The 47,753-nt window shown below is 59.1% G+C and carries 46 protein-coding genes, 1 tRNA gene and 2 other RNA genes (1 of these 49 only partly in view); 31 read left to right on the forward strand and 18 right to left on the reverse strand.

The features are described 5' to 3' along the window. The 7 genes from ACFWW2_RS05085 to ACFWW2_RS05115 all read left to right on the forward strand — a co-directional run. Positions 1-96: the 3' end of an acetate/propionate family kinase gene (locus ACFWW2_RS05085; RefSeq protein ID WP_393926658.1), read on the forward strand. 969 nt of this gene lie to the left of the window's left edge; 96 of the gene's 1,065 nt are visible here — the last part of the coding sequence; its start codon lies beyond the left edge, outside the window; the stop codon is at positions 94-96. A 3-nt stretch (positions 97-99) separates the two neighbouring features. Continuing rightward, complete coding sequence (locus ACFWW2_RS05090) at positions 100-861, forward strand: TSUP family transporter (RefSeq protein WP_393926659.1); 762 nt, start codon at positions 100-102, stop codon at positions 859-861. A gap of 12 nt (positions 862-873) precedes the next feature. Next, on the forward strand, positions 874-3,699 hold the full coding sequence (locus ACFWW2_RS05095) for a molybdopterin oxidoreductase family protein (RefSeq protein WP_393926660.1): 2,826 nt from the start codon (positions 874-876) through the stop codon (positions 3,697-3,699). Between the two features lie 73 nt (positions 3,700-3,772). Next, positions 3,773-3,922 (forward strand): hypothetical protein, encoded by a 150-nt coding sequence (locus ACFWW2_RS05100; protein WP_393926661.1) that lies wholly within the window; start codon positions 3,773-3,775, stop codon positions 3,920-3,922. Continuing rightward, a complete protein-coding gene (locus ACFWW2_RS05105) occupies positions 3,919-4,680 on the forward strand; it encodes a 4Fe-4S dicluster domain-containing protein (protein ID WP_393926662.1) in 762 nt (253 codons plus the stop codon). Before ACFWW2_RS05100 ends, ACFWW2_RS05105 begins: the two co-directional genes overlap by 4 nt. Continuing rightward, positions 4,680-5,552: a dimethyl sulfoxide reductase anchor subunit family protein gene (locus ACFWW2_RS05110; protein ID WP_393926663.1), complete on the forward strand. Its 873-nt coding sequence runs from the start codon at positions 4,680-4,682 to the stop codon at positions 5,550-5,552. The genes ACFWW2_RS05105 and ACFWW2_RS05110 overlap by 1 nt, the downstream gene beginning before the upstream one ends. Before the next feature lie 201 nt (positions 5,553-5,753). Then, on the forward strand, positions 5,754-5,915 hold the full coding sequence (locus tag ACFWW2_RS05115) for an SEC-C metal-binding domain-containing protein (protein WP_393926664.1): 162 nt from the start codon (positions 5,754-5,756) through the stop codon (positions 5,913-5,915). A 28-nt stretch (positions 5,916-5,943) separates the two neighbouring features. On the opposite strand, the gene ACFWW2_RS05120 is transcribed toward ACFWW2_RS05115, so the two are convergent. The 3 genes from ACFWW2_RS05120 to ACFWW2_RS05130 form a co-directional block, all read right to left on the reverse strand. After that, a complete protein-coding gene (locus ACFWW2_RS05120; RefSeq protein WP_393926666.1) occupies positions 5,944-7,155 on the reverse strand; it encodes a threonine ammonia-lyase in 1,212 nt (403 codons plus the stop codon). Between the two features lie 88 nt (positions 7,156-7,243). Further along, positions 7,244-8,305, reverse strand: coding sequence for an ABC transporter ATP-binding protein (locus ACFWW2_RS05125; RefSeq protein ID WP_393926667.1), 1,062 nt, complete (start codon positions 8,303-8,305; stop codon positions 7,244-7,246). Positions 8,306-8,308: 3 nt separating this feature from the next. Then, positions 8,309-9,103, reverse strand: a complete 795-nt coding sequence (locus tag ACFWW2_RS05130) for an IclR family transcriptional regulator (RefSeq protein ID WP_393926704.1) — start codon at positions 9,101-9,103, stop codon at positions 8,309-8,311. A gap of 171 nt (positions 9,104-9,274) precedes the next feature. Between ACFWW2_RS05130 and ACFWW2_RS05135 the strand changes: the two genes are divergently transcribed. From ACFWW2_RS05135 to ACFWW2_RS05180, 10 genes are all read left to right on the forward strand, one after another. After that, positions 9,275-10,540: an ABC transporter substrate-binding protein gene (locus ACFWW2_RS05135; RefSeq protein WP_393926668.1), complete on the forward strand. Its 1,266-nt coding sequence runs from the start codon at positions 9,275-9,277 to the stop codon at positions 10,538-10,540. Between the two features lie 101 nt (positions 10,541-10,641). After that, positions 10,642-11,598: a carbohydrate ABC transporter permease gene (locus tag ACFWW2_RS05140; RefSeq protein ID WP_393926669.1), complete on the forward strand. Its 957-nt coding sequence runs from the start codon at positions 10,642-10,644 to the stop codon at positions 11,596-11,598. Further along, positions 11,598-12,446 (forward strand): carbohydrate ABC transporter permease, encoded by an 849-nt coding sequence (locus ACFWW2_RS05145; protein WP_393926670.1) that lies wholly within the window; start codon positions 11,598-11,600, stop codon positions 12,444-12,446. The genes ACFWW2_RS05140 and ACFWW2_RS05145 overlap by 1 nt, the downstream gene beginning before the upstream one ends. A 7-nt stretch (positions 12,447-12,453) precedes the next feature. Then, entirely contained in the window at positions 12,454-14,535 is a 2,082-nt protein-coding gene (locus ACFWW2_RS05150; RefSeq protein WP_393926671.1) for an alpha-galactosidase, read from the forward strand. Next, a complete protein-coding gene (locus ACFWW2_RS05155; RefSeq protein WP_393926672.1) occupies positions 14,532-15,290 on the forward strand; it encodes an SDR family NAD(P)-dependent oxidoreductase in 759 nt (252 codons plus the stop codon). Before ACFWW2_RS05150 ends, ACFWW2_RS05155 begins: the two co-directional genes overlap by 4 nt. Next, entirely contained in the window at positions 15,287-16,186 is a 900-nt protein-coding gene (locus tag ACFWW2_RS05160) for a 2-dehydro-3-deoxygalactonokinase (protein WP_393926673.1), read from the forward strand. Before ACFWW2_RS05155 ends, ACFWW2_RS05160 begins: the two co-directional genes overlap by 4 nt. 3 nt (positions 16,187-16,189) lie before the next feature. After that, positions 16,190-16,795 carry a 2-dehydro-3-deoxy-6-phosphogalactonate aldolase gene (locus ACFWW2_RS05165; protein ID WP_393926674.1) on the forward strand — a complete coding sequence of 202 codons (606 nt, stop codon included), beginning with the start codon at positions 16,190-16,192 and terminating at the stop codon, positions 16,793-16,795. After that, positions 16,792-17,613 (forward strand): SMP-30/gluconolactonase/LRE family protein, encoded by an 822-nt coding sequence (locus tag ACFWW2_RS05170; protein WP_393926675.1) that lies wholly within the window; start codon positions 16,792-16,794, stop codon positions 17,611-17,613. The genes ACFWW2_RS05165 and ACFWW2_RS05170 overlap by 4 nt, the downstream gene beginning before the upstream one ends. A 24-nt stretch (positions 17,614-17,637) precedes the next feature. After that, positions 17,638-19,539 (forward strand): beta-galactosidase, encoded by a 1,902-nt coding sequence (locus ACFWW2_RS05175; RefSeq protein ID WP_393926676.1) that lies wholly within the window; start codon positions 17,638-17,640, stop codon positions 19,537-19,539. After that, positions 19,524-20,501, forward strand: a complete 978-nt coding sequence (locus ACFWW2_RS05180) for an aldose epimerase family protein (protein ID WP_393926677.1) — start codon at positions 19,524-19,526, stop codon at positions 20,499-20,501. Before ACFWW2_RS05175 ends, ACFWW2_RS05180 begins: the two co-directional genes overlap by 16 nt. Before the next feature lie 15 nt (positions 20,502-20,516). Here ACFWW2_RS05180 and uraH read toward each other — a convergent pair whose 3' ends face one another. Continuing rightward, positions 20,517-20,861 (reverse strand): hydroxyisourate hydrolase, encoded by a 345-nt coding sequence (gene uraH, locus ACFWW2_RS05185; protein ID WP_393926678.1) that lies wholly within the window; start codon positions 20,859-20,861, stop codon positions 20,517-20,519. Positions 20,862-21,052: 191 nt separating this feature from the next. Here uraH and ACFWW2_RS05190 point away from each other — a divergent pair, with 191 nt between their 5' ends. From ACFWW2_RS05190 to ACFWW2_RS05205, 4 genes are all read left to right on the forward strand, one after another. Next, positions 21,053-22,441 carry a cytochrome ubiquinol oxidase subunit I gene (locus ACFWW2_RS05190; RefSeq protein WP_393926679.1) on the forward strand — a complete coding sequence of 463 codons (1,389 nt, stop codon included), beginning with the start codon at positions 21,053-21,055 and terminating at the stop codon, positions 22,439-22,441. A 5-nt stretch (positions 22,442-22,446) separates the two neighbouring features. Beyond that, positions 22,447-23,457, forward strand: coding sequence for a cytochrome d ubiquinol oxidase subunit II (locus ACFWW2_RS05195; protein WP_393926680.1), 1,011 nt, complete (start codon positions 22,447-22,449; stop codon positions 23,455-23,457). A 115-nt stretch (positions 23,458-23,572) separates the two neighbouring features. After that, positions 23,573-23,649 (forward strand) — tRNA-Met (locus tag ACFWW2_RS05200). A 206-nt stretch (positions 23,650-23,855) separates the two neighbouring features. After that, positions 23,856-25,268: an FAD-binding oxidoreductase gene (locus ACFWW2_RS05205; protein ID WP_393926681.1), complete on the forward strand. Its 1,413-nt coding sequence runs from the start codon at positions 23,856-23,858 to the stop codon at positions 25,266-25,268. A 73-nt stretch (positions 25,269-25,341) separates the two neighbouring features. Here ACFWW2_RS05205 and hemC read toward each other — a convergent pair whose 3' ends face one another. Then, positions 25,342-26,277 (reverse strand): hydroxymethylbilane synthase, encoded by a 936-nt coding sequence (gene hemC, locus ACFWW2_RS05210; protein WP_393926682.1) that lies wholly within the window; start codon positions 26,275-26,277, stop codon positions 25,342-25,344. 81 nt (positions 26,278-26,358) lie between these two features. Between hemC and hemE the strand changes: the two genes are divergently transcribed. Continuing rightward, complete coding sequence (gene hemE / locus ACFWW2_RS05215) at positions 26,359-27,393, forward strand: uroporphyrinogen decarboxylase (RefSeq protein ID WP_393926683.1); 1,035 nt, start codon at positions 26,359-26,361, stop codon at positions 27,391-27,393. A gap of 49 nt (positions 27,394-27,442) precedes the next feature. After that, on the forward strand, positions 27,443-27,832 hold the full coding sequence (locus tag ACFWW2_RS05220) for a hypothetical protein (RefSeq protein WP_393926684.1): 390 nt from the start codon (positions 27,443-27,445) through the stop codon (positions 27,830-27,832). A 12-nt stretch (positions 27,833-27,844) separates the two neighbouring features. Here ACFWW2_RS05220 and hemF read toward each other — a convergent pair whose 3' ends face one another. After that, positions 27,845-28,723 (reverse strand): oxygen-dependent coproporphyrinogen oxidase, encoded by an 879-nt coding sequence (gene hemF, locus ACFWW2_RS05225; protein ID WP_393926705.1) that lies wholly within the window; start codon positions 28,721-28,723, stop codon positions 27,845-27,847. Between the two features lie 116 nt (positions 28,724-28,839). Between hemF and ACFWW2_RS05230 the strand changes: the two genes are divergently transcribed. After that, a complete protein-coding gene (locus tag ACFWW2_RS05230; protein WP_393926685.1) occupies positions 28,840-29,226 on the forward strand; it encodes a hypothetical protein in 387 nt (128 codons plus the stop codon). 223 nt (positions 29,227-29,449) lie between these two features. After that, positions 29,450-29,839, forward strand: coding sequence for a hypothetical protein (locus ACFWW2_RS05235; protein WP_393926686.1), 390 nt, complete (start codon positions 29,450-29,452; stop codon positions 29,837-29,839). Here the strand turns inward: ACFWW2_RS05235 and ACFWW2_RS05240 are convergent, their stop codons facing one another. The 3 genes from ACFWW2_RS05240 to clpS are packed head-to-tail and all read right to left on the reverse strand — an operon-like array spanning position 29,840 to position 32,002. Continuing rightward, positions 29,840-30,643: an SDR family NAD(P)-dependent oxidoreductase gene (locus ACFWW2_RS05240; RefSeq protein WP_393926687.1), complete on the reverse strand. Its 804-nt coding sequence runs from the start codon at positions 30,641-30,643 to the stop codon at positions 29,840-29,842. It abuts the gene before it with no gap. Between the two features lie 21 nt (positions 30,644-30,664). Further along, positions 30,665-31,636 (reverse strand): class I SAM-dependent methyltransferase, encoded by a 972-nt coding sequence (locus ACFWW2_RS05245; RefSeq protein ID WP_393926688.1) that lies wholly within the window; start codon positions 31,634-31,636, stop codon positions 30,665-30,667. Positions 31,637-31,660: 24 nt separating this feature from the next. After that, a complete protein-coding gene (clpS, locus tag ACFWW2_RS05250; RefSeq protein WP_393926689.1) occupies positions 31,661-32,002 on the reverse strand; it encodes an ATP-dependent Clp protease adapter ClpS in 342 nt (113 codons plus the stop codon). 338 nt (positions 32,003-32,340) lie between these two features. Between clpS and ACFWW2_RS05255 the strand changes: the two genes are divergently transcribed. Beyond that, positions 32,341-33,789, forward strand: coding sequence for a D-alanyl-D-alanine carboxypeptidase family protein (locus ACFWW2_RS05255; RefSeq protein ID WP_393926690.1), 1,449 nt, complete (start codon positions 32,341-32,343; stop codon positions 33,787-33,789). Between the two features lie 27 nt (positions 33,790-33,816). Here ACFWW2_RS05255 and ACFWW2_RS05260 read toward each other — a convergent pair whose 3' ends face one another. From ACFWW2_RS05260 to ACFWW2_RS05285, 6 genes are all read right to left on the reverse strand, one after another. Further along, a complete protein-coding gene (locus ACFWW2_RS05260) occupies positions 33,817-34,473 on the reverse strand; it encodes a hypothetical protein (protein WP_393926691.1) in 657 nt (218 codons plus the stop codon). A gap of 120 nt (positions 34,474-34,593) precedes the next feature. Continuing rightward, on the reverse strand, positions 34,594-36,192 hold the full coding sequence (locus ACFWW2_RS05265; protein WP_393926692.1) for an ABC transporter ATP-binding protein: 1,599 nt from the start codon (positions 36,190-36,192) through the stop codon (positions 34,594-34,596). Beyond that, a complete protein-coding gene (locus ACFWW2_RS05270; protein WP_393926693.1) occupies positions 36,189-37,388 on the reverse strand; it encodes an ABC transporter permease in 1,200 nt (399 codons plus the stop codon). The genes ACFWW2_RS05265 and ACFWW2_RS05270 overlap by 4 nt, the downstream gene beginning before the upstream one ends. After that, entirely contained in the window at positions 37,388-38,461 is a 1,074-nt protein-coding gene (locus tag ACFWW2_RS05275; RefSeq protein ID WP_393926694.1) for a microcin C ABC transporter permease YejB, read from the reverse strand. Before ACFWW2_RS05275 ends, ACFWW2_RS05270 begins: the two co-directional genes overlap by 1 nt. 12 nt (positions 38,462-38,473) lie before the next feature. Next, the gene (locus ACFWW2_RS05280; protein WP_393926695.1) at positions 38,474-40,399 is read right to left on the reverse strand and encodes an extracellular solute-binding protein; all 1,926 of its coding nucleotides are present in this window, start codon (positions 40,397-40,399) and stop codon (positions 38,474-38,476) included. A gap of 166 nt (positions 40,400-40,565) precedes the next feature. Then, a complete protein-coding gene (locus ACFWW2_RS05285) occupies positions 40,566-41,081 on the reverse strand; it encodes a c-type cytochrome (protein ID WP_393926696.1) in 516 nt (171 codons plus the stop codon). A 119-nt stretch (positions 41,082-41,200) separates the two neighbouring features. Between ACFWW2_RS05285 and ACFWW2_RS05290 the strand changes: the two genes are divergently transcribed. After that, the gene (locus ACFWW2_RS05290; RefSeq protein WP_393926697.1) at positions 41,201-42,049 is read left to right on the forward strand and encodes a prephenate dehydratase; all 849 of its coding nucleotides are present in this window, start codon (positions 41,201-41,203) and stop codon (positions 42,047-42,049) included. Positions 42,050-42,112: 63 nt separating this feature from the next. Here ACFWW2_RS05290 and ACFWW2_RS05295 read toward each other — a convergent pair whose 3' ends face one another. After that, a complete protein-coding gene (locus ACFWW2_RS05295) occupies positions 42,113-42,577 on the reverse strand; it encodes an SRPBCC family protein (RefSeq protein ID WP_393926698.1) in 465 nt (154 codons plus the stop codon). Between the two features lie 46 nt (positions 42,578-42,623). Then, positions 42,624-43,574 carry an NAD(+) diphosphatase gene (gene nudC / locus ACFWW2_RS05300; RefSeq protein WP_393926699.1) on the reverse strand — a complete coding sequence of 317 codons (951 nt, stop codon included), beginning with the start codon at positions 43,572-43,574 and terminating at the stop codon, positions 42,624-42,626. 95 nt (positions 43,575-43,669) lie between these two features. Between nudC and ACFWW2_RS05305 the strand changes: the two genes are divergently transcribed. Together ACFWW2_RS05305 and ffs (ACFWW2_RS05310) are read left to right on the forward strand one after the other, a co-directional pair. Next, the gene (locus ACFWW2_RS05305; protein ID WP_393926700.1) at positions 43,670-45,538 is read left to right on the forward strand and encodes a bifunctional 2',3'-cyclic-nucleotide 2'-phosphodiesterase/3'-nucleotidase; all 1,869 of its coding nucleotides are present in this window, start codon (positions 43,670-43,672) and stop codon (positions 45,536-45,538) included. 39 nt (positions 45,539-45,577) lie between these two features. Continuing rightward, an RNA gene (ffs, locus tag ACFWW2_RS05310) (signal recognition particle sRNA small type) lies at positions 45,578-45,676 on the forward strand. Between the two features lie 333 nt (positions 45,677-46,009). On the opposite strand, the gene ACFWW2_RS05315 is transcribed toward ffs (ACFWW2_RS05310), so the two are convergent. Further along, positions 46,010-46,780 (reverse strand): glycosyltransferase, encoded by a 771-nt coding sequence (locus tag ACFWW2_RS05315; RefSeq protein ID WP_393926701.1) that lies wholly within the window; start codon positions 46,778-46,780, stop codon positions 46,010-46,012. 397 nt (positions 46,781-47,177) lie between these two features. On the opposite strand from ACFWW2_RS05315, the gene ffs (ACFWW2_RS05320) reads away from it, so the two are divergent. After that, positions 47,178-47,276, forward strand: an RNA gene (gene ffs, locus ACFWW2_RS05320) — signal recognition particle sRNA small type. 204 nt (positions 47,277-47,480) lie between these two features. Next, positions 47,481-47,753 (forward strand): hypothetical protein (locus ACFWW2_RS05325; RefSeq protein WP_393925457.1); only part of this gene is annotated, 273 nt, incomplete at its 3' end.

Raw genomic sequence — 47,753 nt, forward strand, 5'->3', positions numbered from 1 at the left:
TCGCTGTTTGGCGACGTGCCGGTGCATGTCATTGAAGCCGACGAAGAGAAACAGATCGCCCGCGATGCGCTGGCCCTGATGGCCGAGGGGCGCTAACGGATGGATGCCTTGCTGACCCTCACCGATCTGACCGGACAGGAGTTTGTGATCCTGACGGTGATCGTGGTGGTCGCGGGCATCGTGCGCGGGTTTTCGGGCTTTGCCCTGTCGGCGATGGTGATGGCGACAGGTGTTCTGATCCTGCCCCCGATCCAGCTGATCCCGATCTGCTGGTGTCTGGAGATGGTCGCGTCACTGATGATGGCGCGGTCCGGCTGGCGGGAGGCGGACAGGGGCATTGTGATGGGTCTTGTCATCGGCTCCGCGGTCGGTGTGCCGATTGGTCTGGCCTTGCTGACATCGCTGCCAGTGGAGACATCCAAGCTGATCGTGCTGCTGGTCATCATCGTACTGGCCGTGACTCAATTGGCCAAGATCAGGCTGGCATTTCTGGCGACGCGCGCAGGCCTTTACCTGTCGGGCCTTGTGGCCGGGATCGTGACCGGGGTCGCCCATGTCGGTGGCATGGTTGTGGCGCTTTATGTGCTGTCGCAGGATGCTACGGCGGCCAAGATGCGCGCGGCGCTGGTGCTGTTTTTGTTCATCAGCATGTTCACATCACTGATCTATTACGTGCTCGCTGATGTCATGGATATGCAGGCCGTCTGGCGTGGTCTCGCCTTTGCACTACCAACCGCCGCAGGTGTGTTTATCGGTCAATGGCTGTTCACCCCCCGCTTCGCCACCTATTATCGCCCCTTCTGCCTGTCGCTTTTGTGCGCGCTGGCAGGTGCGGCCCTTGTCCGCACACAATTCGCTTGAAAGGTTTGCCCCATGTCCCTTGATCAGCCGCAACTGGATACATCACCCAAGGTCTCGGACGAGGTGCGCAAGACAACCTGCTACATGTGCGCCTGCCGCTGCGGGATCAATGTGCATATGAAGGGTGGCAAGGTCGCCTATATCGAGGGCAACAAGGATCATCCGGTGAACCGGGGTGTGCTGTGTGCCAAAGGCAGCGCGGGGATCATGCAGCACAACGCGCCGTCGCGGCTGCGGGCCCCGTTGAAACGGGTCGGCCCGCGCGGGTCGGGCGAGTTCGAGGAGATTTCCTGGGAAGAGGCGCTGACGATTGCGACGGATTGGCTGGCGCCCATCCGCGCCGAAGCCCCCGAGAAGCTGGCGTTCTTCACGGGTCGCGATCAGTCGCAATCTTTCACATCCTTCTGGGCACAGGGGTTTGGCACCCCGAACTATGCCGCCCATGGGGGGTTCTGTTCGGTGAACATGGCCGCCGCTGGCATCTACACGATGGGCGGTGCGTTCTGGGAATTTGGCCAGCCGGATTGGGACCATACCAAGCTGTTCATGCTGTTCGGCGTGGCCGAGGACCATGACAGCAACCCGATCAAGATGGGCATTGGCAAGATCAAGGCGCGTGGGGCGCGGATGATCGGGGTGAACCCGATCAGGACCGGCTATAATGCTGTGGCCGATGACTGGGTCGGAATCACGCCGGGAACCGATGGTCAGTTCATCCTGGCGCTGATCCATTGCCTGATGAAGGCGGGTAAGGTTGATCTGGATTATCTGGCGCGGTTCACCAACGCGTCGGTACTGGTGAACGAAGACCCCAAATCGGATCAGTTCGGCCTGTTTTTGCGCGATGCCGATGGTCAGCCGCAGGTCATCGACCGGCGTACCGGAGCGCTGGCCCCGTGGAACGGACAAGGGGTGGAGCCTGATCTGGCGGCCACACACCGCGCCAAAGGTGTGACCCACCGCCCGGTGTTTCACCTGATGGCGGATCGGTATTTGTCGGATGAATACGCGCCAGAGGCTGTCGCGGATAGCTGCGGTATTTCGGCGAAACGTATTCGCGCGATTGCGGCTGATCTGGCCCGCGTCGCCTTTGACGAGGCGATTGAGCTGGACCGTGAATGGACGGATTTCCGGGGCAAGAAACACGAAAAGATGGTGGGGCGTCCAGTGTCGTTCCACGCGATGCGCGGGATCTCGGCGCATTCCAACGGGTTTCAGACCTGCCGCGCGCTGCATGTGCTGCAGATCATCCTCGGGTCCGTCGAGGTGCCGGGCGGCATGCGGTTCAAGCCGCCCTACCCCAAGCCTGCGACGGCGCATCCGAAGCCACATGGCAAGGTCACACCGGGTGCGGCGCTGGACGGTCCGCATCTGGGTTATACCCATGGGCCGGAGGATTTGCTGATCGACGCGGATGGCAAGCCGACGCGCATCGACAAGGCGTATAGCTGGGAAAACCCCATGTCTGCCCATGGGCTGATGCATATGGTGATCTCGAACGCCCATGCGGGCGATCCTTACAAGATCGACACGCTGTTCATGTATATGGCGAACATGTCTTGGAATTCGTCGATGAATGTCGGCGGTGTGATGAAGATGCTGACGGATAAGGGCGAGGATGGCGAATATGTCATTCCGCACATCATCTATTCAGACGCCTATTCGTCGGAAATGGTGGCCTATGCCGACCTGATCCTGCCCGACACGACCTATCTGGAGCGGCATGATTGCATTTCGCTGCTGGACCGCCCGATTTGCGAGGCGGATGGCGTGGCCGATGCGATCCGGTGGCCGGTGGTAGAGCCGGACCGCGATGTGCGCGGGTTCCAGTCGGTCCTGTGCGATCTGGGTGGGCGGCTGGGCCTGCCAGGATTTGTCAATGACGATGGCAGCCTGAAATACGCCGATTATGCCGATTACATCACCAATCATATCCGCCGCCCCGGGATCGGGCCGCTGGCGGGTTTCCGTGGTGCTGATGGTGATGGCAAAGGCCGTGGCGATGTGAACCCCGACCAGTTGCAGGCCTATATCGACAATGGCGGGTTCTGGATCGAGCATGTTCCCGAAAACGCCGCCTATTACAAACCGTTCAGCAAGGATTATCAGGACTGGGCGGTGAAGATGGGGTTCTACGATGTAGAACAGCCCTATATCTTTCAGCTTTACGTCGAACCCCTGCGCAAGTTTCAGGCCGCCGCCGAAGGGATCGGCACCCGCCAGCCGCCAGAGCATTTGCGTGGCCGTATCAAGGTCACGATGGACCCGCTGCCGATCTGGTATCCGCCCTTCGAGGATGGCCATGTGGACCCGGTGGAATACCCGATCCACGCCCTGACCCAACGGCCCATGGCGATGTATCATTCCTGGGGCACCCAGAACGCCTGGCTGCGCCAGATCCACGGGCACAACCCGCTTTATGTCCCGACAAAGGTGTGGGAGGCGAACGGGTTTGCTGACGGTGATTGGGCCAAGGTGACATCCGCCCACGGGTCCATCGTGGTGCCGGTGGCGCATCAGGCGTCGCTGAACGAAAACACCGTCTGGACATGGAACGCCATCGGCAAGCGCAAGGGCGCCTGGGCGCTGGGTGAGGACGCGAGCGAGGCGACAAAGGGGTTTCTGCTGAACCACCTGATCCATGAATTGCTGCCACCCAAGGGGGACGGGCTGCGATGGGCCAATTCCGACCCGATCACAGGTCAGGCGGCGTGGTTCGATTTGCGCGTGAAGATCGAGAAATCCGCGGTGCCTAACGAGGCGCAACCGGCGATGCCCGCGATCAGGTCGCCGGTGGGCAAGGGGCCGAGCGAGTTAGAGTGGAAGGTGGGGGAATGAGTGTGCCAATTTTCTTCGAAGAAAATTGTCCAGAATTTTCGAAAATTCTGGTCGCCCGTCTGGAGGGAGTAGCATGAACAACCGTCAGGTTCTCATGATCATTGCCGCGTTCGTCACCCTGACCGTCGGCAGCTTCATCTGGTTCATCGCCACATGGGACGCCGCTGCCGAAGAACCGCTGGGCCAGAATGCCCCCATAACGATTGAAAGGGCCATCGTATGACCCAACTCCCCCCGCCCTCCGCCAAGAAGCTGGGCCTTGTGATTGATCTGGACACCTGCGTGGGCTGCCATGCCTGTGTGGTGTCCTGCAAAGGCTGGAACACCGAGAATTACGGTGCGCCACTGTCCGACCAGAACGCCTATTCCGGGGCCGCGTCGGGTACGTTTCTGAACCGGGTGCATTCCTATGAGGTGCAGCCGGAACAGGGTACCGCACAGCTGATCCATTTCCCCAAATCCTGCCTGCATTGCGAGGATGCCCCTTGCGTCACTGTGTGCCCGACCGGGGCCAGTTACAAGCGGGCCGAGGACGGCATCGTGCTGGTCAATGAAAGTGACTGTATCGGATGTGGTCTGTGCGCCTGGGCCTGCCCTTATGGCGCGCGGGAGCTGGACGCCAAGGAAGGCGTGATGAAGAAATGCACCCTTTGCGTAGACCGGATTTATAACGAAAACCTGCCCGAGGAAGACCGCCAGCCTGCCTGCGTGCGCACCTGCCCTGCCGGGGCCCGGCATTTCGGCGATCTGGGCGACCCAGACAGTGATGTGTCACAGCTTGTCGCGGAACGGGGCGGGTTTGACCTGATGCCAGAACAAGGCACGAAACCCGTCAACAAATACCTGCCGCCACGGCCCAAGGATGTGGAGTCCGAAATCGACATTCTGGCGCCCTATCTGGAGCCAGTGGCACAGGACGGCGCGGGCTTTGCCCATTGGCTGGACAAGGCACTGTCCGCCCTACCCGGAGGCGCGAAGTAATGCATCCTGCAGCATCAGTTATCATTTTCAATACGTTTTCGGGTCTTGGGTTCGGTCTGTTGTTCTGGCTTGGCATGGGTGTGCTGGTCCCGACGGGTTGGGGCGCGTTTATCTGGTTTACCATTGCCTATCTCTTTGCCGTTGGCGGGTTGATCGCATCCACTTTTCACCTGGGCCATCCCGAACGGGCCATCAAGGCGTTCAGCCAGTGGAAAACAAGCTGGCTGAGCCGAGAGGGTGTCTGCGCGGTCTTTGCCCTGATCGTGATGGCGATCTATGGGGCGGGGCTGGTTTTTGCGGGCACCCGGCTCGGGTTAGTCGGTATCATCGGCGGGTTGGCATCGCTGGGCGTCGTGTTCACAACGTCGATGATCTATGCCCAGATGAAAACCGTGCCGCGCTGGCGGCACTGGACCACCCCGGCGATGTATCTGCTGTTGTCGCTTGGTGGTGGTGCCCTGCTGGCAGGGCAGGTCCGCATCGCTGCGGTTCTGCTGATCATCGGGGGCATTTTGCAGTTATTCGCGTGGGGCACGGGCGACCGGCGATTTGCCGAAGCGGGTACGACGATGGCAACCGCGACCGGGTTGGGCCATATCGGCAAGGTCCGCGCGTTTGAACCACCGCATACTGGCACCAATTACCTGATGCGCGAGTTCATTCATGTGGTGGGCCGCAAACATGCCGATCAGTTGCGGATCATCACGATTGGACTGGCCTTCGTGCTGCCGGTGGTTTTGCTGCTGCTGCCGTTTTCGCATGTCTTTGCGGCGCTGGCCGTGCTGGCCCATATCGCGGGGGTTCTGACCTTGCGCTGGCTGTTCTTTGCGCAGGCCGAACATGTGGTGGGGCTGTATTACGGGAAGCGCTAGAATGCCTGCAAAGAAAGATGTCGCATTTGCGATTGCGACGCGCTAGGTCAGCCGTTCCAAACATGTATTGATGGAGGTTATCATGGCAAAACGTATCAAACCCGAAGATCGCCCCTCCTTTCGAGGTCACGTCTAAGCGCCGCAGATCGTTCCCGTCCGAGACACGTGTGAAGACGGGCCAGCGTATGGTGCGAGGGCGACGTGGAACTTCAAGAGAAGCTGGGTCGCAAGGATCCCTGCCCATGTGGGTCAGGCAAGCGGTACAAACGATGCTGCCTGAAATCCGGCCGTTACGATGGCAGTCGACGGGACCACTACTTTCAGAGAGCGCCGGTAAGCCGGCGCTCTTCCATCTTCAGGTGATGACAGAAAGCCCGAAGTGCGTCTTCCTCTACAAATCCTGCGGCACCCGCACCTTCAGCCCAGCGTCGCGCAGAACGGCCAAAATACTGTCCACATGGGTCTGATCGCGGGCTTCGATCACGATTTCCAGTTCGGCCTGTTTCAGCGAAACGCTTTGCATCATCCGCTGGTGGATCACCTCGATGACATTCGCCCCCGCATCCCCGATGATCGTTGATATCTTGGAGAGTTGCCCGGGCGTATCGTCAATCTCGAACACCAGCCGGGTGATCCGCCCGTCGCGCATCAGGCCCCGCACGATCAGGGTCGACAGCAATCGGGAGTCGATATTGCCGCCGCAGACGACCAGCCCCACTTTCTTGCCCGCAAAATGGTCGAGATGTTTCTTGATGACGGCCAGACCGGCCCCTGCGGCCCCTTCGGCGACAAGCTTTTCGTAGGATAACAGATCGAATACCGCCTGTTCGATTTCCGGCTCAGTTGCGCTGTCCACCCGGTCGACCAGCTTGCGGATAACGTCCAGATTGGCAGGGCTGGGCTTGCGTACGGCGATACCCTCGGCCAGCGTGGACCCGGCGAAATTGGGGCTGGTGTCGTCGAAATGGGCCTTGGCCGCGTCAAAGACATGGGCCTGCGCGCCGATGATTTCGATGTCGGGTCTGATGGTCTTGGCGGCCACGGCGATCCCTGCGATCAGCCCGCCACCGCCAATGGGCACGACGATGCAATCCAGATCGGGTTGCTGTTCGAGCATCTCAAGCGCGACGGTGCCCTGCCCGGCGGCCACAACAGGGTCGTCAAAGGGGTGGATAAAGGTCATCCCCCGCTCTGCCGCCAGATCAAGCGTGAACTGCACGCTGTCGTCAAAGCCCGCCCCATAGATAACCACCTCAGCCCCCAGATCGCTGGTACGCTGGATTTTGTTGAAGGGCGTGCCTTCGGGCATCACGATGGTGGACGGAATACCCAGTTGCGTGGCGTGGAAGGCAACGCCTTGGGCGTGGTTGCCCGCGCTGCAGGCGATGACGCCATGTTTGCGCGCGTCTTCGGACAGGGTCAGCAGCTTGGCCAGCGCACCGCGCGCCTTGAACGCGTTGGTGTGCTGCAGGTTTTCCAGCTTGAGATAAAGGTCGATGCCTAGATGGTGCGACAGCCGGGTGGCGGGAACGGTGGGCGTGCGGATGGTGGCGGATTGGATCGCCTCGTAAGCGGCACGAATATCGTCAACGTGCAATGTCACCGGCACCTCCCCCTGGTGCGCGCCGGTGCGGCCTGTGCCAAAATTCTTGGTAAGAATTTTGTCCAGAATTTTCGAAAATTCTGGTGCCCTAGCTGCGAATGCGCGCCTCTGTTTCTGCGTCGAACAGATAGATGCGCTTGGGATCGATGTGAATACCCACTTTCGCCCCTTCGGCGGAGCGGTCATCGCCCCGTTCCTCGACGATCACACGCTCGCCGGTGTCGCTGGTCAGATAGGCGAATGACACGCCGCCCAGGCTTTCTGTCAGCTCGACCGTGTGGGTGTCGCCTGCGGGATCAATCAGGATATGTTCCGGCCGGGCACCGACACTGACCGCTTTGCCGTCATAGGCGGTGCTGATCAAACCATCAAAGCTGGCGCCAAGGCCCGGCGCGCTGACGCTGCCGCCATTGGCGACGCCGTTCACAAAGTTCATCGCAGGTGACCCGATAAAGCCAGCCACAAATTTGTTGTCGGGATCACGATAGAGATCCATCGGCGCGCCCACCTGTTCGATTTTGCCAAGGCGCAGCACCACGATCTTGTCGGCCAACGTCATCGCCTCGACCTGATCATGGGTGACGTAGATCATCGTCGCCCCGATTTCCTTGTGCAGGCGGGCGATTTCGACACGCATTTCCACCCGCAGTTCCGCGTCAAGGTTCGAGAGCGGTTCATCGAAAAGGAACACCTCCGGCCCGCGCACAATCGCCCGCCCGATGGACACCCGCTGGCGCTGACCACCGGACAGGGCCGATGGTTTGCGGTCCAGAAATTGTTCCAGTTTCAGAATACGGGTGGCCTCGGCCACTTTCTTGTCGATCTCGGGTTTGGGGTGACCGTTCATCTTCAACCCGAAGCCCATGTTGTCCTTGACCGTCATATGCGGGTAAAGCGCGTAGGTCTGGAACACCATCGCGACACCACGTTCGGACGGATCCATCCGGGTCACGTCGCGGGTGCCGATATTGATCTGGCCTTCGGTGGTTTCCTCCAACCCCGCCACCATCCGCAAGAGCGTGGATTTCCCGCAGCCCGACGGGCCCACGAAGACGCAGAATTCGCCGTCATTGATTTCCAGATCAATCCCGTGGATGACCTGCACATCGCCGTAGCGCTTGATCACTTTGTTCAGCGTAACACCTGACATGGTCTAAATCCCCGTTGCTTCTTTTGTTTCATAGTCCGGGAAGCTCCAGTTCTGGGCGTCCCTTGCGATCTTTTCGGCAGTCTCTTTCAAAATCGGCACATAGCCTTCGAGCCCGGCCAGATTGGTGCGTCCTGTGGTGCTCGTGACGGACAAGGCCCCTAGCACCCGGCCCCCTTCTGACAGGATCGGCATGGCGATGCAGATGATCCCCGGTTCGTGTTCTTCGCGGTCAAAGCCATAGCCGTTGCTGCGGATATCGGCGAGTTCTTCGCGCAGGGCCTCTGCATCTGTCAGCGTGTGCCCGGTGAATTTGTGAAAGCTTTGCTGCGCGATGATCCGGTCCATGCTGTCGGTGTCGGTAAAGGCCAGCATCACCTTGCCTACACCTGTGCAATAGGCCGGGCCGACCTTGCCTGCCTGGCTATACATTTGCACCGGCTTGCCCGCATTGCGTTTATCGACATAAAGCACCTGCGCATTGTCAAGCTGGGCCAGATGCACCGTTTCGCCGACCGCTGCGCTGAGCGCGTCGATATGGGGCCGCGCGATCGGTGCAAGCGTCGATTGTTCCCAGGCCGCATGGGCCAGACGTACCAGCCGGATGCCCGGTGCATAGGTCTGCCGGTCCGGGTCATAGGCCAGCATCTGCTGGTTTGTGAGCGTCTGCACGAACCGGTAAAGCGTGGGTTTGGGATAGTCAGACTGGGCCAGCAATTCGGCAAACCGGACTGGCCGACCGAAGGCCGCCACCTGATCCAGCACATGTAGTGCCTTGCCGACTGTGCCGTCACCGGTCACATGTCCCATGATCCCTCCCCGTCCTTTGCGGCCTTTGACACCGTTCTCCTCTCCGGTGCAGCCTTGGACTGTTGACAAGGCTAGCCGAGTCGCGGTTTAGTATCAATATCCAAAACCAAGTTTCAAATAATGAGACAGGGTAACACTATGGAAGCACCTAGGGAGGATACCATGCATTCCATTCTAAAGACGTCGCTTGCGGCGTTCGTTGCTGCTGGCGTGTCGGCGACTGCCGCCTTTGCCGATGCACACGCATCGCTGTCAGGCGATCTGCGCATTATCTCTGACATGTCCAATCCGGCCCCGCGTGCGGTGATGGAGGGCATGGTTGCCGATTTCGGCGCGCTGCACCCCGACCTGAATGTCGAACTGACCATCGTTGACCGCGAAGCCTGGAAAACCCAGATCCGCAATGCGCTGGGTGCCAACCCGCCAGACGTGGTGAACTGGTATGCCGCCAACCGGATGCGTCCTTATGTGGATGCCGGTCTGTTCGCCGATATCTCTGACCTGTGGGCCGAGCCTGAGTTCGAGGCGCTGGCATCCACCAAAGGTGCGATGACCCTGGACGACAAGCAGTGGGGTGTACCTTACACCTACTACCAGTGGGGCGTCTATTATCGCAAAGACATCTTCGACCAGTACGGCCTGTCAGAGCCGACAACCTGGGAAGAAGAGATGGCCAACTGCCAGACCCTGCTCGACAATGGCGTGAAGTGCTACACCATCGGCACCAAGTTCCTGTGGACCGCGGGCGGCTGGTTCGACTACATCAACAGCCGCACCAACGGCTATGATTTCCACATGGAACTGGCCCGTGGTGAAGTGCCATGGACCGATGACCGCGTGCGCCAGACATTCGCCAACTGGCGTCAGCTGATCGACATGGGCGCCTTTATCGACGATCACCAGAACTTCAGCTGGCAGGAAGCCTTGCCATTCATGCTGAATGGCGACGCCGCTGCTTACCTGATGGGTAACTTTGCTGTGGCGGCGATGCGTGATGGCGGTCTGACTGACGATCAACTGGATTTCTACCAGTTCCCCGTCATCAACGCTGATGTCGATTATGCCGAAGATGCGCCAACGGACACGTTCCACATCGCATCCGGTGCGCAGAACATGGATGCAGCCAAGGAATTCCTGCGGTTCGTTACATCTGCCGACGTCCAGACCAAGATCAATGGCGGTGACGCCTTGGGTCAGCTGCCGGTGAATGCGAATTCATCCATCGACGCGGACAAATTCCTCGAGCAGGGTTTTGACATGCTGTCGAACAATGCTGGTGGCGGTATCATGCAGTTCTTTGACCGCGACTTTGACGCTGAAATGGCATCGGTCGGCATGGAAGGCCTGCAGGAGTTCATGGTGTTCCCCGACAATCTGGACGACATCCTTGAGCGTCTGGAAGAGACCCGTCAGCGCATCTATCAGTAATCACGATTTGGGGCGGGCCAACGCGGCCCGCCCTTTTCTTCTCAACCCATCCGCAAGGCCCGCTGGCTTTTCGCATGTGTTGACCCATCAGGAGAGACGCCATGTCGGTATCACCGGCCGTTCCCAGTACGGATGCCATGCAGCCACAACGCAGCTGGTACAAACGCAACGAGATTGCCATCACGCCGTGGCTATTCCTGCTGCCCGCAATGCTGTTTTTTGCGGTCTACGTCATCATACCCATCGGTCAGTCGTTCTGGATTTCCCTTCATGATTGGGACGGGCTGGGTGAAAAGACATGGGTTGGCACGGCGAATTATGAACGTCTGCTGGGGATTGGTGATCAGAATATCGACCGCAAGTTCGAGGTGTCGTTCTGGAACAACCTGCGCTGGCTGATCCTGTATCTGCTGGCGATCCCGGCGGGTCTGTTTATTGCCCTGTTCCTGAACCAGACGGTCACGGGCATCCGACTTTACAAGTCGCTGTTCTTCTTTCCTTTCGTGATTTCTCAGGTTGTCGTCGGTCTGGTTTTCTCTTGGTTCTACCTGCCAAACGATGGCCTGTTCGACGTGATCACTGGCTTCTTTGGTGTCGACATTCGCGGTGGTGTTCTGGGCAATCCGAACACCGCCACCTATGGCATTATCGCCGCTGGCCTTTGGCCGCAGACGGCCTATTGCATGATCCTGTATCTGACCGGCCTGAATGCCGTTGACCCCGAACAGGTAGAGGCCGCGCGTCTTGACGGCGCCAAGGGCCGCAAGATGCTGTGGTACGTAATTCTGCCGCAGCTGAAACCTGCCACGTTCATTGCCTTCGTGGTGACGATCATCGGCGCGTTGCGGTCCTTCGATCTTATCAGCGTGATGACCAATGGCGGGCCGTTCGGGTCCACACGGGTTCTGTCATTCTACATGTTCGAGGAATCGCTATCCGAATTCGGGTTCCGCATGGGATACGGGGCGGCGATTGCCGTTGTCCTGTTCTTCATCATGCTGGGCTTTATCGTCTACTTCCTGTGGTCCATGTACCAAGATGAAAAGGGAGCCCGCTGATGTTTCCGACACCGATTGAAAAACGCCCCCGCTCCGCGCAGATCACCTATCAGGCGTTCCTGCCTGTTGCCCTGATCGTGTGGCTGCTGCCGCTCTTGGCTGTCGCCCTCTTCTCGATCAAGCCTGACGCCGATTTCACCAATGGCAATTACTGGGGCATTCCCAGCAGTTTCGAGGCGTTCAACAACTACGGCAAAGTGTTCTTTGAGTCGAACATGCCGCGCTATCTGATGAATTCGCTTCTGATCACCATCCCCACGGTGATCGGTGCGGTGGCGCTGTCTTGCATGGCCGGGTTTGCCTTGGGTGTTTACAAGTTCAAGGGTAACCTTCTGATCTTTTTCATCTTCATTGCGGGTAACTTTGTGCCCTTCCAGATCCTGATGGTGCCTGTGCGCGATCTGACCGTCAGCATGAACCTTTATGACACGAAGCTGGGGCTGGTCCTGTTCCACGTCGCGTTCCAAACCGGGTTCTGCACCCTCTTCATGCGCAACTTTATCCGCGCTCTGCCCTTCCCACTGATCGAGGCCGCGCGGGTTGAAGGGGTCGCAGAATGGCGCATCTTCCTGTTTGTCGTGCTGCCATTGATGAAGCCTGCGCTGGCTGCCCTCGCCGTCCTGATCTTTACCTTCATCTGGAACGATTATTTCTGGGCGGTCGTGCTGACCCAGGGGCCTGACGCCCAACCGGTCACCGCCGGGATTACCGAGTTCAATTCACAGTTCCGCGCTGCCTATCATCTGATGAGCGCGGGTTCCATTGTCGCCGCCCTTCCCCCTGTCGCGATGTTCTTTCTGATGCAGAAGCACTTCATCGCGGGTCTGACCCTTGGGGCCGTAAAGTAAGATCACCATGAACCGGACCTATCGTATTGACGATGGCCGCCAGACGCTTGTCTTGGCGGCCACCAACGACCGCCTGCCCGAGGTGGTATATTGGGGCGCTGTCCTGCCGGATGGCGAGAACCTGAACACGCTGCATGCCGCGCACGCGATTGACGTCACCGGCGGGATGTTGGACGAAAACCCGGATCTGTCGATCTGTCCCGAGGCGACGCGCAGTTTCCCCGGCCAGCCGGGGCTAATCGTGCGCGATACGGACGGCACGCCGCTCCTGCCCAAGTTCTGTTTCGAAAGTGTCGAACAGAATGGCACGCTGGAGCTGACCTATGCCGATAAGGCCAATGGTCTGACCCTGACCGTCAGTTTCGCGTCCGACCCCGAGACCCATATCATCACCTGCCAGACCACGCTGGACGCGACCCGGCCCGTGCATCTGCATTGGCTGGCCGCGCCCGTCCTGCCCGGCCCGCAGCAATCGGACGAGATGATTGATGTGTCGGGGCGCTGGTGTGGTGAGTTTCAACTGTCCCGCACCGCCTGGTCGCCCGGCATGCGCTATCGCGAGAACCGCACGGGGCGCACCGGACATGAACATTTCCCCGGTCTGATTGTGCCATGCCGTGGGGCCACCAACACCGAAGGCGAGGCTTATGCCTTTCATTATGGTTGGTCCGGCGGGCACAAGATGATCGCCGAGGAATTGCAGGATGGCCGCCGCCAGATCCAATGGGGCCATGCCGCAAGGATGGAGACGGAACCGGCAACGCAATTCAAAACCGCGCCCCTTTATATCGCCTATTCCGATCGGGGGCTGAATGGCTGCGCCGTTGCGTTCCAGCGTCACCTGCGCGACCGGATCGTGACATGGCCGAAGCCCAGCGCGCCGCGCCCGGTGCATTATAACTGTTGGGAGGCCGTCTATTTCGACCACAAGCTGCCGGTGCTGCAGGACATCGCGGATCGGGCGGCGGAATTGGGGGCGGAACGGTTCGTGCTCGATGACGGCTGGTTCGGGAATCGCGATGACGACACGCGCAGCCTGTCGGACTGGACGGTGGACCCGCGTAAATACCCTGACGGGCTGCACCCGCTGATCGACCATGTGCATTCGCTTGGCATGACGTTCGGCCTGTGGTTCGAACCAGAGATGATCAACGAAGACAGCGACATTCACCGCGCCAACCCCCATTGGGTGTTCGGCGCAGAGGATCAGACCCTTGGCCGCCAGCAAAAGGCGTTGAACATGGCGCTGCCAGAGGTGCGCGATTTTCTTTATGATCGCATGTCCGCGATCCTGCGCGATCATCATATCGATTACATCAAGTGGGATCATAACCGGGTGCTGCCGATGCCGGATGCGGCGCAGACGCGCGGATCATACGCCCTGATCGACCGGCTCCGCGCCGATTTCCCGGATGTGGAGATCGAAAGCTGTGCCTCTGGCGGGGGCCGGATCGATTTTGGGATCATGCAGCGCACGCAGCGGGTCTGGCTGTCAGACAGCAATGACGCGCTGGAACGGTTGCGGATTCAGCATGATGCGGCGCTGTTCCTGCCACTGGCGGTCACCGGCTCCCATGTCGGGCCGCGTGTGTGCCATACATCTGGCCGCACGCTCGATATCTCTTTCCGCGCCTGGGTCGCCGCCCAGCGCCATATGGGGTTCGAGATGGATCCGCGCGAGCTGGACGCACGCGAAACCGCCGTGTTGAAAGAGGTCACAAGCTGGTGGAAACATCACCGCCACTGGATGCAGACCGCCGATATTCTGCGGCTGGACAGTGCCGATACCGCCGTGATGGCTGAACAGCAACTGGCCCGCGACAAGGACAGGTTTGTCGTGTTTGCGGGTAAGGCCGCGACCAGCGCACAGATCGCGCCTCGCCCCTTGCGCCTGACCGCGCTGGAGCCTGACGCCACCTACCGCGTCCGTCTGATCAACCGTGAAAGCGCCCCGCGTCTGTCGCGCGGCAACCCGATCCTGAAATCCGGCGCGATCGAGGTCACGGGCACCTATCTGATGCGCCACGGCGTGACCTTGCCGTGGTCGTTTCCGGAACGCATGTGGGTGTTGGAGGGGGAGCGGCTATGAGCGCGACGTTTCATGATCTGAAAGATGCGTCTGTTTTCATCACCGGCGGCGGGAATGGCATTGGGGCGGCCCTGACCGAAGGGTTTCTGGCGCAGGGCGCCAAGGTCGCCTTTGTCGGACGGTCCGATGCCAGCGCATTTGTGGCGGCGATGGACAAGGCCTATGGCAGCCGCCCTCTATTCATCCAGTGCGACATCACGGATACCGCCGCCTTGCAGGCGGCGATGGAACAGGCGGTGGGGGCGCACGGCCCCTTCGCGGCGCTCGTCAACAACGCCGCCAACGACATGCGTTACGACGCGATGGAGATCACGCCGGAGGTTTGGGACGACAGTCAGGCGGTGAACTTCAAGGCCTATTTCTTTGCCTGCCAGAAAGCGGCGGAATTGATGGCCGATAAAGGATCGATCATCAATTTCTCCTCCATCACTTACATGATGGGGGCTGCCGGCATGGTCCCTTATGTCAGCGCGAATGCAGGCATCACCGGCATGACCCGCGCCCTGGCCCGTGAGTGGGGGCCGAAGGGGATCCGGGTCAATGCCATCGCGCCCGGCTGGGTGTTTACCGAGAAACAGGAAACGATGTGGGCCACGCCAGAGGCGAAAGCGGCGTTTCTTGAAAAACAATGTCTCAAGGAATTCATCCAGCCCGAGGATATGGTTGGCGGAACCCTCTTTCTTGCCTCCGACGCATCGGCCATGATGACGGGGCAGGTCATGGTGATTGACGCAGGGGTGGTGCACGCAGGATGAGCGATATCAAGCCAGACTGGATCGCGGTGGATTGGGGCACGTCGAATATGCGGGCCTGGGCGATGTCCGCCTCGGGCACCGTGCTGGCGGAGGCCCGGTCTGACAAAGGCATGGGCGAGTTGGCGCGCGATGGGTTTGAACCGGAACTGCTGCGTACCGTGGGCGACTGGATCAACGGCCCAGTGACTGTGATTGCCTGTGGCATGGTCGGATCGCGCCAAGGCTGGGTCGAGGCGCCTTACAGCGCGGTTCCCTGCCCTGCCTTGCCCGAAGGGTTCGCCCGCGCCCCGGCGCAGCATCCTGATCTGCAGGTCTATGTCATTCCCGGGGTCAAGCAAGCCAGCCCGGCGGATGTGATGCGGGGCGAGGAGACCCAGATCGCGGGGTTTCTGGCCCGCAACAAGAACTGGGACGGGGTGATCTGCCTGCCCGGCACCCATACGAAATGGGTGCATGTCAGTGCCGATGAGGTCGTGAGTTTCCAGACCTTCATGACAGGGGAATTGTTTGCGACGATCAGCGAGCACACTGTGCTGCGCCATTCCATCGCGGCCGAAGGCTGGGATGATGACGCATTCGCCACCGCCGTGACCGATGCGATGGCCCGGCCCGAACGGCTGGCTGCGCGTCTGTTCTCGCTCCGGGCCGAGGGGCTGTTGAATGACCTGTCCGGTGCTGCCGCCCGCGCCCGCCTTTCGGGACTGTTGATCGGGGCGGAACTCGCCGCTGCGAAACCCTATTGGCTGGGTCAACAGATCGCCGTGATCGGGGCTGGGGACCTGTCGAAACTCTATGTCGATGCCCTTGCCGCGCAACATGCCCCGGCCACGCAGGTGCAGGGCGACGCCATCACCATTGCGGGTCTTACCGCCGCTTACCGCCGTCTGAAAGGATAGCCCATGTCACGCCCATTGATCGCCATCCTGCGTGGTATTACTCCGCCTGAGGCGGCACCCATGGCTGCCGCCCTGATCGACGCCGGGATCACCAAGATCGAAGTCCCGCTGAATTCGCCGGACCCGTTCGACAGCATTAAGGCGATGGTCGATGCCCATGGGAATGACGCCCTGATCGGGGCGGGTACGGTTCTGTCCACAGATGATGTTGGCCGCGTCGCGCAGGTGGGTGGCAAGCTGATCGTGTCGCCCAATTGCGACCAGCGGGTGATTGTGGCGACCAAGAATGCGGGCATGCAAAGCTGGCCGGGGGTGATGACCCCGACCGAGTGTTTTGAGGCGCTGAAATGGGGCGCGGACGGGCTGAAGATTTTTCCGGCGAGCCTGCTTGGCCCCGACGGGATCAAGGCGATCCGTACGGTCCTGCCGCCGGGTACGCAGGTTTATGCGGTGGGCGGTGCTGGCGCGGAAAACTTCGCGGAGTGGATGGCGGCGAGCGCGGATGGGTTTGGCATCGGCTCCGCCCTTTACAAACCTGGGCTTTCGGTGGCCGAGGTCACCGCCCGAGCGAAAGACATGGTGGCCGCCTATGATGAGGCTGCCGGATGATCTTTGACGATACCCAATGCCAGCTGGGCGAAGGCCCGCTTTGGCATCCGGAACGTGAACAGCTGTTCTGGTTCGATATCCTCGGTCAGCGCCTGCACACCAAGGGCACGCACTGGCAGTTCGACACCTATGTCAGCGCAGCGGGCTGGGTTGACCGTGATACGCTGCTGGTCGCGTCGGCCCGCGCGCTGCATCGGTTCGACATTCCGTCTGGCGATCACGAAGAAATCTGCCCACTTGAAGCCGACAATCCTGTCACACGCTCTAACGATGGCCGCGCAGACCCGCAGGGCGGGTTCTGGATCGGGACAATGGGGATCGATGCGGAAAAGGGTGCAGGCGCGATCTATCGCTATTACAAGGGCGAGCTGCGTCAGCTTTTCGCGCCGATTACGATCAGCAACGCAATCTGCTTCGCCTCGGATGGCAAGACCGCCTATTTCACAGATACGCCGACGCAGAAGATTTTGCGCGTGGCGCTGGATGCCGATGGTTGGCCTGATGGCGACCCTATATTGCATATCGATCTAACCGGCACCGACTTCCGGCCTGATGGTGCGGTCGTCGATGTGGCTGGCAACCTGTGGAACGCGCAATGGGGCACGGCGCGGGTGGCCGGATACAAGCCTGATGGAAAATTTATCACTGCGCATGCGTTCCCTGCGCGCCAAACGTCTTGCCCTGCATTTGGAGGACCGGATCTGCAGACACTCTATTGCACCTCTGCCGCTGTCGGTCTTAGTGGGGCCGACGAAGGCAAGACATTTGCCATCCCGACCGATATCACAGGCCAGCGCGAACATCAGGTCATCCTGTAAGCGCCCGTATCTATAGGCTCCGACATGAAACGCACGCTTGGCGTCTGTTATTACCCCGAACACTGGCCCGAGGATCAATGGGCCGAGGATGCCGCACGCATGGTCGACACCGGCCTGTCATGGGTGCGGATCGGCGAATTCGCGTGGAGCCGGATGGAGCCGACCCCCGGCACGTTCACGTGGGACTGGCTCGACCGCGCGATTGATGTGCTGGGGTCTGCTGGTCTGAAGATCATCCTTGGCACGCCGACAGCGACCCCGCCGCGCTGGATGGTGGATAAACATCCCAACATGCTCGCCGTTGATGCGGAAGGACGGCCGCGCAAATTCGGCTCGCGCCGCCACTATGATTTCAGCCATTTGGGTTATCGCGATGAATGCCGCCGGATTGCGCGGTTGATGGGCGAACGCTATGGCAAGAACTCCCATATTGCGGCCTGGCAGATCGACAATGAATATGATTGCCACGACACGACGCTGAGTTATTCCGATGCGGCCCGGCGGGGGTTTCAGGATTGGCTGGCGCAGAAATACCAGTCCACCGATGCGCTGAACCGGGCCTGGGGCAATGTGTTCTGGTCGATGGAATACGACCATTTCGACCAGATCGACCTGCCCAACCTGACGGTGACCGAACCCAACCATCCACATCAGCTGGCCTTTCGCCGCTACAGTTCCGATCAGGTGGTGGCTTTCAACAAGGTGCAGGCGGATGAGTTGCGCCGTCATACCGATGCGCCGCTGATCCACAACTACATGGGCCGGATCACGACGTTCGATCATTGGAAGGTTGGTGCGGATCTGGATGTCGCGTCGTGGGATAGTTACCCGATTGGCTTTCTTTCAGATCGGCTCGAAGGTACTTCAAAAGAAAAGAAAAAATTCCTGCGGCAGGGCCACCCGGACTTTCAGGCGTTTCATCATGACCTCTACCGGGCGGTGGGCAAGGGTCGCCTTTGGGTCATGGAACAGCAGCCCGGCCCAGTGAACTGGGCGCCCTACAATCCGGCCCCACTGCCCGGCATGGCCCGGCTTTGGGCGTGGGAGGCATTTGCCCATGGGGCCGAAACGGTGTGCTATTTCCGCTGGCGGCAGGCGCCGTTCGCGCAGGAGCAGATGCATGCGGGACTGTTGCGCCCTGATAGCGAAGCAGCCCCGGCACTGGCCGAGGCGCGACAGGTGGCAGACGAAATCGCGGATATGCCCGAGGTCGGCGCAGCGCAGGCGCAAGCCGCACTGATCTTTGATTACGAAAGCGCCTGGGCCTGGGATGCCCAGCCACAAGGTGCGGATTTCGACATGTTCCGGCTGGCCTTCTATGCCTATCGCGCGCTGCGCCGGGCGGGTTTGAACATTGATATCCTGCCGCCGGATACCAACGACCTTTCGGCTTACAGGCTGGTACTCGCCCCCGGTATCATGACATTGTCCGACCCGCTTCGCGCGGAGCTGGCACGCTTCGACGGTATTGCCCTCGTCGGGCCGCGCACCGATACCAAGACCGATGAGCTGAGCATCCCGACGCCTCTTGGCCCCGATTTGCCCGACACCGATATCGCCGTGACGCTGACCGAAAGCATGCCCCCCGATGCGATGGTCAAACTAAAAGGTGGCGGGCGGTTCTGGCATTGGTTCGAACATCTGGAAGGATCCGCGCCGGTGCATCTGAGAACCAAGGCGGGCCAGCCGGCCATCATGGGCGGCGACCATATCCGCTATCTGGCCGGCTGGCCGGATGACGCGACCTTTGACACGATCATCCGCGATTTGTGCGATGCGCAGGACCTGCCACGCCACTCGTTGCCGCAGGGGCTGCGCATTCGTGAAACGGACACGCATCGATTTGTTTTCAATTATGCGCCCAAAGCCCAGCAATGGAACAATGTGAGCATCCCACCCGCCGGTGTGCATTGGGAACCGCTGTGATCCTTTTTGGAACGACTGCGGATGGCCGGGATATCCATAAGATCACGCTGTCCGCTGGCGATCTGACCGTCAGCCTGCTGACATGGGGTGCGGTCCTACAGGACGTGCGGCTGGCGGGCGTTGACCGGTCGCTGACACTCGGCTCGGACAGCCTGTCCGACTATGAAGGCGACATGCGCTATCACGGCAGCCTGATCGGCCCGGTGGTCAATCGGATCAGTACCGCGCGCGTGCGGCTGGAGGGGATGGTGTATGAACTGGAAAGGAACGAGAAGGGCTACATCCATCTGCATTCGGGGGCGCAAGGCACGCATCTGCAAGTCTGGGATATTGTTGAGGTAACCGAAAACAGCGCAACACTGTCGATTACCCTGCCCGATGGCCTGTGCGGGTTGCCCGGACATCGGCAGGTGACAGTGACATTCGCAGTGACAGCCCCCGCAAACCTGACCATGCGTGTTACCGGTCAGACAGATACCAAAACGCTGATGAATTTCGCCAATCACAGCTATTGGAACCTTGATGGAACCGACACATGGGCGGGTCATCAGCTTTGCATCGCCGCCGAGCGCTATCTGCCCGGCACCGATGATGCATACCCCACCGGCGAGATTGCAGATGTCAGCGGAACAGAGATGGATTTCCGTACGGCCCGCAAGATCGCACCGGGCAAACCGCCGCTAGACAACAATTTCTGCCTGTCTGACGCGCGCACAGGTTTACGCGATGTGCTCTGGCTGACCGGTCAGTCAGGTGTGCAAATGACCATGGCCACCACAGAAACCGGTATCCAGATCTATGACGGGCGGCAGGCACAACGACCAGGGCGCGGCACTTACGAAGGGCTGGCGATCGAGGCGCAAAGCTGGCCCGACGCGCCGAACCACCGCGGCTTTCCGTCAATCATGCTGACACCTGATGCACTTTATCAGCAGATCACGCGCTGGCGGTTTGGCAAGTGAACCGTGTCGATGCTATCAGCTTCCCCGATATGTCGAAAAGCTGAAGGGCGAAACCAAGAGCGGGACGTGATAATGCGATGTCGGGTCGTTGATGCCGAACCGGATCGGGATGTCGTCAAGAAAGGCGGGGTCTTCATCTCGCCCGAAATAGGCGCCCGCCTGAAACACCAGTTCATAGCGTCCCACAGCAAAATCAGCGGCGGGCAGGATCGGGCTGTCGGTGCGCCCGTCATCATTGGTGACCATCGTGACGATATGTGCACGGCTGTCACCTTCCAGCCGATAGAGGTCGACCTTCATGCCCTTTGCAGGCAGACCTCTGGCCGTATCCAGCACATGTGTCGTCAAAAATCCGGTCATCCTGTCCTCCTATCTTGCCGTCCTGACCCTTTCGGAAGTTGCGTGATAAGTCACGCAAAAATCACAAAATTTCGCCCACCTTTAGAACAATTCTAACGATGCGCGCCCTGCTGTCGCACCCCCGTGAACTATTCCGAAACCGGGCTATATGTCGGACAAGCGGATCAGACCGTAAGTAACACGAGGGCCAAATGGAAACGCTCCTTCTTTCCCGCATCCAGTTTGCGGCAAACATTTCGTTCCACATCCTGTTCCCGACGATCACCATTGCGTTGGGTTGGGTGCTGCTGTTTTTTAAACTGCGCTACAATAGCACCGGTCAGGAACGCTGGATGGAGGCCTATCGCTTCTGGGTGAAAATCTTCGCCCTGTCATTTGCGCTGGGTGTCGTATCTGGCATCACCATGTCCTTCCAGTTCGGAACGAACTGGCCCGGTTTCATGGAAAAAGTCGGCAATATCGCGGGGCCATTGCTGGCATACGAGATTATGACAGCCTTCTTTTTGGAGGCTGTATTCCTCGGCATCATGCTATTCGGTTTTTCCCGCGTGCCCAACTGGTTGCACACACTGGCCACCTTCCTTGTCGCCTTCGGGACCATGATGTCGGCCTTCTGGATCATCGTGCTGAACTCGTGGATGCACACGCCGCAAGGCTTTGAAATGATTGATGGTGTGGCACATGCGACCGATTGGTCCGCCATCATCTTTAATCCATCGATGCCGTATCGGTTTGCCCATATGGTGCTGGCCAGCTTCCTGACCGTCAGCTTCCTGATCGCTGGTGTCAGCGCCTTCCGCTGGCTGATCGGCGGGCGGACCGCAGGTGTGCGGGTGGCGCTGAAAACGGCTGTCTATGCTGCTGCACTGCTAATCCCGCTGCAAATCCTGCTGGGTGACCTGCACGGCCTGAACACCAAAGAGTATCAGCCTGCCAAAGTGGCCGCGATGGAGGGGAACTGGGAAACCGATACCGGCGTGCCCCTGATCCTGTTTGCCCTGCCGGATGAAGAGGCCCGCGAGAACCGGTTTGAAATTGGCATTCCCAACCTCGCCTCTTTCATCCTGACACATGATTGGAACGGTGAAGTGCAGGGTTTGAATGACTTTGTCACCGCCGATGGTGAGGTGCAGCACCCGCCGGTCAATCCGGTCTTCTGGTCATTCCGCGTGATGGTTGGAACGGGTCTGCTGATGCTGCTGATCAGCTGGACGGCTTCTGTCATGATGATACGCAAGCGGCGCGGGATCGAGGGGCTGCCGAAGCCAATGCTCTATGCCCTGGTCGGTATGAGTTTCAGCGGCTGGGTGGCGACCCTTGCCGGTTGGTACACAACCGAAATCGGGCGGCAGCCTTGGCTGGTGCAGGGCGTGATGACCACCAAGGAAGCGGTCGCTGATGTGCCCGCCCCGATGGTCCTGTCCACGCTGATTGCCTATCTGGTTGTCTATGCCGTGTTGCTTGTCGCCTATATCGCGGTCATCCTCTATCTGGCCCGAAAAATGTCGCGCGGTGAACATATCGACACACGGGTGGCCCCATCACCGGCGGCCCAACCCAAAGCTGTTCCAGCGGAGTAGAGAATATGAATACCTTTGGTGACCCAACCATCTGGCTGCCTTTCGTTTTTGCAGCCCTGATGGGGGTTTCGATCCTGATCTATGTCGTGCTGGATGGGTTCGATCTGGGTGTCGGCGTGTTGTTTCCCTTCGCCGATGATGAGGAAAAGGACCGCATGATCGCATCGATCGGGCCGTTCTGGGACGCCAACGAAACATGGCTTGTACTGGCGGTGGGCCTGTTGCTGGTCGCCTTCCCGGCGGCGCATGGCGATATCCTGACAGCGCTTTATCTGCCTGTTGCGATCATGCTGATCGGGCTGATCCTGCGCGGCGTTGCTTTCGAGTTTCGGGCCAAGGCCCCTGCCCCGCACAAGGATGCTTGGAACAACGCTTTCTTTGCGGGTTCGCTGATGACCTCGCTCAGCCAAGGGTTCATGCTGGGCATGTATATCATGGGTCTGGAATGGAGCTGGATGAACGCGGGCTTTGGCGTATTGACGGCAATCTTTCTGACCGTCGGCTATAGCTTCATCGGGGCCACATGGGTGATCCACAAGACCGATGAACATCTGCAACGCAAGGCGGTGGACTGGGCCAAGGGCGGCATTTGGGGGCTGGTGTTGGGGATCGGCGCAATCTCTCTAGCCACCCCGTTTGTAAGCGAGCGGATTTTTGACAAATGGTTCAGCTGGCCGTCATTCCTTTACCTGTCGCCACTTCCTATCATCTCGGGCCTGTTGGTTGTGTGGCTTTGGTGGATGCTGCGGCGGATGCCGTTTTATCAGGACCGCCGATCATGGCTGCCCTTTGCTGCGGCCACGGCGCTTTGGGTGATGGCGTTTGGCGGAATGGCGTATAGTTTCTACCCTTACGTGGTGCCCGAACAGCTGACAATTTACGAGGCCGCGAGCGCACCGGAAAGCCTGTTCATCATTCTGATCGGGACTTGCATCGTGCTGCCGACGATCTTGGGCTACACCATTCTGGCCTATACAATCTTTCGCGGCAAAGCGACTGAGCTGCGTTATGACTGACAGATGCCGCACCGTAAGATGGGTTTAAACCCATCTTACGTCGTTGGAACGTTGTGATCGTCCAGAATCGGTTTGACAGTGTTGCGCCCTTTGCGTAATCGGGCGCACGTGGTGCGGCGCGGTAGCTCAGCTGGTTAGAGCGCGCGACTCATAATCGCGAGGTCGGGAGTTCAAGTCTCCCCCGCGCCACCATTTGCCTCTCCCAGCTCCCGGTTTCGATTTACCGCCTCACGGATGGCCCGACTTGTGGGCGTTTGCTACGCAAGCCACCCTGAGTCGGGAGTTCAAGTCTCCCCCGCGCCACCATTTGCCTCTCCCTCCTCTCGAGCGCTCAGAGCTTCGGTCTTTCGCCCCTTGTATTTTCGCTTTAGCCTCTGCGCGAGGCGACGGGAGGTATCATGGCTATTCTGGACGATATTGCAGCCGAGATCGGCAAAGATCGCGTACTGACAGGCAAGGATGCCACGCCTTATGTCACCGACTGGACCGGTGCCTATGTGGGCCAGCCGCTTGCGGTTCTGCGTCCCGGCAATACGCGGGAGGTCTCAGCGATCCTCAAGATCGCCAATGACACTGACACACCCGTTGTTCCGGTGTCCGGCCATACTGGGCTGACCGGGGCCACCATGGGGCAGGACGCCCTGATGCTGTCTGTCGACCGGCTGAATACCATCGTCGAAATTGACCCGCGCGGACGCACGGCCACTGTCGGGGCCGGCGTGATCCTGAGCAACCTGCACGCCGCCGCCGACGCCCACAACCTGATCTTTCCGCTGACATTCGGTGCGCGTGGCTCTGCCATGATCGGCGGCGTATTGTCGACAAATGCAGGCGGCTCCAACGTGGTCCGCTACGGCAATACCCGCGAACTCTGTCTGGGGGTCGAGGTCGTGATGGCGGACGGGCGCATCATGAATCTGATGACGGCGCTGCATAAGGATAACTCAGGCCTCAACCTGCGCGAACTGGTGATCGGCGCCGAAGGCACGTTGGGCATCATCACCGCCGCGGTGATGAAGCTGAAACCCAAGCCCCGCGCCTATGCCACGGCCATGGTCGCCGTACCCAACCTTGATGATGCGCTGACCCTCCTGAACACGCTACAGGACGAGACCGGCAGCGCAGTCGAAGCATTCGAATACATGCCGCGCAACTACATTGCACGGCACATCGAACTGATCGACGGCGCACAAGAGCCGTTCGATACCCCCTATGACGTCAACATACTGGTCGAAGTCGGGGCGACCGCCCCCCGCGACGCGACGCCTGGCCCCGACGGGCAAGTGCCAATTGTGAACACGCTTGAAACCATTCTGGGCAGGATGATGGAAGACGGCCGCGTGCTGGATGCCGTCATTGCCCAGAACGAAGCGCAGCGCAGTGCCATGTGGGCGCGCCGGGAAGCGGCGGGCGAAGTCATGGTGCAGGGCGGTATCTTCGTGAATACCGATATCGCCGTGCCGCTCGACAGGGTCGGCGCGTTCGAGGCGCAGATCACCCCCAAGCTCAAGGCGATCGACCCCGATTGCCACGAATGCATCGTCTCGCATCTGGGCGACGGGAATATCCACCACACCACGTTCCTCAAACGCAATGATCCAGATGTCATGGCCGCCATGGTCGAAGCGGTCGAAGATGTAGTGCAGGATCTCGGCGGCACGTTCAGCGCCGAACACGGGATCGGTCTGTCAAAGCTGGAGACGATGCGGCGGCGCAAGGACCCGGTCGCGCTCGATGCGATGCGGGCGATCAAGGCCGCACTTGACCCCAAGAATATTCTCAATCCCGGCAAAGTTATTCCCACGCCATAACAGCGCAGAATTTTCGTGATGAAAATTCTGGATAGCAAAAGGAATTTCGTCACGAAATTCCTTGATCAGCACATCAGAAAAACCCCGGCCCCGCCTGCGCCAGCAGTTTCCCGGCCATAGCATGCCCCATCTCCGCACCATCCTCAATCGGACCGGTCACGTCATCGCTGAACACCGCCGTGCCATCTGTGCGCAAAATCTCACCGCGCAAGCGCAGATTGCCACCATCCAGCTCGGCAAGCCCGCCAATCGGCGTCTCACACGACCCGTCAAGCGCCGCCAGAAATGCCCGTTCTGCCGCCAGCCGCTGGCCGGTCGGCCCGTCATGGATCGCGGCCAGCATCTCTGCCGCACGGGTATCATCACCCCTGCGTTCGATTCCGATCGCCCCTTGCGCAACCGCAGGCAACATATCTTTCGGTTCAATCGCAAACCGCGGCACATCCGCCATCCCCAACCGGTTCAGCCCCGCCATCGCCAGAAACGTGGCCTCTGCCACACCATCACCCAGTTTCTTCAACCGGGTCTGCACATTGCCTCGAAACTCCACCACATTCAGATCCGGACGACGCGCCAGCAATTGCGAGCGGCGGCGCAAGGACGAGGTGCCAACCGTCGCCCCCTCTGCCAGGTCATCCAGCCCTTTGGCGTGTAACGACACGAAGGCATCGCGCACATCCTCGCGCGGCAGATAGGTGTCCAAAACCAGCCCGCCCGGCTGCTCCACCGGCATATCCTTCATTGAATGCACGGCGATATCGATGGAGCCGTCCAGCAATGCCTCTTCAATCTCGCGCGTAAAAAGTCCCTTACCCCCGATCTCTTTCAAAGGGCGATCCTGAACCGCGTCACCCGTTACTTTGATCACGCAAATGGCAAACGCCTCCTGCGGCAAATCAAAGGCCGCCATCAGCCGGTCGCGGGTCTCATGTGCCTGCGCCAGCGCAAGCGGCGAACCACGGGTTCCGATGTTGAACGGGGCGGTGCGGGAAGGCTTTTCAAACGTCATGTTTGGATTGTTAGACCTGTCAACCTAGCTTGACAACACCAAGCGCAATTGGGACCAAGGGAGGGTAGCAAAGGACACCCCATGACGCAGAACAAAACCATCCTTCGGGCCCTCCGGGGCGAGACACTGCCGACCCCCCCGATCTGGATGATGCGCCAGGCGGGCCGCTACCTACCGGAATACAAGGCGACCCGGGCACAGGCCGGTGATTTCCTGTCGCTCTGCTACAATCCCGACCTGGCAGCAGAAGTGACACTGCAACCGATCCGGCGCTATGGCTTTGACGCGGCGATCCTCTTTGCCGATATCCTGCTGGTCCCGCAGGCGCTTGGCGCGGACCTGTGGTTCGTCACCGGCGAAGGGCCGCGCCTGTCGACGATCACCACCGCCGATGATTTCGCCAAGCTCAGGATCGTTGACGATATCCACGAGACGCTGCGCCCCGTCTACGAAACCGTGCAAATCCTGTCCCGCGAATTGCCCGCCGAAACCACCCTGATCGGTTTCGCCGGAGCGCCATGGACCGTAGCCACATATATGATCGCGGGTCAGGGCACGCCTGATCAGGGCCCCGCCCACGCACTCAAGGCCGAAAACCGGCCTGTGTTCGAAGGGATTATTCACCGGCTGACGGAGGCGACGATTGAATACCTGTCAATGCAGATTCAGGCCGGGGCCGAAGTGGTCAAACTCTTCGACAGCTGGGCGGGATCATTGCAGGGCGAGGACTTCACCGAGTTTTCGATCCATCCGATGCAAAAGATCACGCATGCGATCAACGACCGGCACCCGGGCGTGCCAGTCATCGTGTTCCCGCGCGGGGCGGATCACCGCTTTGCAGGCGTTCACAAGGCCACGGGGGCCGATTGTGTGGCGCTTGACGATGGTGTGGATCCGGCATGGGCCGCTGAACATGTCCAGATCGACGGCTGCGTGCAGGGCAACCTTGCCTCGTCTCATATGGTCACGGGGGGTCAAGCCCTGATCGACGAAACACGGGCGATCTGCGATGCGTTCGGCAAGGGGCCACATATCTTCAATCTGGGCCACGGGATCACCCCAGACGCCAACCCCGACAATGTGCAACTGATGATCGACACCGTGCGCGGGTCCTAGTTTTGCCGTATTGATCCGGCAGACAATATGGGCATTTTCGGAGCCTGCGATGCCAGTCACCCTACGCCTGATCTTTCACAGTGTCCGCAGCGCCTGGGTCGCGGCACTCATCGCGCTGACGGCTTGGGTTGGCCTTGCCAGCGCCACACCAGAGGAGCGGTCCGCATTGGGCGCGCAAGTCGGCAGTGAACGGCCCACCGGGCTGGTCCAGATGCGCATTGCCCGTGCGATGGTTCACTTTGCGCCCGACCGTGCCGCGCAGATGCTCAGCGACGCCAGCAAAGGCGAGATTTCACCGGAACTGGCTGGCATGCTGCTGCGCGATATGGCGAAAGGACCGGTGGCAGGACAGGCCGCCTTTGATGAAATGTCGGTGCCGGCCTCGGATGGATCACCGCAGCGGCCGGACGGGGCGAAATTCATCCGCCCGGGAAACTGAAATCAGCGATCATCAGATCCATTTTGCCAATGGCGGCAGGCTCATCAGCACCGCATTGGCGTCATGGCCAGTGGCCAGCCCGAACTTGGTGCCCCTGTCGTAGACAAGGTTGTATTCGGCATAAAGTCCGCGATGGACCAGCTGGGTGTCCTTGTCGGCGTCGGTCCATGGCGTCTCCCGCCGTTTTTCGACCAGCGGCACATAGGCTGGCAAAAAGGCGCGGCCAATATCCTGCGTCAGGGCGAAATCAGCCTCCCAATCGCCGGTGCAGTAATCATCCATGAAGATGCCACCGACACCCCGCGCCCGCTTGCGATGCGGGATATAGAAATACTCATCCGCCCAAGCCTTGAGCTTGGGGTAATGCGCCGCGCCATGCGGGTCCAGATGGGCCTTCTGGACGCTATGAAAATGGGCCGTGTCCTCATCATATTCGATACAAGGGTTCAGGTCGGACCCACCGCCAAACCACCATGCATGAGGTGTCCAGAACATGCGCGTGTTCATATGCACAGCCGGGGCGTGCGGGTTCTGCATGTGCGCGACCAGTGAAATGCCCGACGCCCAGAACCGTGGATCATCCGCCATGCCAGGCACACCGCGGGCGGCCATCGCCTTTTGCGCGGCCTCACCCAGCGCGCCATAAACGGTTGAGACGTTGACGCCCACCTTCTCAAACACCCGACCGCCGCGCATCACCGACATCAGGCCGCCGCCTGCATCCGTTCCGTCGTCAGCATGCCGCTTGGTTTCGGTCACTTCGAACCGACCGGCTGGCCTGTCAGACTTGTCTGTATCCTCAAGCCCTTCGAATGCGGCGACGATATCGTCCCGCAATGTGCGAAACCACGCCGATGCCTTCGCCTTTTCGGCCGCAAACCCCTCTGACATGACTGCCTCTGTCCCCTGATATTGCATAACACTCTCGTGTTACTTTCCTTGCACCATATCAATCACGTATAGATGATCCAGACCAAACCCATTCGTTTCACCCTTCGGAGACAGCCATGCGCCCCGCCCTTCTGATTCTGCCACTGCTTGCACTGACCGCCTGCGCAACACCTCGCGAACAATGCATCAACGAGGCAAGTCGTGAGGCGCGGGTACTCAGTGCGCTGGTCAATGAAACACGGGCCAATCTGGCACGGGGCTATGCGCTGGAGGAACGCCAGGAAGTCCGCTCATTCACCCGCATGTGCAGAGGTGAAAACTCCGACGGCACGACATTCCGCTTTCCCTGCAGCAAGACGGACACGATTACCGTGACGGAACCTGTCGCCATCGACCTGAATGCAGAAACCGCCAAACTTGCCTCTTTGGAAGAACGGCTCGCGCAAGTTCAAACCGGAACTAACGCCGCCGTCGCCCAATGCATTGCGATCCATCCTGAATAGACCTCTGCGCCAATCAAGATTTTCATCCGGTTAGGCCATTTGTGCGTGGCTTACTCTATCTTCCGGCGCTTCGGATGGTGCAAACATACAACAGCGCCCACCATTTCAAAAAGTGACCTGCGCGACCACGGTTGCCACCGAAAAGATCGATACGTACAACGCATCGCATACATAAAATGCGGCATACTTGAACCCTACGTATTCGCAAAACCCTGGAGAAACCATGCGCCACTCGATCTTACTCTTGCTTCCCGCCCTTGCCTTAGCGGCATGTTCCACGCCCCGCGAAGACTGCATCTACAACGCCAATGATCAGCTACGCACATTGGAAAGCAAGATCAAAACGGCGCAGGGCAATGTCGACCGCGGCTTCGCTATCAGCACGAGCAGAAACACTCGGACTGTTGAAGCCACCTGCACAAACACACTGCCCGACGGCACGGTCGAACGGTATCCCTGTGATCGTACCGAGACGTTTACAACATCGGATCCGGTTCAAATCGACATCGCTGACGAACGCAGAAAACTTGCTGAATTCAAGCGTCAACTGGCTCCACTTCAGGCGGCGACGAATACTGCAGTGCAACAATGCATCGCCATTCACCCTGAATGATCAGTGCGCAGACACGTCTGCAGGGTCGATTAGCGTACGCCCACCATCGACAGTAATGATCTGGCCGGTGACAAAACCGGCCGCATCTGACGCCAAATACTGCACCGCATCCGACACCTCACCTGGGCTGGCGATGCGGTGTAGCGGCGTGTTTTCCACAATCGCCTCGCGCGTCTCATCGTGATCCTTCAGCGATCCTTTCAGACTGGCGCTCATCACACTGCCAAACGCCACGGCGTTCACCCGGATGCGGTGGGGGGCCATGGCCACGGCCATCGACCGGGTCATCTGGTCCAATGCCGCACAGCTGACCGAATAGGCCAGCAGATCAGCATGGGTGCGGCGGGCGGCAATCGAACTGATATTCACAATCGCGCCAATCGGGCTGTCATCATCGCCATCGGCCTGTTTGATCATGCGCCGCGCGGTGGCCTGGCTGAGCCTTAAGGCCGTCAGCAGGTTCTGGTTCAGCAGTTCATCGACCGAGTTGTCATCGGGGTTCAGCGGGTCGGTTGTCATCACCTGTCGCGATGCATTGACCAGGATATCCACCCGCTCAAACGCATCCACGGTCGATGACAGCAGGTTGGTGACCGTCAGCTTCTTGCGCAGATCACCGGCAAAGATGCGAATATTCTCTTCCTTCTCCGCCTCTTCGCCGATCTCGTGACACAGTTTCTTTTCATCCATATCGGCGAAAACCACATTGGCACCCTGTTCGACAAAATGCCGCCCGATGGCCAAGCCAACGCCGTTGGCCGCTCCGGTGACGATGGCCGTCTTGCCAGCGATGGAAAAGGACATGTGGGTCTCCCTCAGCGCGCCTTAGCGGACAGGCCGGTTGGCGTGAAACAGTTTGAACGCACCGTTACCGCCAATCATGTCCACATTACGGAAACTTTGGGTCAAGGTTGTTTCATAGGGCAAATGCCGGTTGGCGACCATCCACAGCTTGCCATGCGGGGCCAACAGGCGTGACGCCGCCTGAATAAAGGCGCGGCCCAGCCCGGGATCAGACGCGCGACCAGCGTGAAAGGGTGGGTTCATGACGATCCCATCAAACGGGCTGTCCGGCTTGAACCGGGTTGCGTCCGCCCAGTGAAACCGAACCTTCGGATCGGTGACATTCAAACGGGCGCAGGCAACCGACAGCGCCTCGGCCTCAATCAGATCCAGCGATGTGACACCGGCACGGGCCAGAACCGGGGCCGCCAGATACCCCCACCCGGCCCCCAGATCGGCCATGCGGGCGGGAAGCTTGGCAGGCAACGCCTCGGCCAGCAGGGCAGAGCCCGCATCAACCACCCCGTCCGAAAACACACCGGCGGTCGTGTAGAATCCATGCGCGCCCTTCTGGGGCGGAGGTGCCTCCCAATCGGCAAACGCATCCGTCGCCGCAAACCAGAAGATCCGGCCATGTGATTTGGTGATCGAGGGCAAATCGCCCAACCGTTTGCGACATGCCTTGAAGATACTGTCGATACCGTCCGTCTTTTGACCGTCAACTATAACGAAATCGGCATTGTCGCAGGCGTCCGCGATCATCGCCCGCGCCAGCAGTTTCGCACGCGGCAGAACCACGATGGCCGTTTTGGTGTCCGCCACCGACTGCGCCATACCATACCCCGCATTCTGCCACGCTATGTAGTCAGGATAGAACCCATGCACGATCTCTGTCGCATCCCTTGGCAGCGCTGACACATCATAGCCCGCCGGTGGGCGCATTACGGAAATGTTGCCATCAGGCAACGCCAAAAGACCATCATCCAGGGCCGTGCTGAGGCGGGATTGGGACATGTGGCGGGGAACAGCGCTGCTGCGCTATTCCTTCTCCATTGTGCATTGCAGCGGGTGCTGATGACGCTGGGCAAAGTCCATGACCTGCGCAACCTTGGTCTCGGCAATCTCGTGGCTGAAAACACCGACGACCGCGACGCCCTTCTTGTGAACGGTCAGCATCAGTTCAAACGCCTGCGCATGGGACAGGCCAAAAAACCGCTCCAGAACATGCACGACAAATTCCATCGGCGTGAAATCATCGTTCAATATCAAAACCTTATAAAGCGGCGGGCGCTTGGTCTTGGGCTTTGTCTCAAGCACAACACCGACGTCGCCGTCGTCATCATCCTCTTTGTCAGCCATCATGATCAGGTCAGCCAGCATCAATATGTCCCGTGTGATAGGCGTTATATATAAGGCACACGCCCCCAGTGAAAAGGCCAAGCTGTCGCAAACCACAAAAGAGGCGACAGCAGGCCGCAAGTCACCCATCTTGGGGGCCGATCCACCCGGCCCACCACATGTTGCTATATCAACCTGATCATCACCTGCAAAGTCTTTGAATTTAGGGTATTTTCTGAAAATCGAAGCTGTGTTAGCCTTGCTTCATAATAACAAGACCACCGGAAAAATCCGGGGTCAGAGGCAGATAAAAAGAGGCAAGCGACGTGGCAAGTCGTCCGGGACAATTGGCCCTCAACGGGCTATTTCTATTCGTATTAATGATATCTTTGCTTGTGGCGCCCCTGCGCGGCACGGCAGCACCCTACGCAGCAATGGTGATGGACGCGCGCACGGGCGAGGTTTTGCATTCGCGCAACGCCGACACCCGGCTCCATCCGGCATCGCTGACCAAGATGATGACGCTCTATATTGCCTTTCAGGCGATCGAACGGGGTGAGATCACGCTGGATACCGAGGTGACTGTCAGTCGCCTGGCCGCCAGCGAACCCCCTTCCAAACTGGGCCTGCGCGCCGGGCAACGCATCCGCCTGCGCTATCTGCTGCGCGCGGCGGCCGTGAAATCCGCCAATGATGCCTCAACCGCCATTGCCGAGGCGATTTCGGGCTCCGAAGCTGCGTTTGCCACACGCATGAACCGGACCGCCATCGCCATGGGCATGCGCAACACCACCTTCCGCAACGCCCACGGGCTGACCCAGAACGGGCATATGTCGACCGCCCGCGATATGTCGGTGCTCGGTCGTCACGTGATCTATGATTTCCCGCAATACTATAACCTGTTCTCGCGCCGCACCGCCGATGCAGGGATCGCCACCGTGCGCCATACCAATCGGCGCTGGCTGAACAGCTACCAGGGCGGCGATGGAATCAAGACCGGCTATACGCGCGCCGCTGGCTTCAACCTTGTTGCCTCTGCCCAGCGCGGTCAGGAACGGATCATTGCCACAGTGTTCGGCGGGTCCTCGACAGCCGCCCGAAACGCGCGCATCACTGAACTGATGGATATGGGTTTCAACCGCGCGCCGTCGCGTGCACGCATCCGCCAGCCAAACCCGCCTGCGGCGATGCTGTCGGGGACACCAAGCAATCAGGGTGCCGCCGTGCGTGGCAGCGCTGGCAAGACAGTGCGCGTCAACGGGCTCGTCTCCACCAGCATACGCCCCCTGGCGCGGCCACTGCCGCAAGCACCAGAGCCTGAACTGCTTGTCGCAGCCATTGATCAAAGCGTGATCGACGAAGTCGTGGCCAGCGCGGTCGATGCAGCCGTGGCAGAGGCGCTCGCCGATGTGCTTGGGGAACCTGCACCGGAAACGACGCAAGTCGCCAGCGCCACGCCCGCGGTCACCCCGCAACCACGTCCGGCCCCTTCCACCGAAACCGTCATGATGGCCGCCGCCGCACCTGATCTGGCAACGGCCCCCGTGGAAACCGGACCAGAGGTCGTGACCCGCATCTCTACCTCGGGCGGGCGGCACTGGGGGGTCAACGTCGGGCGCTACAATACGCGCTATGACGCCGAACGGGTGCTACTGCGCGTCGCCCTGAACGAGATGAGCACGCTTGACGGCTCACTCCGCCGGGTCGTGCAACGCTCTGGCGGGTTCGACGCCAACTTCATGGGCCTGACCCGCGAAGGGGCCGATCTGGCGTGCCGCAGGCTGCAGGCGCGCGGGACAACTTGCTTCATGATCGGGTCGGATGGTTAGACAGTCAGTCATCTGTCCCGGCAACAGTTACTGCCAAGGTACGCTGATTTCGAGCACGCTAAACAATTGCGGCGTCCGGCCCAGCCGGTCCGTCAGATGGTCGCGATCAACTGTCAGCATATCGAAAGTTGCGAGCGTGCCGGTCTCGCCATATTGACCGATCACTGTTGACCACCGACCCAACCGCACCGCTGGCGTTGGCTGGCCGGGCAGCAACGATGCTGCATCGCGGAGCCCCATTTCGGCACCAATGCCCAACAGGCATATCTGCCGAACAGGTTGGGCGCTGGTCCAATCACTTACAACTACAATGGCAGGCGGCTCTGTCGGCCTCGCCATGATTGCGAAAGGTCCCGACCTCGTGCCGGTCTGCGTGTCGATCCAATAATTCACGATCAATTGCTGGCGCACCGGTTGCATCGGCCCGAGTTCGTATTGGGGAAGAGAGCCATGCGCGTTATCAAGGGTCGCCAGATCTTCCAAAAGCGGGCGTTGATCTCCGGCGGCGGGCACCCAACCTGCGCTGGACAGAAAGCTGGCAATGTCCTCGCGTGTTTCAAACTGCCCGCCGCAGGCCTCCATGACCTGGGTCAGGGCTGAATCGGCAAGGGCCGTCACCGCACAGAGTGATACACCCAACGACAAGGCTGCCATCCTTATGCGGCGGGCAATCGGTTTGGTCATCACGTCAGGTCTCCTCATTCGGCGCAAGATGCAGCAGCATCCTGCGCTCTATTTTCATATAGGCAGGCTTCTCGAGATTGCATGGCGAAAGGAGATGTGCCTTCGCATAACGCGCAGTCCTCAGGCAACCTTGCCTTCAAACGCCGCAGCCATCAGTGCGCGTGTGTATTCGGTCCTTGGCGCATCAAAAATCGCATCCGCGTCCCCGGCCTCAACCACATCACCCTGCTTCATCACCATCACCTTGTGTGACAGCGCGCGCACCACCTTCAGGTCGTGACTGATAAAGAGATAGGCCAGCGCGTATTTTTGCTGCAGATCACGCAGCAATTGCACGATCTGTACCTGCACCGTCATATCCAGCGCCGATGTGGGTTCGTCCAGGATCAAAAGCTTGGGGCGCAGGATCATTGCACGGGCAATGGCAATCCGCTGGCGCTGCCCGCCCGAAAACTCATGCGGATACCGGTCCATCAGGTCAGGGTTCAGCCCCACCTCGCCCATGATTTCGGCCACCATCTCGCGCCGGTTACGGCCCGGTTCTACCCCATGCACACCCAACCCTTCCGAGATAATCTCGGCCACGGTCATACGCGGTGACAATGATCCGTAAGGGTCCTGAAACACGATCTGCATTTCACTGCGAAGCGGGCGCATCTGGCGCTGATTCAGATGGTGAATATCGGTGCCCTGAAACGCGATCCGGCCCTCCGACCCGATCAGACGCATCACCGCCAGCGCCAAAGTGGTCTTACCTGACCCGCTTTCACCCACCACGCCCAGCGTCTCACCCGCTCGCAATGTCAGGGTCGCGGCATTCACCGCTTTGATATGCCCTACCGTCCGCTTCAGCAGCCCGCGATGGATCGGAAACCAGATCTTGGTATTGTCGGTTTCCAGCACGACAGGCGCCTCTGCCGGAACAGCCGCAGGCACACCGGTCGATTCAGCGGCCAGCAGCATCTGGGTATAGGGATGTTGCGGATTGGCAAAAATCTCTTCAGTGGGGCCGGTCTCGACAATTTCGCCATCCTTCATGACACAGACCCGGTCGGCGATCTTGCGCACAATGGTCAGGTCATGGGTGATGAACAGCATCGACATGCCCACATCCCGTTTCAGATCGGCCAGCAGGTCGAGGATCTGCGCCTGAATGGTAACATCCAGCGCGGTCGTCGGCTCATCCGCGATCAAGAGGTCCGGTCCATTCGCCAATGCCATGGCAATCATGACCCGCTGACGCTGCCCGCCGGACAACTGGTGGGGGTATGCATTCAGACGGCTTTCCGCATCCCTGATCCCCACCCGATCCAGCAATTGAATGATGCGTTTGCGCACCTCCGGGCCACGAATGCCCTGATGCAATTCGATACTTTCCGCCAACTGTTTTTCCAGCGTGTGCAGCGGGTTCAGCGATGTCATCGGCTCTTGAAAGATAAAGCTGATATCGTTGCCCCGCACCCGGCGCAGTTCAACCTCATCCGCGCCGACCATCTGCGCGCCGTCATAGGTGATGGACCCGGCCATGACAGCGCTGTCACCCAACAACTGCACCGTCGACAGTGCCGTCACTGATTTCCCCGACCCGCTCTCGCCGACGATGGCAACCGTTTCGCCTTTCTGCACCTGAAAAGACACGCCGCGCACGGCATGTGTCGTCTCGCCATCCTGGCGGAAGGCCACGCGCAGGTCGCGCACATCCAGCAGTGGCGTACTCATCGTTGATCCGTCCCTGTCTTGGCCAAGGTCACCTCTTTGGCAAACGGCAGATCGTCGGTTTCGACCTTGCCGTCGGCCACAAAGGTCTTGCGGGGATCAAAGGCATCACGCACGCCTTCAAAGATGAACACCAAGAGCGACAACATGATCGCGAAGGTGAAAAAGGCGGTAAAGCCCAACCACGGGGCCTGCAGGTTCTGTTTGGCCTGCAATGTCATCTCGCCCAGCGACGCAGATGATGACGGCAATCCAAAGCCCAGAAAATCGAGGGCTGCCAGCCCGCCAATTGCCCCTGTCACCAGGAATGGCAGCATGGTCACCGTCGCCACCATCGCATTGGGCAGCATATGGCGAAACATGATCGTCCGATCACTGACGCCCAGCGCCTTGGCAGCACGCACATATTCCAGATTGCGGGCGCGCAGGAATTCCGCGCGCACCAATCCCGTCAGCGCAGGCCAGCCAAACAGGACGGTGATAAAGACCAACAGCCAGAAACTTCGCCCGAAAATGGCCGTCATGATGATGATGACATAAAGCGACGGGATGCCCGTCCAGATTTCGATAAAGCGCTGGAACAACAAGTCGGTCCAACCACCGCGATACCCCTGCACAGCCCCTGCGATAATGCCCAGAACTGACGCCATTACCGTGACGATCAGGGCAAACATCACGGACAGGCGGAAGCCATAGATAATTCGGGCGACCACATCGCGCTTGGTATCGTCGGTACCCAGCCAGTTCTCACCGCTGGGGGGCGATGGGGCGACGCCGGGGACATCCACGATCGTGTTGTAGGAAAACGGGATCACCGGCCACAGGACCCAACCGGGCTCAAACCCCTCGATATCCACCGTCTCGCCAGCATCAACCGCGGCAATCAATTCCTCTGGCGTGTCAAAACAATCGACCAGTCCGCCCGTGACGATCAGGCACTCGACCTCGACATCCTTGTAACCTGCTTCGGTCGGGAAATCGCCGCCGAAATCCTGCTCGGAGTAAAAGCTGAAGATCGGCATCCGCAATTCATCGCGGTAGCTGACAAGGATCGGTTTGTCATTGGCGATGAACTCCGCCAAAAGCGACAACCCAAACAGGATGCCGAAAATGACAAGCGACCACCAGGCCCGGCGGTTGCGGCGGAAATTGCGCCAGCGGCGCTGGTTCAGCGGGGACAGGAAGGGTCGTTTCGCCATCAGCCCCGCGCCTCAAAATCAATACGCGGATCGATGAACACATAGGTAAGATCGGTCAGAATACCGACCACTAGTCCGATCAGCGAAAACGCAAACAGGGTGCCAAAGACAACCGGATAGTCGCGGGCGACCGCAGCCTCGAACCCCAGCCGACCCAACCCGTCCAGCGAAAACAGCGTTTCGATGATCAGCGAGCCTCCAAAGAAAACCCCGATAAACAACGCCGGAAAGCCCGAGATCACAATCAGCATGGCGTTGCGGAACACATGGCCGTACAGCACCCGGCTTTCCGACAAGCCCTTGGCCTTGGCGGTAATCACATACTGCTTCTTGATCTCGTCGAGAAAGCTGTTCTTGGTCAGTAGGGTCAGAGTGGCAAAGGCGGAGATAGTCGAGGCAATCACCGGCAATGTGATATGCCAGAAATAATCCAGCACCTTGCCGATCAAGCTCAGGTCCTCCCAATTGGCAGATGTGAGCCCTCGCAGCGGAAAGATGCGCCAATAGGACCCGCCCGCAAACAGCACGATCAGCAAGATGGCAAACAGAAAACCCGGGATCGCATAGCCCACGATGATCGCACCTGACGTCCAGGTGTCAAACGGGCTGCCATCGCGCACGGCCTTGCGGATACCCAACGGGATCGACACCAGATAGGCAATCAGGGTGGACCACAGGCCCAGCGTGATGGAAACAGGCATCTTTTCGATCACCAGATCGAAAACGCTGATCTTGCGAAACCAACTTTCGCCAAAATCAAAGCGCATGTAGTTCCACATCATATTCAGGAACCGTTCAAGTGGCGGCCTGTCAAAGCCAAACTCGCGCTCCAACTCCTCGATAAACTCTTTGGGCAAACCCTGTCCGCCCAGATACCCGCTATCCTCACCACCGCCAACTTCGTTGCCACCACCGGCGATCCCCTCAAACACGTCACCGCTGCCCTCGAGCTGGGCAATGATCTGTTCAATGGGGCCACCCGGCACAAACTGGATCAGGGCGAAGTTGACAATCATGATGCCCAGCAAGGTCGGGATCACCAGCAACAGTCGTCGGAGGATATAGGCGCCCAAAGCTAACGATCCTTACTGGAATGCGCCTGCTGCACGCAGGGCCTCGCCTGCTTCTTCGTCATACCACCAGAAATCCAACTGGCCCAACGCGTAGGGAGGCATGTTTTCGGGATGCCTGAACATGTCGTAATAGGCCACTGTGTGCTTGTCCTTGAACCATTGCTGAACCCAGAACCCTTCAGCCCGCAAGGCCCGGTCAAGCGCGTGAACCGCCGGTGTCAACTCGTCCAGCGTCTTGGCCTCAATGACCACCTTCATCAGCTGGTCAATCGCCTCGCTGCGCAAACGCATCAGGTTGCGTGAACTGTCATCTGCCGTTTCAGACCCGTACCACTGGCGCAAGCCACTGCTCGGCTCGAAGGTCATGCTGAAACCATGCCCCACCATATCAAAATCGCCGCTGCGCCGCCGGTCGACATATTGTGACCGATCCACGCGATCCAGTTTGGCATCAACGCCCAGCCGTGTCAGGTTTTCGATATAGGGGTTGATGATCCGGTCGAATGCAGGACTGAAAGACAGGATCTCAAGGCTCAGCGGCTGACCATCCTTCATGCGGACACCATCGTCACCGGCAACCCAGCCCGCCTCATCCAGCAAGGCCGACGCTGTACGAAGGTTGCGACGGTCAAGGGGGCGGTCGGCGGCGCTTGAAGTCGGCGCCATGACAGGCTCGCTTGTCAGGATGCTTTCATCCAGCAACCCGTCATCGACCAAGGGCTGTAGAATGGCCACTTCTTCCGGTGTCGGCACACCTGTGGCTTCCAGATCCGAGTTCTCCCAGAACGAATTGACCCGCTCATAGAGCCCGTAAAACAAGGTTTCATTGGACCACTCAAAATTGAACATCAGGCCAATGGCCTGACGCACCCTCAGATCCTGCCACTTCGCGCGATCCAGATTAAACACAAAGGCCTGTGCATAGCCGATCGTGCCATCGGCAAATTCTTTCTGCACAGCCTGCCCGTTATCGATTGCGGGGAAATCATAGCCGGTCGCCCACTCCTTGGACGAATTCTCGATGCGGAAGGTGTAAGCGCCCGATTTAAACCCTTCCAGGGCAGCAGCCGCATCGGCAAAATACTCGATCCGGATACTGTCGAAATTGATACGGCCCGTATTGATCGGCAAATCCTTGGCCCACCAATTGGGGTTGCGTTCATAAATGATCTGGCGACCAATATCGACGTCACCAAGCACATAAGGACCCGTCCCAAGGAAAGGTTCGACACGGGGTTCATCAAGCCGGGCACCGGTCTCCTCAAACCATGACTTGGAAAAGATCGTGCTGCCACCGCCGGCAATACCGATCACGTCACGGCGCGGGGCCTCGGGGTTGAAGTTGAACTTGACCTCGTAAGGACCAAGAACCTCGACACTGTCGACATAGGTGCTGACGACATTACGATATTCGGCAATGCCCTGCTCCATGAACAGTTCATGGGTAAACTTGACATCCTCGGCGGTCAGCGGGCGCCCATCGGAAAACGTCACATCGTCGCGCAGGTTAAAGATGACCCAATCGCGGCTTTCAGGATATTCCATGGTCGTACACATATAGCAGTAGGAGCCATAGGGATCATCTGCCGTACTGGCCAATATCCCCTCATACGGCAAACCGGGCAACGATGCCGCGACACCCTTGCGCGAGTAGTTGTTGAAGCTGTCAAACGTGCCTTGCGCCCAGAGGGCAATCTCACCACCCTTGGGGGCATCAGGGTTGACGTAATCAAGGACCTCGTTCGGGCCGTATTTCACCTCACCGAAATTCGAATAGGCGTGACTCTCGATAATCGTCTCATGGCCATCCGCCCAAGCGCCATTGGCAGCGATGGCCGCGCCCACGCCGATCACCGATCCCATCAACCAGTATTTCAACCGCGCCACCGTTTGGTGCTGTGCCGCAGCGATGGCTCTGGATCGGGGGCGATACTGCATTACTGTCTCCGGATTGAAAAACATCTGATCGTGCTTACATAAAGTAAATGGATTGTTTCACCGAGTTTCAAGTTGAGTTTACGTGATCACCAAGTGACCACACGATACCGCGCATGAAAAAGCCGCCCGGACCGGGGCGGCTTTGGTTTTCCAGCGATATCGGAACTCAATCGTCCAGACTGTCAAGATAGGCAATTAGGTTCGCCCGGTCCTCGACACTGCGCATCCCGTTGTAACCCATTGCGGTGCCTGGCGCCCAGCTGCGGGGATTCTCCAGGAACCCGTTCAGGTTCTCCGGTGTCCATACATCGGCCACCTCGACCAAAGCGCCGGAATAGTTGAAATCGTCATAAAAAGCGACCTCACGACCAACAACACCATAAAGCGCAGGGCCTGTGCCATGGACACCCGCCTCAAGCGCATGGCAGGACCGGCAGTTGCGCCACAAACCCTCGCCATCGGCGGCACTGGCCGAGGCCATCACAACCGCGAAATCAACCTCTTCAACGACCTCAACTTCGCCATCTTCGCTCTCGACTTCGATCACATAAGCCTGCGCATGGTCGCCATGCCCGTCACCGCTGTGATAGATCAACTCCGCGACCCAGGCACCCAGCAGATAGATCAGCAATGTGCCGCAAAGCGCCCCAACCGTCTTGGTCATCGTCATTGTGTCGAACATGTCGCGTTCCATTCCGTTCAAAGTTTTGCGGTATCTATCCGCTTCCCACGCCGGGTTGCAAGGTGTACTGGCGCGACGAAACGCCCATTTTTGTCGTATCTGACGGGGAGGACACGATCATGTCGCAAAAAATCGCGTTCCAGGGTGAACTGGGGGCTTACGGGCACGAAGCCTGTGCCGCGAATTATCCGGATTATGAGCCGCTGCCCTGCCCTACCTTCACTGCATCGATCGAGGCAGTGCGCAATGGCGACGCCGATCTGGGCATGATCGCGGTTGAAAACTCGACCTATGGGCGGGTCGCTGACGTACACTCCCTTTTGCCCAAAAGCGGGCTGCATATCGTCGATGAAAGCTTTGTGCGGGTTCATATCAATCTGCTGGCGCGCAAAGGGGCCAGCCTGGATGATATCAAGACCGCATTCGGGCATGTGGTGATCCTGCCGCAATGCGCGGGCTTCCTGCGTGAGCATGGGATCACTGGCCGGGTGAAATCCGACAATGCCAAGGCCGCCCGCGATGTCGCCGAAGGTGACGACATGACAATCGGCGCACTGGCCTCGGAACTGGCGGCGGACATTTACGGACTTGATGTGCTCGCCCGCAATATCGAAGACACCGATAACAACACCACCCGGTTTTTGGTCATGGCGCGTGAACCTGATTACCGCAGACGCGGTGAACACGGGATGATGACCAGCTTTGTGTTTCGGGTGCGCAACATCCCCGCAGCGCTTTACAAGGCCATGGGCGGGTTTGCCACCAACGGGGTGAACATGACCAAGCTGGAAAGCTACATGGTCGGCGGCGCCTTCACGGCGACACAGTTCTATGCCGAAATCGAAGGGCATCCTGATGACCGCAACGTGCAACTGGCACTGGAAGAACTGCAGTATTTCACCGATCTTCTGCATGTGATGGGGGTCTACCCCGCCGCCGCCAGACGACGCGAACCCGCAAAAGACTGAGCATGCGGTAAAGGAATTTCTCGAAATTCCTTTTGCACAAAAAAAAACTGGAATTTTTTTGCCTCAGCTCGCCTTGCGGTAAGCGTCCTCGATATCTTCGGCAAATTCCACCACGCGCGCTTTGAACCGCTTGGTCAGTTTCACCTTGGCCAGCTTCATGGATTGCAACAGCAGCCGGGCGGTCAGTGATTTCGCCCGCAGATCCATCGCCACTGCAACACGGGTGCGCCCACGGGACAAGGGGACCAGTTCTACAGTCGTGGCCACGCTCAGCCCATCCGACACCGTATCGATCCGATAATGATGGGGCGGGTCAAGCTCACTCACCGTCGCACGCATCCGGCGCTCCCGCTGGCGAAAGGTAAAGACGATGTCCCAGGACGATCCAATCTGATAGGGTCCGCTATCAATGCGGGTGATATCGGCCCCATGGCGCAGCGCGCGCCGCTCAAACCCGGCAAAATCACTGACCTGCGCAAAGACGTGATCGACCGGGGCCTCTATATCTTCGCGCGTGCTGAATTTCATGTCATCTGCCCCAGTTCGAACACCAACAGTCTAACAAGCCAAACGGTTAATCAAGCCTGTCTGCCAGCCAATTTTGCAGTAGAAAATGGGCAATCGCCCCCTTGCGGGCCGGCAGGATGTCAGGATGCTGCCCGGCAAAGGCCTGCGCCATCTCCTCCCGACTGACCCAGCGGGCATCTTCGATCTCCGCCGGATCAAGGGTCAGCTCTGTGCCCAATGCCTCACCCATACAGCCAAACATCAGTGACGCCGGAAACGGCCAGGGCTGGCTTGCCAGATAGGTCACAGGACCGACACGCACCCCTACCTCTTCAAACACTTCGCGGCGAACGGCGGCCTCCATCGTCTCGCCGGGTTCGACAAACCCCGCCAGACAGGAATACATGCCTTCAGGCCAACCGGGCGACCGGCCCACCAATGTCGCGTTGCCATGGGTGATCAGCATGATCACGACCGGATCGGTGCGCGGATAATGGTGCCCGCCACAGGCCGGGCAATCACGCTGCCAGCCCGCCATCGCCAGCACGCTTTCTGCACCGCAAAGCGCACAAAAGCGGTGGGTCCGATGCCAGCCAAACACCGCTTTGGCCGTCGCGGCCAGTTCCGCATCACGCAGGCTCAGCCGGGTCATCACGCCGCGCAATTCGGCAAAAACCACGTCATCCGGCATCGACGGGTGGTGCTGTTCGGTCCGGTCCAGAAAACTGTCCATCTCCGATGCATCCAGATCGGGCGGTTCCCAACCCGATATATCAGCCGCAAAAATAGCTGACCCACCGTCACGGCCCAAAAGGACCAGACCTTCGCTTGCATCCTTTAGGATAGGGTGGTCCATAGGGACATGGAAAAGACCATCGTCCGCGATCATCGGTTTGCCCCGCCACAACACAATGGATTGACTGTCAGGACGTTTGGCCAAATCCTGTGCCTGGCTGCGCCATTCTGCCGCACGATCAAGGCCGGAGCCACCAAATGTAACTGTTTCAGCAATTTTCATTACGCCGCAATGACATGTCAGCCATCCGAGTTCAAACTTTTCCGCCGTTGGCCCGTGGCAATCACATCGATTCACCTTATAGTTGAAAAATGATCATGAGTTCGCCTGAAGATGAGGCTGTTGAAGTTCAAGGGAGTGACCCGAAAGCGCGTTTGCGTATTCTCGAAACGACTGACCTGCACATGCAGCTGCTGGCCTATGACTACTTCGCCGATCACAGCGACAGCGACACCGGGCTGATCCAACTGGCCGACAGGATCGAAACACTCCGATCCGACCCGTCCTGCACCAGCGTACTTTTTGACAATGGTGATTTCATTCAGGGCAATCCGCTGGCCGATTACGTGGCCAGCAACGGCACGGATGACCAACCGCATCCGATGATCGCCGCCTTCAACACCCTGCAATACGACGCCATCACGTTGGGCAACCACGAATTCAACTATGGGCTCGATATGCTGCGCGCGGCGCTCGCCGATGCCAGATTTCCCGTGACCTGCGCCAATATCCACCAGATCAAGGGTGATGCGCTGGCCCTGCCATATGTCATTCTCGACCGGGATATGCCCTGCGACGACGGCAAGACCCGCACCTTGCGGATCGGTGTCACCGGCTTTGTCACGCCACAAATCACGGTCTGGGACCGGGTCGCCCTGAAGGGTGAGCTTGAAACCGAAGACATCGTCTTTGCGGCAGAGCGGTTGGTCCCGCAGATCAAGGCCGACGGGGCCGACATTATCATCGCGCTCTGCCATTCCGGCATCGGCGCCGCTGATCATTGCGAAACCATGGAAAACGCCGCCGTTCCACTGGCCGCCATCCCCGGCATTGATGTCGTGCTGACCGGTCACACACACGAAATGTTCCCCGGTGATGATCAACCCAGGACCAACATCGTTGATCCGGTCAACGGCACGCTGCATGGCAAACCCGCCATCATGGCCGGGTTCTACGGCAACTGGTTGGGGGTCATTGATCTGCAGCTTGGCTGGCACGACGGATCATGGACCATCCGAAGCCATCAGTCGCGGCTGGAACCGTGTTCAGCCCGCGACAACGGTCCCAGCCCCTTGCAAAAACAGCTCAGCACACATCTGCAAACCGCCCACAGCGCGACGATCAGGCATATCCGGCAACCCATCGCCCGGACCGAGGTGCCGATCCACAGCTACTACGCCAATATCGTCCCTGACCTCACCCAGCAGCTTCTGGCGCGGGCGCAACAGGATTTCATCCGCCGCGTCATGGCCGGCAGCCAGTATCATGCCCTCCCTGTCCTGTCATCGACCTCACCTTTCCGGGCGGGCGGACGGGCCGGGCCAAGCCATTACATCGACATCAGCCCAGGCGCGATTGCGCTGCGTGATGCGGCGGCGATCTATCCTTTTGCCAATACGCTCTGCGGGATCAGGCGCAGCGGGGCGCAGATCAGGCAGTGGCTGGAACGGGCAGCCTCGCATTTTGCCCAGATCATCCCCGGCCAGCATGACCAGCTCATGATCAACCCGCACAGCCCGGCCTATAACAGCGACACGATTTTCGGGCTCAGCTATGAATTCGACCTCTCGCAGCCCGCACATTTCGCCCCTGATGGCAGCGTGATCAACGCACAGGCCGGGCGGGTGCGGGCGCTGAAATATCAGGGGCAGCCTGTGGCAGACAATGACAGCTTCATCGTCGCCGCCAACAGCTACCGGACCCATGGCGGCGGCGGGTTCCGCGGCGCGGTCGAGGCCGACATTCTCTACCAGTCAACCAAATCCGCTCGGGACGTGCTTATCGACTATCTGCGCAGCAACGAAGTTGTGACGCAACCGGCCAGCCACACCTGGTATTTCACCCATCTGCCCGACACCCGCGCCATTTTCCAATCCGCCCCCGCCGCAAGCAAATACACAGCACCCGGCGTCAGCCATATGGGCCCCGGCACAGGCGGCTTTGACCAATACCGCTTCACCTTCTGACCGCTTGCACTGACGCGGGCGGCCCCTTATATGGTCCTTTGAGAGGTTGGCGCGGGCGAGCGCCTCGCCAACCTGGTCAGGTCCGGAAGGAAGCAGCCATAACGAGCCCCGCTTGGGTCGTTGTCCAACCTCTCACCTCAGGTGAAAAAACTCGGCGGTTTGACGTCCAACAATGAATACGACTGCAGCGATTAACACCCACGTCCTGTCAGAGGGGCTTTGACTTCGAACAAATGCAACGCCCGATTAATCTCTCACGAACCCCTGATGGCAATGATCCTGCTAGACGGACTTGGCAAAGGACCCCAGTGTAAGACACTCAAACGATCTTGAATGCAGCGCATTCATCCGATTGCCACTGCGACCGCCGAAATTATTCTCAATGCGGCAAAACCCTGCGATTTTGGTTCGCATCGAATGCATCCGTTTCTACCAGATCAACGGCCCTTGAATTCATGGGCAACAGCCAAACTAACGGCTCAGGAATAGCTTCTGATCCAATTGAACGATTGACCAGTGACGCCCGCCTTCGTTATAGCTGCGAAACACATCCCGTTCGACTGGCGCGGTTTCCTCTGGGATGACCTTCAGTCTCTTCTCATAGTCCAATCGGATTTTCCTGTTTCGCGACATCGGCTGCAAAGCCACTTCATTGAGGACGACCGGACCAGTAATTGTACCAATGTGGTAGGGCGAATAGCCGTTCATCCAGATTTCTAGCTCTCTCTGACATTCAAGATTGTAAAGGGCCTTCAACAGAAAGCTATAGAATAGCTTGGAACCCTGCCGCGCAAACATGATTGAGTTTACGAGGTAATATTCTTCCCGATGTCTGGGCTCCTGCCATCTGCGACGATCTATGAGTACGCCTTCGTAACGACCTAACTCGGACAACAATCTGGATATCTCATCCGTCTCGACCATACCGCAATGGCAATCGACGTACAGACCGCCGTATTCATAGAGAAGCACAAGCCGAGCGATATCGGACTTGGCGGCAGGTATGCTTATCTGCTGATAGAGTTCGAGATGTTTTGCGGCGAGATGCTTTTTCAGCAGGGGCAAGACATCCTGATCGCCAAAAATCCTGAAATTCGAGAAGGATGATTGCCAATGCTCCCTGAAGCCCTCGATTTTTTCACGATCTTCTCCTGTCCAATACGCAAAAGCATGACCCGAATGCCCGGCAGTAATCATCCTCTTTCTGGGTGCTTTCTTTCTATGCTTGAATGGAATTTTCATGAATAATTTCAATTATTTAACCTGCCAGCCATTTGCCGGCCATTCGCGATTCTACAAGGCTGAGCCGCATCATTAGATAGGCAACTCTGGCGCAGTAATCTTGCCACTCACCCTTATGTCGATATCGGCCGCCGACCACTCAATAAATCAACCGGCAGCAGATGCGTTGTCAAGCCACCCACATCCATCACACTGCACTCACACATCTGTTACACCGCTGCTTGCGCCCGCAAAACCGCCCCAATAATGGACAATGCATGTCCGGCGCTTTGGCTACACACCTTCGGCAAGTAAAGCCGCCGCCAGCCATGTGGGCCCCGGCACAGGCGGCTTTGACCAATACCGGTTCACCTTCTTACCGCTTGCACTGATGCCGGCGGCCCCTTATATGGAAACTTGAGAGGTTGGCGCGGGCGAGCGCCTCGCCAACCTGGTCAGGTCCGGAAGGAAGCAGCCATAACGAGCCCCGCTTGGGTCGTTGTCCAACCTCTCACCTCAGGCGAATGTGCCAAAGGCAAGATCGCCGTCAGGGACAAAGCGAGAAGGTAACGCCGTTTGGCAGTGGCCCGATCGGACCCGACAAAATCCCCCCATTCAATAGCAGCAAGCGAAAGCGCCCTCCCTCCTCCTCGGTTGCATCCCTACACAACCTGACCGATAGATTGTACCGGACCGCCAAACTAGAAGGCCAGGAAACACGATGACCGCACCCCTCATGGCCATGGTCCTGCTGGAACACCCCCTGATCCTCGATCAGGCCGCAGCGGAAGCTGTCATCGCTTCCTTCCCGGCCTCCGCCAAGGCAAAGCTGCATGCTGTCAAGAAGGAAGGCACCTCGCTCCAGATCACCTTTGACGACATGAAATTCACCGTGGTGTCGGTCGCCGAACCCATGGCGCTGCGGGATTTTGCCAAACAGTTTTCACAACCATCGGGTCGGGCGTTCGAGCCGATGATCGCGGCGCACCGGGCC

This window comes from Yoonia sp. R2-816, from assembly GCF_046762905.1.
In the GTDB taxonomy this organism is placed as follows: Bacteria; Pseudomonadota; Alphaproteobacteria; order Rhodobacterales; family Rhodobacteraceae; genus Yoonia.

Excerpts from the sequence above, each read along its gene's own strand:
- ACFWW2_RS05090 (WP_393926659.1), top strand. The coding sequence starts at position 100 with ATGGATGCCTTGCTGACCCTCACCGATCTGACCGGACAGGAGTTTGTG.
- ACFWW2_RS05095 (WP_393926660.1), top strand. The coding sequence starts at position 874 with ATGTCCCTTGATCAGCCGCAACTGGATACATCACCCAAGGTCTCGGAC.
- ACFWW2_RS05100 (WP_393926661.1), top strand. The coding sequence starts at position 3,773 with ATGAACAACCGTCAGGTTCTCATGATCATTGCCGCGTTCGTCACCCTG.
- ACFWW2_RS05105 (WP_393926662.1), top strand. The coding sequence starts at position 3,919 with ATGACCCAACTCCCCCCGCCCTCCGCCAAGAAGCTGGGCCTTGTGATT.
- ACFWW2_RS05110 (WP_393926663.1), top strand. The coding sequence starts at position 4,680 with ATGCATCCTGCAGCATCAGTTATCATTTTCAATACGTTTTCGGGTCTT.
- ACFWW2_RS05125 (WP_393926667.1), bottom strand. The coding sequence starts at position 8,305 with ATGTCAGGTGTTACGCTGAACAAAGTGATCAAGCGCTACGGCGATGTG.
- ACFWW2_RS05135 (WP_393926668.1), top strand. The coding sequence starts at position 9,275 with ATGCATTCCATTCTAAAGACGTCGCTTGCGGCGTTCGTTGCTGCTGGC.
- ACFWW2_RS05140 (WP_393926669.1), top strand. The coding sequence starts at position 10,642 with ATGTCGGTATCACCGGCCGTTCCCAGTACGGATGCCATGCAGCCACAA.
- ACFWW2_RS05145 (WP_393926670.1), top strand. The coding sequence starts at position 11,598 with ATGTTTCCGACACCGATTGAAAAACGCCCCCGCTCCGCGCAGATCACC.
- ACFWW2_RS05150 (WP_393926671.1), top strand. The coding sequence starts at position 12,454 with ATGAACCGGACCTATCGTATTGACGATGGCCGCCAGACGCTTGTCTTG.
- ACFWW2_RS05155 (WP_393926672.1), top strand. The coding sequence starts at position 14,532 with ATGAGCGCGACGTTTCATGATCTGAAAGATGCGTCTGTTTTCATCACC.
- ACFWW2_RS05160 (WP_393926673.1), top strand. The coding sequence starts at position 15,287 with ATGAGCGATATCAAGCCAGACTGGATCGCGGTGGATTGGGGCACGTCG.
- ACFWW2_RS05165 (WP_393926674.1), top strand. The coding sequence starts at position 16,190 with ATGTCACGCCCATTGATCGCCATCCTGCGTGGTATTACTCCGCCTGAG.
- ACFWW2_RS05170 (WP_393926675.1), top strand. The coding sequence starts at position 16,792 with ATGATCTTTGACGATACCCAATGCCAGCTGGGCGAAGGCCCGCTTTGG.
- ACFWW2_RS05175 (WP_393926676.1), top strand. The coding sequence starts at position 17,638 with ATGAAACGCACGCTTGGCGTCTGTTATTACCCCGAACACTGGCCCGAG.
- uraH (WP_393926678.1), bottom strand. The coding sequence starts at position 20,861 with ATGACCGGATTTTTGACGACACATGTGCTGGATACGGCCAGAGGTCTG.
- ACFWW2_RS05190 (WP_393926679.1), top strand. The coding sequence starts at position 21,053 with ATGGAAACGCTCCTTCTTTCCCGCATCCAGTTTGCGGCAAACATTTCG.
- ACFWW2_RS05195 (WP_393926680.1), top strand. The coding sequence starts at position 22,447 with ATGAATACCTTTGGTGACCCAACCATCTGGCTGCCTTTCGTTTTTGCA.
- ACFWW2_RS05205 (WP_393926681.1), top strand. The coding sequence starts at position 23,856 with ATGGCTATTCTGGACGATATTGCAGCCGAGATCGGCAAAGATCGCGTA.
- hemC (WP_393926682.1), bottom strand. The coding sequence starts at position 26,277 with ATGACGTTTGAAAAGCCTTCCCGCACCGCCCCGTTCAACATCGGAACC.
- hemE (WP_393926683.1), top strand. The coding sequence starts at position 26,359 with ATGACGCAGAACAAAACCATCCTTCGGGCCCTCCGGGGCGAGACACTG.
- ACFWW2_RS05220 (WP_393926684.1), top strand. The coding sequence starts at position 27,443 with ATGCCAGTCACCCTACGCCTGATCTTTCACAGTGTCCGCAGCGCCTGG.
- hemF (WP_393926705.1), bottom strand. The coding sequence starts at position 28,723 with ATGTCAGAGGGGTTTGCGGCCGAAAAGGCGAAGGCATCGGCGTGGTTT.
- ACFWW2_RS05230 (WP_393926685.1), top strand. The coding sequence starts at position 28,840 with ATGCGCCCCGCCCTTCTGATTCTGCCACTGCTTGCACTGACCGCCTGC.
- ACFWW2_RS05235 (WP_393926686.1), top strand. The coding sequence starts at position 29,450 with ATGCGCCACTCGATCTTACTCTTGCTTCCCGCCCTTGCCTTAGCGGCA.
- ACFWW2_RS05240 (WP_393926687.1), bottom strand. The coding sequence starts at position 30,643 with ATGTCCTTTTCCATCGCTGGCAAGACGGCCATCGTCACCGGAGCGGCC.
- ACFWW2_RS05245 (WP_393926688.1), bottom strand. The coding sequence starts at position 31,636 with ATGTCCCAATCCCGCCTCAGCACGGCCCTGGATGATGGTCTTTTGGCG.
- clpS (WP_393926689.1), bottom strand. The coding sequence starts at position 32,002 with ATGCTGGCTGACCTGATCATGATGGCTGACAAAGAGGATGATGACGAC.
- ACFWW2_RS05255 (WP_393926690.1), top strand. The coding sequence starts at position 32,341 with ATGATATCTTTGCTTGTGGCGCCCCTGCGCGGCACGGCAGCACCCTAC.
- ACFWW2_RS05260 (WP_393926691.1), bottom strand. The coding sequence starts at position 34,473 with ATGACCAAACCGATTGCCCGCCGCATAAGGATGGCAGCCTTGTCGTTG.
- ACFWW2_RS05265 (WP_393926692.1), bottom strand. The coding sequence starts at position 36,192 with ATGAGTACGCCACTGCTGGATGTGCGCGACCTGCGCGTGGCCTTCCGC.
- ACFWW2_RS05270 (WP_393926693.1), bottom strand. The coding sequence starts at position 37,388 with ATGGCGAAACGACCCTTCCTGTCCCCGCTGAACCAGCGCCGCTGGCGC.
- ACFWW2_RS05280 (WP_393926695.1), bottom strand. The coding sequence starts at position 40,399 with ATGCAGTATCGCCCCCGATCCAGAGCCATCGCTGCGGCACAGCACCAA.
- ACFWW2_RS05285 (WP_393926696.1), bottom strand. The coding sequence starts at position 41,081 with ATGTTCGACACAATGACGATGACCAAGACGGTTGGGGCGCTTTGCGGC.
- ACFWW2_RS05290 (WP_393926697.1), top strand. The coding sequence starts at position 41,201 with ATGTCGCAAAAAATCGCGTTCCAGGGTGAACTGGGGGCTTACGGGCAC.
- ACFWW2_RS05295 (WP_393926698.1), bottom strand. The coding sequence starts at position 42,577 with ATGAAATTCAGCACGCGCGAAGATATAGAGGCCCCGGTCGATCACGTC.
- nudC (WP_393926699.1), bottom strand. The coding sequence starts at position 43,574 with ATGAAAATTGCTGAAACAGTTACATTTGGTGGCTCCGGCCTTGATCGT.
- ACFWW2_RS05305 (WP_393926700.1), top strand. The coding sequence starts at position 43,670 with ATGAGTTCGCCTGAAGATGAGGCTGTTGAAGTTCAAGGGAGTGACCCG.
- ACFWW2_RS05315 (WP_393926701.1), bottom strand. The coding sequence starts at position 46,780 with ATGAAAATTCCATTCAAGCATAGAAAGAAAGCACCCAGAAAGAGGATG.